The 53770-nt window shown below is 53.9% G+C and carries 49 protein-coding genes (1 of these 49 running past the window's edge); 18 read left to right on the top strand and 31 right to left on the bottom strand.

The window, feature by feature from the left end:
- The 9 genes from hemE to NXS13_RS03825 form a co-directional block, all read right to left on the bottom strand.
- Window positions 1-319, bottom strand: the 5' portion of a protein-coding gene (hemE, locus tag NXS13_RS03785) for a uroporphyrinogen decarboxylase (RefSeq protein ID WP_259289389.1). 743 nt of this gene lie to the left of the window's left edge; 319 of the gene's 1062 nt are visible here — the first part of the coding sequence; its start codon is at window positions 317-319; the stop codon falls past the left edge of the window.
- A 47-nt stretch (window positions 320-366) separates the two neighbouring features.
- The gene (locus NXS13_RS03790) at window positions 367-2982 is read right to left on the bottom strand and encodes a cation-translocating P-type ATPase (RefSeq protein ID WP_259157943.1); all 2616 of its coding nucleotides are present in this window, start codon (window positions 2980-2982) and stop codon (window positions 367-369) included.
- Between the two features lie 292 nt (window positions 2983-3274).
- On the bottom strand, window positions 3275-5662 hold the full coding sequence (locus tag NXS13_RS03795) for a hypothetical protein (RefSeq protein WP_259289390.1): 2388 nt from the start codon (window positions 5660-5662) through the stop codon (window positions 3275-3277).
- 523 nt (window positions 5663-6185) lie between these two features.
- Window positions 6186-6728, bottom strand: a complete 543-nt coding sequence (locus NXS13_RS03800; protein ID WP_259289391.1) for a hypothetical protein — start codon at window positions 6726-6728, stop codon at window positions 6186-6188.
- Between the two features lie 56 nt (window positions 6729-6784).
- Window positions 6785-7789, bottom strand: coding sequence for a porphobilinogen synthase (gene hemB / locus NXS13_RS03805; protein ID WP_259289392.1), 1005 nt, complete (start codon window positions 7787-7789; stop codon window positions 6785-6787).
- A gap of 16 nt (window positions 7790-7805) precedes the next feature.
- On the bottom strand, window positions 7806-8567 hold the full coding sequence (locus tag NXS13_RS03810; RefSeq protein ID WP_259289393.1) for a uroporphyrinogen-III synthase: 762 nt from the start codon (window positions 8565-8567) through the stop codon (window positions 7806-7808).
- A gap of 14 nt (window positions 8568-8581) precedes the next feature.
- Window positions 8582-9469: a hydroxymethylbilane synthase gene (gene hemC, locus NXS13_RS03815; RefSeq protein ID WP_259289394.1), complete on the bottom strand. Its 888-nt coding sequence runs from the start codon at window positions 9467-9469 to the stop codon at window positions 8582-8584.
- Between the two features lie 2 nt (window positions 9470-9471).
- Entirely contained in the window at window positions 9472-10803 is a 1332-nt protein-coding gene (locus tag NXS13_RS03820) for a glutamyl-tRNA reductase (protein WP_259077596.1), read from the bottom strand.
- A gap of 145 nt (window positions 10804-10948) precedes the next feature.
- Window positions 10949-11185 carry a glutaredoxin family protein gene (locus NXS13_RS03825; protein ID WP_259157931.1) on the bottom strand — a complete coding sequence of 79 codons (237 nt, stop codon included), beginning with the start codon at window positions 11183-11185 and terminating at the stop codon, window positions 10949-10951.
- Between the two features lie 254 nt (window positions 11186-11439).
- Between NXS13_RS03825 and NXS13_RS03830 the strand changes: the two genes are divergently transcribed.
- A complete protein-coding gene (locus tag NXS13_RS03830; RefSeq protein ID WP_259157927.1) occupies window positions 11440-12528 on the top strand; it encodes an HAD-IB family hydrolase in 1089 nt (362 codons plus the stop codon).
- An 88-nt stretch (window positions 12529-12616) separates the two neighbouring features.
- On the opposite strand, the gene NXS13_RS03835 is transcribed toward NXS13_RS03830, so the two are convergent.
- From NXS13_RS03835 to NXS13_RS03850, 4 genes are all read right to left on the bottom strand, one after another.
- Window positions 12617-12718, bottom strand: a complete 102-nt coding sequence (locus NXS13_RS03835) for a 30S ribosomal protein bS22 (RefSeq protein ID WP_003402602.1) — start codon at window positions 12716-12718, stop codon at window positions 12617-12619.
- A gap of 554 nt (window positions 12719-13272) precedes the next feature.
- On the bottom strand, window positions 13273-13464 hold the full coding sequence (locus NXS13_RS03840; RefSeq protein ID WP_259077602.1) for a helix-turn-helix domain-containing protein: 192 nt from the start codon (window positions 13462-13464) through the stop codon (window positions 13273-13275).
- A gap of 210 nt (window positions 13465-13674) precedes the next feature.
- The gene (gene proC, locus NXS13_RS03845; RefSeq protein ID WP_259077603.1) at window positions 13675-14478 is read right to left on the bottom strand and encodes a pyrroline-5-carboxylate reductase; all 804 of its coding nucleotides are present in this window, start codon (window positions 14476-14478) and stop codon (window positions 13675-13677) included.
- Window positions 14479-14555: 77 nt separating this feature from the next.
- Window positions 14556-15335 carry a hypothetical protein gene (locus tag NXS13_RS03850; protein WP_259289395.1) on the bottom strand — a complete coding sequence of 260 codons (780 nt, stop codon included), beginning with the start codon at window positions 15333-15335 and terminating at the stop codon, window positions 14556-14558.
- A gap of 212 nt (window positions 15336-15547) precedes the next feature.
- Here NXS13_RS03850 and NXS13_RS03855 point away from each other — a divergent pair, with 212 nt between their 5' ends.
- A complete protein-coding gene (locus NXS13_RS03855; protein ID WP_259289396.1) occupies window positions 15548-16498 on the top strand; it encodes a hypothetical protein in 951 nt (316 codons plus the stop codon).
- Here the strand turns inward: NXS13_RS03855 and NXS13_RS03860 are convergent.
- Genes NXS13_RS03860 through NXS13_RS03870 form a run of 3 tightly spaced genes read right to left on the bottom strand, consistent with a single transcriptional unit; the run spans window position 16458 to window position 18968 of the window.
- On the bottom strand, window positions 16458-17168 hold the full coding sequence (locus tag NXS13_RS03860) for a response regulator transcription factor (protein ID WP_259077609.1): 711 nt from the start codon (window positions 17166-17168) through the stop codon (window positions 16458-16460). The two genes, NXS13_RS03855 and NXS13_RS03860, sit on opposite strands and share 41 nt — an antisense overlap.
- Window positions 17168-18190, bottom strand: a complete 1023-nt coding sequence (locus NXS13_RS03865; RefSeq protein ID WP_259289397.1) for a cell wall metabolism sensor histidine kinase WalK — start codon at window positions 18188-18190, stop codon at window positions 17168-17170. The genes NXS13_RS03860 and NXS13_RS03865 overlap by 1 nt, the downstream gene beginning before the upstream one ends.
- 31 nt (window positions 18191-18221) lie before the next feature.
- Window positions 18222-18968 (bottom strand): phosphoglyceromutase, encoded by a 747-nt coding sequence (locus NXS13_RS03870; protein ID WP_259077613.1) that lies wholly within the window; start codon window positions 18966-18968, stop codon window positions 18222-18224.
- A gap of 232 nt (window positions 18969-19200) precedes the next feature.
- Between NXS13_RS03870 and NXS13_RS03875 the strand changes: the two genes are divergently transcribed.
- Entirely contained in the window at window positions 19201-20145 is a 945-nt protein-coding gene (locus NXS13_RS03875) for a S1 family peptidase (RefSeq protein WP_259077616.1), read from the top strand.
- Here NXS13_RS03875 and NXS13_RS03880 read toward each other — a convergent pair.
- On the bottom strand, window positions 20137-21705 hold the full coding sequence (locus NXS13_RS03880; protein ID WP_259077618.1) for a DUF885 domain-containing protein: 1569 nt from the start codon (window positions 21703-21705) through the stop codon (window positions 20137-20139). The genes NXS13_RS03875 and NXS13_RS03880 overlap by 9 nt on opposite strands.
- A 145-nt stretch (window positions 21706-21850) precedes the next feature.
- On the opposite strand from NXS13_RS03880, the gene NXS13_RS03885 reads away from it, so the two are divergent.
- Window positions 21851-23080, top strand: coding sequence for a hypothetical protein (locus NXS13_RS03885; protein ID WP_259289398.1), 1230 nt, complete (start codon window positions 21851-21853; stop codon window positions 23078-23080).
- Here the strand turns inward: NXS13_RS03885 and NXS13_RS03890 are convergent.
- Both NXS13_RS03890 and mshA read right to left on the bottom strand, forming a co-directional pair.
- Window positions 23077-24546, bottom strand: coding sequence for a succinic semialdehyde dehydrogenase (locus tag NXS13_RS03890; protein WP_259157914.1), 1470 nt, complete (start codon window positions 24544-24546; stop codon window positions 23077-23079). The two genes, NXS13_RS03885 and NXS13_RS03890, sit on opposite strands and share 4 nt — an antisense overlap.
- A gap of 5 nt (window positions 24547-24551) precedes the next feature.
- Window positions 24552-25769, bottom strand: coding sequence for a D-inositol-3-phosphate glycosyltransferase (gene mshA / locus NXS13_RS03895; RefSeq protein ID WP_259077635.1), 1218 nt, complete (start codon window positions 25767-25769; stop codon window positions 24552-24554).
- A gap of 178 nt (window positions 25770-25947) precedes the next feature.
- On the opposite strand from mshA, the gene NXS13_RS03900 reads away from it, so the two are divergent.
- A complete protein-coding gene (locus NXS13_RS03900) occupies window positions 25948-27651 on the top strand; it encodes a long-chain-fatty-acid--CoA ligase (protein ID WP_259077639.1) in 1704 nt (567 codons plus the stop codon).
- On the opposite strand, the gene NXS13_RS03905 is transcribed toward NXS13_RS03900, so the two are convergent.
- Window positions 27648-28739 carry a UDP-N-acetylmuramate dehydrogenase gene (locus NXS13_RS03905; protein WP_259289415.1) on the bottom strand — a complete coding sequence of 364 codons (1092 nt, stop codon included), beginning with the start codon at window positions 28737-28739 and terminating at the stop codon, window positions 27648-27650. The genes NXS13_RS03900 and NXS13_RS03905 overlap by 4 nt on opposite strands.
- Before the next feature lie 30 nt (window positions 28740-28769).
- On the opposite strand from NXS13_RS03905, the gene NXS13_RS03910 reads away from it, so the two are divergent.
- The 3 genes from NXS13_RS03910 to NXS13_RS03920 are packed head-to-tail and all read left to right on the top strand — an operon-like array spanning window position 28770 to window position 30940.
- Window positions 28770-29273 (top strand): DUF2505 domain-containing protein, encoded by a 504-nt coding sequence (locus tag NXS13_RS03910; protein WP_259289399.1) that lies wholly within the window; start codon window positions 28770-28772, stop codon window positions 29271-29273.
- Between the two features lie 14 nt (window positions 29274-29287).
- Complete coding sequence (locus NXS13_RS03915; protein ID WP_259289400.1) at window positions 29288-30094, top strand: class I SAM-dependent methyltransferase; 807 nt, start codon at window positions 29288-29290, stop codon at window positions 30092-30094.
- 45 nt (window positions 30095-30139) lie between these two features.
- The gene (locus tag NXS13_RS03920; RefSeq protein WP_259157910.1) at window positions 30140-30940 is read left to right on the top strand and encodes an LmeA family phospholipid-binding protein; all 801 of its coding nucleotides are present in this window, start codon (window positions 30140-30142) and stop codon (window positions 30938-30940) included.
- A 180-nt stretch (window positions 30941-31120) separates the two neighbouring features.
- Here NXS13_RS03920 and NXS13_RS03925 read toward each other — a convergent pair whose 3' ends face one another.
- From NXS13_RS03925 to lpdA, 8 genes are all read right to left on the bottom strand, one after another.
- Window positions 31121-31648, bottom strand: coding sequence for a hypothetical protein (locus tag NXS13_RS03925; RefSeq protein ID WP_259157907.1), 528 nt, complete (start codon window positions 31646-31648; stop codon window positions 31121-31123).
- The gene (locus NXS13_RS03930) at window positions 31649-31915 is read right to left on the bottom strand and encodes a DUF2516 family protein (RefSeq protein ID WP_259158167.1); all 267 of its coding nucleotides are present in this window, start codon (window positions 31913-31915) and stop codon (window positions 31649-31651) included.
- A 98-nt stretch (window positions 31916-32013) separates the two neighbouring features.
- Window positions 32014-33309: a DUF445 domain-containing protein gene (locus NXS13_RS03935; protein WP_259289401.1), complete on the bottom strand. Its 1296-nt coding sequence runs from the start codon at window positions 33307-33309 to the stop codon at window positions 32014-32016.
- A gap of 244 nt (window positions 33310-33553) precedes the next feature.
- Window positions 33554-33904, bottom strand: a complete 351-nt coding sequence (locus tag NXS13_RS03940; protein WP_259077655.1) for a hypothetical protein — start codon at window positions 33902-33904, stop codon at window positions 33554-33556.
- 109 nt (window positions 33905-34013) lie between these two features.
- Window positions 34014-34763 (bottom strand): succinate dehydrogenase/fumarate reductase iron-sulfur subunit, encoded by a 750-nt coding sequence (locus tag NXS13_RS03945; RefSeq protein WP_259077657.1) that lies wholly within the window; start codon window positions 34761-34763, stop codon window positions 34014-34016.
- Window positions 34763-36778: a fumarate reductase/succinate dehydrogenase flavoprotein subunit gene (locus NXS13_RS03950; protein ID WP_259157903.1), complete on the bottom strand. Its 2016-nt coding sequence runs from the start codon at window positions 36776-36778 to the stop codon at window positions 34763-34765. The genes NXS13_RS03945 and NXS13_RS03950 overlap by 1 nt, the downstream gene beginning before the upstream one ends.
- Before the next feature lie 22 nt (window positions 36779-36800).
- Window positions 36801-37568 (bottom strand): succinate dehydrogenase cytochrome b subunit, encoded by a 768-nt coding sequence (locus NXS13_RS03955; protein WP_259077664.1) that lies wholly within the window; start codon window positions 37566-37568, stop codon window positions 36801-36803.
- 375 nt (window positions 37569-37943) lie between these two features.
- Complete coding sequence (gene lpdA / locus NXS13_RS03960; protein WP_259157902.1) at window positions 37944-39359, bottom strand: dihydrolipoyl dehydrogenase; 1416 nt, start codon at window positions 39357-39359, stop codon at window positions 37944-37946.
- Window positions 39360-39995: 636 nt separating this feature from the next.
- On the opposite strand from lpdA, the gene NXS13_RS03965 reads away from it, so the two are divergent.
- The 7 genes from NXS13_RS03965 (at window position 39996) to NXS13_RS03995 (ending at window position 48215) form a co-directional block, all read left to right on the top strand.
- On the top strand, window positions 39996-41060 hold the full coding sequence (locus tag NXS13_RS03965; protein ID WP_259077677.1) for an alpha/beta hydrolase family protein: 1065 nt from the start codon (window positions 39996-39998) through the stop codon (window positions 41058-41060).
- Between the two features lie 147 nt (window positions 41061-41207).
- On the top strand, window positions 41208-43214 hold the full coding sequence (locus NXS13_RS03970) for a prolyl oligopeptidase family protein (protein WP_259157901.1): 2007 nt from the start codon (window positions 41208-41210) through the stop codon (window positions 43212-43214).
- 11 nt (window positions 43215-43225) lie between these two features.
- Complete coding sequence (gene rfbB / locus NXS13_RS03975) at window positions 43226-44221, top strand: dTDP-glucose 4,6-dehydratase (protein ID WP_259077815.1); 996 nt, start codon at window positions 43226-43228, stop codon at window positions 44219-44221.
- Entirely contained in the window at window positions 44218-45564 is a 1347-nt protein-coding gene (gene rfbD / locus NXS13_RS03980) for a dTDP-4-dehydrorhamnose reductase (RefSeq protein ID WP_259289402.1), read from the top strand. The genes rfbB and rfbD overlap by 4 nt, the downstream gene beginning before the upstream one ends.
- Entirely contained in the window at window positions 45565-46428 is an 864-nt protein-coding gene (gene rfbA / locus NXS13_RS03985) for a glucose-1-phosphate thymidylyltransferase RfbA (RefSeq protein ID WP_259289403.1), read from the top strand.
- A 47-nt stretch (window positions 46429-46475) separates the two neighbouring features.
- Entirely contained in the window at window positions 46476-47375 is a 900-nt protein-coding gene (locus NXS13_RS03990) for a thioredoxin domain-containing protein (RefSeq protein ID WP_259289404.1), read from the top strand.
- A gap of 6 nt (window positions 47376-47381) precedes the next feature.
- Window positions 47382-48215, top strand: a complete 834-nt coding sequence (locus NXS13_RS03995; protein ID WP_259077697.1) for a cytochrome c biogenesis CcdA family protein — start codon at window positions 47382-47384, stop codon at window positions 48213-48215.
- Window positions 48216-48399: 184 nt separating this feature from the next.
- On the opposite strand, the gene NXS13_RS04000 is transcribed toward NXS13_RS03995, so the two are convergent.
- From NXS13_RS04000 to NXS13_RS04010, 3 genes are all read right to left on the bottom strand, one after another.
- On the bottom strand, window positions 48400-48579 hold the full coding sequence (locus NXS13_RS04000; protein ID WP_259077700.1) for a hypothetical protein: 180 nt from the start codon (window positions 48577-48579) through the stop codon (window positions 48400-48402).
- A 65-nt stretch (window positions 48580-48644) separates the two neighbouring features.
- On the bottom strand, window positions 48645-49148 hold the full coding sequence (locus tag NXS13_RS04005) for a DUF421 domain-containing protein (protein ID WP_259157893.1): 504 nt from the start codon (window positions 49146-49148) through the stop codon (window positions 48645-48647).
- Window positions 49149-49240: 92 nt separating this feature from the next.
- Window positions 49241-50605, bottom strand: a complete 1365-nt coding sequence (locus tag NXS13_RS04010) for an MFS transporter (RefSeq protein WP_259157891.1) — start codon at window positions 50603-50605, stop codon at window positions 49241-49243.
- A gap of 383 nt (window positions 50606-50988) precedes the next feature.
- Here NXS13_RS04010 and NXS13_RS04015 point away from each other — a divergent pair, with 383 nt between their 5' ends.
- From NXS13_RS04015 to NXS13_RS04025, 3 genes are all read left to right on the top strand, one after another.
- Window positions 50989-52215: a hypothetical protein gene (locus NXS13_RS04015; protein WP_259289405.1), complete on the top strand. Its 1227-nt coding sequence runs from the start codon at window positions 50989-50991 to the stop codon at window positions 52213-52215.
- A gap of 160 nt (window positions 52216-52375) precedes the next feature.
- A complete protein-coding gene (locus NXS13_RS04020; protein WP_396125066.1) occupies window positions 52376-52963 on the top strand; it encodes a hypothetical protein in 588 nt (195 codons plus the stop codon).
- The gene (locus NXS13_RS04025) at window positions 52954-53730 is read left to right on the top strand and encodes a hypothetical protein (RefSeq protein ID WP_259289407.1); all 777 of its coding nucleotides are present in this window, start codon (window positions 52954-52956) and stop codon (window positions 53728-53730) included. Before NXS13_RS04020 ends, NXS13_RS04025 begins: the two co-directional genes overlap by 10 nt.
- Window positions 53731-53770 lie beyond the last annotated feature (40 nt).

The following is a 53770-nucleotide window of genomic DNA, read 5'->3' on the forward strand; positions in this document are numbered from 1 at the left end:
TCGCTTGATCCATGACGGGCCCTCTACCTGGCACAATTTCCACGCCGACTCCCGCCGCCCTTAAGGGAACCACAATATCGGAGAAGAGAATAGCAGCGTCTACCCCGTGACGGCGTACTGGCTGCATGGTGATTTCAGCGAGCATACTGGGGTTAAAGCAGGAGTCCAACATCGTAGTATTCTCCCGCAGTTTCCGATACTCAGGAAGTGAGCGCCCCGCCTGCCGCATAAACCAGACGGGGCGGTGCGATGGCTTCAGGCCACGAGCAGCCTGCATAAAGGGAGCACTGTCTATATTGCGTCGGCGAGGGGAGATCATATACGAAAGTATGACACAGCCGACAATCCTAGGAAAGTAAGTTTTGCCTAAAAAGTTTTAATCCACATCGACCGCGCTTCGATAATCAAGGATGCTGCGAGCATCAAGATGGTGGCACCCATAGGATGCAAAAGCCCGAGAGCAGCAGCGGTCATAGCAGCGATATTATAGGTCCAAGCTAAAAGAAAATTGTTATTAATGAGGCGATTCATGCGCTTGGCTCCGGTAAAGAGCCACGGTATCGGTTCGGTAAGACCCCTTAAGAGGACAACATTAGCGTCGGTCGTTTCCAGCCCTGCAGGCAGTGGCATACTCGCCATCGCTCCCACCATCACGCCCACATCGGCAGCTCTAAAGCAACGCTTAGCCGAGTCATCGCCGACAACGGCCACTACCCGGCCATGGTTGTGCACACTGCGCACCGTCTGGGGTTTATTTCCCGGCTGGATACCTGCCAACACATGCGATACTCCAACCATATCCCCGTAGCGACGCGCCACCGGATAGGTATCACGGCTGAGCATCATGGTGTCGATGCCCTGATCCTCGAGGGCCTCAATGGAATCATTAGCATCGGGTTTTACCTCATCATGCAATGTAATAACGCCGCGATCTTGCCCCTTCCACCGAACGACGAGCGGTGTGCCCCCAGAGACAGCGGGGGCAGCCAACCGACCCTTGACATCAGAGAGATTACGCGGGCGCCACAGTTTCGCCTCTACGCTACGCATCTCCATGCCCCCATCAGCGGTGCGCATAGGAATCTCTACGACACCCCCGAAGCTACCTTGTTCATCAATATATTGGTGGCTCACCTCGATCAAACTCGGGATAGAATCATCAGAGGACGTATCCCGAGATTCCCGGGCTGCTCGCACCAGAGCCAGCGATACGGGATGTTCACTCTCCATACACAGGGCTCCGGCAACGCGAATCACGAGGTCAGCATTTTCTCCCGCATTCGCGGTAACCGTTTCCACTGACATTTCGCCTTCACTTAAGGCACCCACTCGGTTGAAGATAACCGTGTCCACCATATCGAGGCGACGCACCGTCGCAGAATCTCGAATCAGCACGCCTCGGCGCGCTGCTGCTTCAATTCCCTGACGGGTAGCCACCGACGCGGATACAGCTAGGGATACCGGCGCCACGCACCCCATCATAGAGAGGGCCGTTGCGGTGGCGAGATAGTAATTGTTGGTGAGCAGTGCCCAGATGGAAAAGACAGTCACCGCGCCCATAATTGCTGCTGGAACGAGTAGCGATGCCGAACGGGTAGCGAGAGCATCTGAATAATTTTGATGAAGACCCGAACGCCGAATCCACCGCGCTATTGCTACTAACCAGGTGCGGTGACCCGTTGCGATGGCGCGTACTTTCAGGTTCTTTTCTCCGTTGATGCACCCTGCGTACACGGTACTTTTAACTTTGACATCGAAGTGGCCGATCCCGAGGGCTCGACCGTCGATGGTGGAGGATCCGCCGATAACTATTCCATCAACAGGAATAATATCTCCTGCCGCAACGATGAGGTCATCGCCCACGTTGAGCTTCTGAACTGCAACTTCCTCTTCTTTGACTGCCCCAGTTGTGCGTTGTTTGGTTACCCGCAGGGCCGTCTGGCGGGCAGCGGGAAGATACTCGGCGAGCTCATCAACTAAGTTCTTTCGGGTTTTGCGTGACAGTAGGCGTCCCGCTAGCAGGAAGAGGGTCATCGTACACGCGACATCGAAGAAGAAGACCCCGGAATCATTAGCGGCGGGAGATGCGGTGAGAATTTCTGAACTCACCCGATAGCTCGGGCTCCCTGCCGAACTCAGCAGCATATGCAAGACGGAATAAACATATGCGGCGATAATAGCGAGGGAACTCGCAGCATCGAGAGCGAACATGCTGCGTCGGAAACCGCCGAGCATCGCCCGGTGGAAGGGGTAAGCGCCATAGGTAACAACAGGAAATGCAATGAGAGCGAGCACCCACTGCCAGTAATCGAATTGCAGGGTCGAATCGTAGCTGATCACTACCACGGGGATGGTGAGCAATAATGAGACGATCAGCCGAGCTTTCGTGATGAGGCTTCGTGCTGTGAAAAGTACATCTGTGGGGTCTTGGGGCTCGATATGCCGATCCGGCCCTTCCAGAAAACCCTCTCTGCGGGCAAGAGCGAAATCCTTCTGCTCTTCTTCGGCGAGCCTGCGCGCCCCCCGTGACATCCGCTGCTGCCGACGACGCTGTCGCAGTTGCGAGCGGGAGATTCTCCCCTCCTCCACATCCGACCACGCCATGCGCCGTCGAATCGAGGAGTCCGTGAGACGAGCAGTAATCCCGTGGCGGGCAAAGACTTGTTCAATAACTTGGATATCGATCGTGCGAATGGCACTCACCCATGCCATGGATGAGGTGTAAACGATGCGTGCCTCAACGCCCTCAATGTCGTTGATGGCTTCTTCTAGCGGTGCTACGGAAGCAGCATTTTCTAATCCCTTGAGCTCGAAGGCAAAAGAGGTGCGTCCACTACTAATGGCAGCGGCCGCCGCCTCTTCGGGGTCGTTGATATCCGAAAGAGTAAATGACGAGATTCCTACTCGCTTTGCTGCTTTCTTCGCCGAGGCGATAGCATCAAGAACCCGTGAATCGATGGCCTTAATATCGTTTTGATCCATAATTTTCCAACCCGTTACTGTCTCACAGCCTATTCAGCGGGAGAAAAAAGCTCCCCATCACTCGGCACCCGACCGACGAAGCCCCAGCTTTCCCAGAGGCACTCCTCACACACTACAGGGTCATGGGGCTGAGTTGAAGATTGACCTCGTGAGCTTCCTTTGGGCGTTCTTTCCTCGGAACTCCGCCTTTCTGAAGCAGGCTAAGAGAAATGAAAAGGCTCTGGGCTGCTATTTCATCAGCAGCTCAGAGCCAAAGTCATCGCCTAATCTTCTGTATTAGGACTTCCTGATCCTAGCGTTGTGGATTAGTGAAGTTCTTCATGAAGGAATCAACGATAGGACGCAGCCATGGGAATGGGCGGGTCCAATCAAAAGGTGCGTGGCGGTTTTGAGGCCAGGTTCCGGCAACAGGACCACCAGGAATCAGAGATACCAGCGCTGCGATAGCGAAAGTCGCTGCTGCGGCAATGGCGCCCCCACCGAGAAGGTTAGTCCAGAACTTCGGATCCTTAAGATCGGCGCTACCGGTCTTATCTTGCCCCGGCACTTCGCCTTGAGGTAGCTCAACACTAGGAGCCTCGCCAGGAACAGCAGTCTCCGGCACTACACCCTCAGGAAGCTCAACACTAGGAGCCTCGCCAGGAACAGCAGCCTCTGGCACTACACCCTCAGGAAGCTCAACACTAGGAGCCTCCTCAGGTACAGCGGTCTCTGGCACTACACCCTCAGGAAGCTCAACACTAGGAGCCTCGCCAGGTACAGCGGTCTCCGGCACTACACCCTCAGGAAGCTCAACACTAGGAGCCTCGCCAGGTACAGCGGTCTCCGGCACTTCGCCCTCAGGAAGCTCAACACTAGGAGCTTCTTCAGGTACAGCGGTCGCGGGCTTGGAGTCTGGATCGCGGGGATCGGTTGGCTCACCGTATTTGCCGGTTAGCTCGTCCAGATCATTAACGCCATCCTTATCGGTGTCGGCCAGCTGTGGGTCAGTTCCGATTGCGATCTCTTCGTCGTCGGGAATGCCGTCGCCATCGGTATCCACCACGCGATCATCGCGATTAGGGTTGGTGTACTCACCGAAGGCAGATTCATCTTGGATACTGCGGCCTTCGGTCTCATCGAAGCGAACCTTCAGTTCTTCACCGTCTAGGATACCGTCGCCATCCGTATCGTTATTAGTTGGGTTGGTGCTCCCTGGGAAATTGATGCCGTCTGCGTGTTGATCCTTGAAGGGGTTGAAGGTACCAGCAATTTCAGAGAAATCATCAATTCCGTCCTCGTCAGAGTCCTTCGCCTGAGGGTTGGTTCCGAAGTTCTCTTCTACGGGATCCGCTAGGCCGTCACCGTCGGTATCGACGGTTTGTACGTTTGGATCGGTGAAGAAGCGAGGATCGAGGGTAGGGTTCACAAAGGTCTGGCCCGTTGCCTCATCGACGTAGGTACCCAATTCAATACCATCGAGCACTCCGTCTTTGTCGGTATCCCGATCCTTAGGGTTGGTATTGCCCGCTGGACGTGAGGGATCAAATTTGGTCTCGAAATCCGAGAGTAGACCCTTCACCTCAGCGGCGTCACCGATGCCGTCATTATCGGTATCTGCTTCCCAAGGATCAGTATCGTAGTCCTGCTCCTCTTTATCGGTGAGGCCATCGCCGTCCGAGTCAGCTTTGTTTGGGTCGGTAGGTAGGGTGCCTGGAATGCCATCGTCAACGGTTTTATTGCCTCGGACCTTGACCTGCATTTCTTTTCCGTCGGGGATCAGATCTCCGTCGGTATCTGCGTTGTTGGGGTCGGTATTGCCTGCTGGCCACTCCGGATTGAAGGAATGATTCTTGAAGAGATCGTTCGACACGGTTGCGAAGACCTCATCGTAATCGGTAATCCCGTCCCCGTCGGAGTCAACGTTGTCGATCTTGGTACCAATTTCTAGCTCGAAGGCGTCGGGGAGGCCGTCGTTGTCGGTATCCTCACCGTCGGGCAAAGTTAGAGTCAAAGCACCGGAGGTGCTGTCGTTGGGGTCGGTCTTTTCACCGTCGAGCGTTTCGGTCTCCCCGGTGACCTCGTTGTACTTAACCTTAAGCTCCACACCGTCGCTCGTGCCGTCGTTATCGGTATCGGCATCGGCAGGGTTGGTTGAGCCGGGGGTATCAGGAAAATAACCGGTAGGGAACGTTTGATTGTGCGTTCCTAGAACTTCGTCGCCATCCAGGATGCCATCACCGTCGGTATCAGGATTGCCCACTTTGGTTCCGTAGAAGGCCTCATAAGCATCTGGGATACCATCGTTGTCGGTATCGGTCTCGTCATTTGCTCCACCGATAAGGTCGCGAAGGCCTTCGGGGAGATCGTTGATATCTTCCGTAACTGGAGCAGATTCATAAGCTGGCGCTTTTTCGCCACCCTGTGGAGTCTGAGCATCCGGCGTCTGGGTATCTTGCGCTTCAGTATCCGACGCTGGAGCGTCTGCTGCTGGAGCGTCCTGAGACTGCGCATCAGTCTGTGCATCCTGATTTTGAGATTCAACCTGCGCATCAGCTGCTGGGTTCTCCTCAGCAATCACTGGGACGCTCAGGGAGCCTGTTGCGGCTAAGGCGATAATTGCAGCTGCGGAAAGCCCTGTGCGGAATTTGCCAGCACTGAGGTTTTTCCCCGCATTGCGACGGCCATAGGTTTGCGTCATCGTGAACCTTTCTTTCGGAGCGCCTGTATGAGGGCGATATCCGCACCCCGTCTTGGTCGAGCTGGTTGCTCGTGGAGCCAAGCAATCAGTCGACCCTCAGGAGCTCCTGTAGTTAATAAGTTTTCTGTGAAGACCACGGTAACAAATAGGAAATAACTATGCACACCGGCTAAGGCTCTTAGTAATATCATCCCCAGAAAAGGCCGAAGAAACGGACCTCTTTCTTCCACTCACCTATGGTTTGATCTGCGCTTTTGCTGATATGCTACTAGATATTGGGGATCTTATTCACAGCATAATATATTTGTGATACCACTCACGGTTGTAAAGCATTTATATTCAAATACTTTTTATCAGGACTGGGAGCTCACTAAATACTTAGAAAAATCTTATAGTCATAGCAAAACCCCGCAGTTTCTCACGGCACTGGAGAACACCGTGAGAAACTGCGGGACTCTGATGGGTGCTGAAAGGACAATAAGGAACACCGCGGCGGCCTCATCCACCCGCTATATACGCCTTTCTATGACCGAATCGACAATAGGGGCGTGGAGTTAGTGTCATCCTCAGCCCAGCGACGCATCTCTTCTCGGCCTAAAAGATAAACCGCTAAGGCTGCTCCCACACCGATAAGAATTTGTAAGCTGCCGTTGATTGCTAACAGCACTAAGGACATAGCATTTGCCTCAGTGACAGCAAAGACAAAAATTCCCCGAACACTGAGATATATACATACATAAATAAGCAATCGTCGGGCCATCGCAGATCGCTTGCCCCGCTGCGACAAGGTGGTCACAAACCACGCAAAGACCCCGACGAGAGCGATAGCAACTAAGGCCGAGAAGCAAATACTGACTATTGCAAGGAGATCGAGCATCGCGGGGCCGGGTTTGAGGCCGGCATCCGAATCCGCATAAGCCTGTTGAATTTGTCGGATAAGAGTATCCCGGTGGATGATAGCGCCCACTGTGGCGATAATCTGGTGGAGAATCTCGATGAGAAAAATGCCGCTTAACAGTTTGATCGCAAAAGCCACTAATTCAGGTTTTGATCCCGGTTCGCTCATAATTCCTCAAAATCTACTCTCGTGGCTCCGCAAGCCAATAAATTTGTCTCTCCAGTTTAAAAGTTACGGAGCTTTTTTGCCGCATCCAACGCAAAATAAGTCAAAATCTGCTCAGCGCCTGCACGTTTAATAGAGAGCAGGGATTCCATCATCACGGCATCGAGGTCGAGCCACCCGTTACTGGCTGCCGCGTGTAGCATCGCATATTCACCCGAGACTTGGTAGGCGGCAACTGGGATAGGTGAACGATCTGCTACCTGCCGTACGATATCGAGATAACTCATAGCTGGTTTTACCATGACGAAATCGGCACCTTCGGCTATATCTAGATCGACTTCAAGCAGCGACTCGCGCGCATTCGCGGGGTCTTGCTGATAAGCGCGCCGATCCCCCACCAGGCTGGAGCCGACGGCTTCTCGGAATGGCCCAAAGAATGCAGATGCATATTTAGCGGAGTAGGCCATAATGGCCACATCATGGTAGCCCGCTTCGTCAAGCCCCTCCCTGATCGCGCGGATTTGTCCATCCATCATTCCCGATGGGCTGATAATATGCGCTCCGGCTCGCGCCTGCGATACCGCCATATCTTTATAACGGAGAAGAGTAGCATCATTATCAACGATCATCTCACCCCACTGATTCTCAGTGAGCACTCCACAGTGACCGTGATCGGTGAATTCATCAAGGCAGGTATCGGCCATAATGAGGATATCATCACCGTATTCCTGGCGGAGCACTGAAATTGCTCGGTTGAGGATGCCATCCGGGTCGCTCGCTTCCGTGCCACGAGCGTCTTTATTACCTTCGTCAGGGACTCCAAAGAGATCAATGCAGCGGATACCACACTCAATCGCTTGGCCGACGACTTCGCGCAAGGAGTCCAACGTGTGTTGATATTGGCCAGGCATCGAACTGATCTCACGAGGTTGAGATAGACCGTGGGCAATAAAGAGCGGGTAAATGAGATCTGCGGGTTGCAGCGTTGTTTCTGCAACGAAATCTCGCATCGTGGCATTAACGCGCAGCCGCCTAGGACGGCGTTGTGGATAGTGGGAGGTCATGATTAAGCCTTCATTATTATTCGAATTTCAACCTTGATCGTACTTGGTCGATGGTGACCCTAACCAGTGCGTCGACAGTGGCAACAGGGGGCATCACTGTGGAGTGTAGTCCGAGCTCCTCGGCCACGGCTAAGGTGCGGGGACCGATACAGCCCACAACACACCGCTGTGGTGGAAGACCGAAACGACTAACAAAATGTCGAGCCATCGATCCCGAACTCAAACAGATTGCCGCGTAGTCGCCTGCCGCCATGATCTCTAGCACCTCTGGTGGGGGCGGTGGTGCCTCCACGGTTCGATAGGCTTCGACGCAGTCCACCTCATATCCCAGCGAGGTCAACCCTGCGGGTAGTTCTGGGCTCGCCAGGTTGCCTCGAGGCAGCAGAACTCTCCCTGCGCCTTGGGGTTGGTGTGTGCCCTGTGCACAAAAGGGAGGAAAAATAGTGAGCAGTCCAGTGGCGTTATAGTGCTGTGCGGGCGGAACTACATCAACCGATTGGCCGAGTTCTTCGAGCGCACGTGCGGTTTTGACGCCGACGGCCGCTATTTTCACTCCATGGAGAGGTAAGGCCTCGCGGCAGGCATCAACAGCATTGGTGGAGGTGAAAATGACCCACTCATATGCGCCTTGTAATGCCTTAGATAAGACCTGTTGATCGCGGGTAGGTTTGATGGCAATCATGGGTACGACGAGGGCGCACATGCCGTGGTGCTCGATGGCGTTGACCATGTTTTGTGCCTGTCCGAGCGCTCGAGGCACCACGATTGTGGGCATCATAATGGCCTTAAGTCCTAATCGAGGAGCAACGCGGCTCCACGAGCAAAGAGCTTTGCCGCCACCTCTTCGCCTAGGTTCGCAGCCTGATCCACAGCCCCGGTTGCGTGGGCTCGCAGCGTGAGGCCGCCATCGAGTCGGGTAACACTTCCCACAAGAGTGAGAGTATCTGCCTCTAGACGAGCATAGGCGGCCACCGGAGCCGTGCAGCCGGCTTCGAGGTGGGCTAAAACCGCTCGTTCAGCGAGAGCACACGCTGTAGCGGGGTGGTCTGCTAGCTGTGAAATAGCAGCAATAGCGGCCTGATCGTCTGCGCGACATTCGACCGCCAATGCGCCTTGCGCAGGGGCGGGAATAAACTGCTCAGGATTAAAAATATCGGTAGCTTCGTTATTCCTATTGACGCGCGCCAGCCCCGCATATGCTAAAACAACGCCATCGAGTTCCCCAGAGCGCACCTTGGCTATGCGAGTATCAATATTGCCTCGTAAGGGGCGGGTCTGAATATCTGGACGCATCGCCCGCAACTGGGATATACGGCGCGGGGCGCCGGTTCCGATCACAGCGCCTTCGGGAAGGGCTGCGAAATCTAAGCCATCGCGAGCGATGAGACAGTCCCGGACATCAGCGCGCTGAGGAACCACACAATAAAAACGGGGGTCGGGCGCGGTGGGGAGATCTTTAAAAGAATGAACAGCGATATCGCAGTCTCCTTGGGCGAGGGCATCACGCAAGGCTTGGGTGAATACTCCCACGCCGATTCTTTCCACTGGGGCCATATTGACGTCCCCCTGTGTGGCGACAATGCGAAGATCTGCGTGGTACCCCAGTTGATGCAGTGCATCTCGGATATGGCCAGACTGCGTGGTGGCCAGTAGCGATCCTCGGGTACCGATTGTCAACATTTCTAGGCTCCTATTTCCTCATTGAGCGGCATCGCGTCGAGATCGACCGTAATGGATCGACCGGCTGGTGCGACCCCGAAAAGCTCCTGGAGGGCACTTTCGTAGGTGACGGCCCGAGATTCAGCCGCTAGTTGTTTCACGGCCACTGTGGGTTGGTGGAGCAATTTATCCACGACGCGCCGCATTGATCGCTCAACTTCGTGCAGCTCTTGGGCATCGAGCCCACTTGCTTTCGAGCGCAGCCTGGCCATCTCGGATTCAACAAGCTTCGCTCCGTGGCGCCTGAGAGCCGTCACCGCGGGAACGACATCCTTGATCCGCTGCTCAGAGCAGTAGGCTTTGAGTTCCTCCGCAACAATCGCTTGAGCTTGGGCGTCGGAGGGAATAAATCCACGGTCGGATCGAATGGCGTGAAGGCGTTCGATATTGACCAATCTGGCTCCTCTTTCGGTCACCGCATCCTCGATATCACGAGGCAGGGAGAGATCGATAAGAAGCAGCTCTGATTGACGCTGGTCCATGGCAGGGATATCGGCAGCGGTAATGGTGAAGTTTTGGGCGCCCGTGGCTGAAACAGCAATATCAACTTTGCGCAAAGCTTGAGTACGCAGGCCGAAATCAATAACCTCAGCCTCTACCCCTGATTCGCGAGCATGCTCAGCTAATCGCTCCGCGCGCGATTGGGTGCGGTTGGAGATGATGAGCTTGTTAATGCCCAGTCTGCCAAGGTGCGTGGCGGCCAGGGAAGCCATGACACCCGCCCCTAAGACGAGCGCGGTTTTCCCTCGAAAATCCTCCGCCTGCAGATGCCCAAGAGATTGCTCAAAAGCAAAGGACACCATTGAGGCTCCAGCTGCATCAATTTCCGTCTCGGAGTGGACGCGCTTGCCCGTATGGAGCGAGGCCTGTACTAGGCCGTGCAATTTCGGGCCAACGCTCTCAGCAGCAATTGAGGCTTGGTAGGCGGAGCGGACTTGACCAATAATTTGCTGTTCCCCCAAGACCATGGAGTCGAGGCCGGAGGTCACCACCATCATATGCTCGGCTGCGGCGTCATCGTAACGCACGTATAGAGAGGAACGCAGTTGGTCGAAATCGACCCCTGAATTGAGCTGGAGAACACTCACAATATCCGAGATTCCACCGTGAAAGGAGGAAGTAACGACGTAGACCTCAACTCGGTTACACGTAGAAATGATCATGGCCTCGGATATTGAGTCTCGAGCCAGAAGCTGGTGAGCCATGCGATCGCGGTGCTCGGGATCAAGACTTAATTTTTCCAGCAAAGAGACGGGCGCTGATTTGTGGGATAATCCCACAACGAGGACACTCATCGCCTGTTATCCCTTCTCTGTTCTCCACGTTCGCTTTGGTGTGCATCGCGTAGCCATCCGCCAAAAGCACGATAGATATCCAACTTTAGATGGATAATTCCTGCATATTTAAGGTTTATTTAACCTTGTCATATCACGCACTTTTTTACAACAAAGCCTTGGCTAAGTCGCTATTGTCCACCTCCCAGCAACTAAATTCCTCATCGTCGATGACCACAACGGGCACCCGATCCGAGAACTCAGCACAAAGCTCGCGATCGGTTTCCACGTCAATGACCAATAATTCCAAACCAGCCGCCTGTACAACCGGACGTATTTGCTCCCGCACCCGCACACACGAGCCACACTGCTTGCGCACCATCAATTCGACCTTCGATGCCATAGATCCTCCCCATTTTTATGCCGCGCTGATGACCCCACGGAATCTTCTTTAAATACCTCCTAGCCTAATACTTTTAGGCTGAGGAAGAGCAGCTGGTTTGTGCTTCCTATGCGCTACACCCCACGGGCTGGTATCAATCAAACTATCAACTGGCTTAGTACAAGGGCTACGGCGGAATATACGTGTGTCTGGCATGATAGATAGTAGCGTTAATCAGCACCTCACCAAGCCCCAAAAGGTAGTGACTACCCGCAATGAATTCCCCTCAACCTGCATCTCATTCAGGCGATGCCCCTTCACCCTCACACTCCGGAAACCCGCAGTGGCACCAGCGACCCGAAGATTTTCTGGCGAGCTGGAGCAGCACGCGCGGCAATATGCGGCGTTTTTTCGAAGAGCAAGCCTTCCCCCCTATCGACGATGAAGCCCAACGAACAGCTGGTGAAGCAGCGGCCGCTCTAGCAGCTAGCGAGCTCTTTGGACTAGAGCTCAGTGACTACGACTCTGGTTTAAAGTCCGTATCTGGAGCATTTGAGGCCGCGGGGCGAGGCAGAAAACAGCAACCGGACCCTACTCACCCGCCTACAGAGCGAGCGGCTGCCTTCTTCGATATCGACAACACCTTAATACAAGGGTCTTCGATGATTGTCTTTGCCATCGGTCTTTTCCGCAAGCGCTTTATTACAGTCGGGGATATCATTCCGATGGTGTGGAAGCAGATTAAATTCCGTGTAACCGGTCAAGAATCTGCGAAGGACGTCGCTATTGGCCGAGAACAGGCACTGGAGTTTATTGCAGGACGAGAGACCGCTGATCTAGTCGAGCTCTGCCGTGAGATCGTCGATTCCCATATGAGCGATCGAATGTGGCCAGGTACTAAGCAGCTAGCCGAAGAACATTTAGCTGCGGGCCACCAAGTGTGGCTCGTCTCGGCCACACCTGTCCAGCTGGGACAGATTCTCGCAGAACGCCTAGGGTTTACTGGAGCCTTAGGCACCGTTGCCGAGGTGGAGGATGGCAAGTTTACGGGTCGACTCGTCGGTGATATTCTTCACGGCCCCGGCAAACGCCATGCGGTGGCGGCATTGGCCACCTTAGAAGGGATCGATCTCAAACAGTGCACCGCATATTCTGATTCGGTTAACGATACTCCCATGTTGTCGATGGTGGGTACGGCGGTGGCTATTAATCCCGATCGCCAGCTTCGCAAGATTTCCAAAGCACATGGGTGGGAAATATATGATTATCGCAGTGTACGCAAGGCGGTGCGCACCTTTGGTGCTCCCGCTCTGATCACAGCCCTGTTTTCGTGGCGAACCTGGAAAGCTCGTCGTCGATCCTAGCTGGTACGGTGACACAGAAAATCCCTGCCCATAAGATTTCACCAATCGTTTCAGGTGATGCCTTGGGGCAGGGATCTTGACAGACGTTTTACTTACCGAGTTTTCTACGCTGCACTCGGGTACGACGGAGCAACTTGCGGTGCTTCTTCTTGGACATGCGCTTGCGGCGCTTCTTAATGACAGAACCCATATCGGTTTCCCTCGCTTACTAGATGGATGTACGTACTTCCGACGTCAGTCTTGCTGGCTCATTGCACGGACTGAATGCTTCCCAGCAGTCCGAAGTGCACTTTCGCCCTGCGGTGTGAAAATCTCAACAAGATACCGCATCCCAGCCATAAAGAGTAACCGTGGCCACCCATGGAGATACGATGCCGCATCCGCGAGAAATTCTCGTGCAAAAGCCTTGCCTGACACGAATGGTGTCAATCATACCGAGCATCAGCCATGAACAAAAATTAAGAGGGCAGTTTCCGCCTTGGGCACTTGGGGTACTTGTTCGGTTATCACACTACCGCGCCAAAGATCGGAGCATGAATCAAACAAGGGATGGAGCCACAGATCGAGCCACGCTTCAAACAAGGGATCGCTCTATAAATCGAACCTCAGGTCATATCTTGGCTGCTGCCGAGGGTCGGGCACTTATCTAGGACGACGAAAATGGCGGTATACAGACTGCATGCGCAGACCTATACACCGCCGTCGGCGCCTTCACAGGCACTGGGTTCACTGAGATATCTGATATTAACCTGCTTCGTAATACGAGGCATTCAGATATTCATTGACCGCTTTTTCGTGAACGCGGAAACTGCGTCCAACGCGAACCGCTGGCAGCTCACCGGAGTGAACAAGCCGGTAAACAGTCATTTTGGATACTCGCATGATTTCTGCGACTTCCGCGACTGTTAAAAAGGTTCCGTTTTCTTCTCTAGCCATAGTTAACCTATACCCTTCAGCGGCGAGCGCGCTGCAGGCTTCCCCTCCTGCAGAACAAAACACGCACGTGCTTCTACGATTCTAGCGTGAACGGTGTGACTGTTGCGAACAGAAGTTAAAAAAAGTACCCCTCGTTTTCATATCAACCTCGCTGAGCACGGTAAAGTCCGACAGCCGAGCCAGCTTGGATTGTCTGTGCAGGGGTATCTATTACCCTAACTCCCCCGAACGCTTCGCACACGCGGCCGTTGCCCGGTAGACCATGCCTCGGAAACCAGACTCTTCAAATTCGCGAATCGCGGCCGTCGTGGCACCACCTGGGGAGGACACATTAGCGCGCAGATGTGCAGGATCTGCGCCCGTCTCACGCAACATGGCCGCCGCACCATCCAGGGCGGTAATACTCAACTCTTGGGCAGCATCGCGGCTTAGACCTAAGGCCACTCCCGCGTCGATCATGGATTCAATCATGAGAAAGAAATAGGCCGGTGAGGATCCACTCATGGCGGTGACAGCGTCGATATCCTGTTCAAGCACTAAGCGCACTCGACCCGTCGCAGAAATGAGTTTTACCACCTCGTTTAGTTGCTCCTGCTCGACAAAGCGTCCCGGAGCCAAGGCAATCATGCCCTTGTTAACCAGCATCGGGGTATTAGGCATTGCGCGGACTACCGGCGCTCCGGCGGACAGAACCTCCTCGATAGCCGCGCAGCTGACCCCAGCCGCCATCGATACCACGGTGGTGGCGTCATTATTGGAGATCACATCAGAGATCTCGTCGGCAATATTCAGGAGCACTTTGGGTTTGACGCACAAAAATGCGACATCTACCCCGTCGACGGCAGCGGCTGGTTCGTCAAACGGAACAATGCCGTATGTTTCAAGCAGAAAGGTTCCCCGCTCCTCCCGCCTATTCGATACGTGAATATCCTTGGGGTTCGTGCCACCCTCGATCAGCCCCGCAATAAGAGCTTCGCCTATTTTTCCGCCACCAACTACTGCTACAGATGTCATGGTTCTACCATGCCAAAAATTTGAAGCAAATGCACTTAAGAAAAACCCCGCCTCTTATCTCAGGCGGGGATGAAAACTTAGAAGCCAACGACTAATAACGGCCCAAAGGTAATGACCAGGCCAACCACGGCTGCCAGCGCCATGGAGAAGATATCGTGTGAGGTGCGCAGTATCTTCACCACCACTACCAGACCTGCGGTTGCGCCGAGCGCAAGTGCCCCGACAACGCTCTTGCTGAAATGACCCCACAGATATTCGAAACCTGCAAAGACGCTGAAGCCAATAATGCTTCCCACAACGACCATGAGGATCACAGAGAGCACCGAGATAGAACGGGTCTCTTCCTCAACGGGAGCCGCTTCTTCTTCTTCAAAGACTGGGGTGGGCTGGCCTTCGACATCATAGCCAGTAGCCGGAGGCTTTTTCTCAGTGAGATCAGCAACCGCCACCTGCTTCTCCTGTGCCGGAAAATCAGAGGTGGTCAGGCGCACGGGTTCATCCTCGCGTACCACCGAGAGGACCACCGTTTCATCTGCGCTATCTGCCTCGTCCTCGGTGTTGACACTGGTATTAACGTTGTCAACAATAACCTCTGGCTCCGTCGACGTTGGAGTTGGGGTAACGTCCTCTGCGACTACCGTGACGGGGGTGTCTTCAGGATCAGGATCGAGGGGTTCCGATGAGTGTTTTGCTTCGGCGGGTTTTGCCTCCACCTTAGGGATGCTGCCGGTTAGTTCGGCGACAGAGACGCCGCCTTCGTCGAGGCTGCGGCGGCGGCGCCGGCGGGTGGGCTCGGCAGCCTCTTCCTTGCCGGCCCTGGCTAGGAGCTCAGCAACTGTAAGCTGTTTCTCACTCATCTTTCATTACCTTCCCAAGTATTCTCGGCTCTAGGTATCTGGGTAGCATAATCCTACAGCCATCTCTAGGTTATTCAACGCGTTATCATGAGCTTGTGCAAGTATAGCCCTAGTTGAGAAACTCTCAGAGGATTATATATTCACAAGAATTTTATCAGCCATAGCCCACCCGTATCGCATATTTTCCCCCGATGCGTCTAGGATATGCGGGTGTGAACGAGCATACGCGGATTAATCTGGGCTTCCCCCGAACCAGTCCAGCCGGGCGAAGTATCCTCTCGGGGGCGGAATTAGCACCGGATTTTCCCCGTTTATGGTGGCAATTTACCGACCCTGAGGATCCCCTCCATATTCTTGACATTGACCTCACATGGCTCGAATCGCATTATCGCTGTGCCTTCGGGACCTCCCGCTGTCACGGAATCTTAAGCGATGCTCCATCCGTGGGCTGCTGCAATCACGGTGCCTTCCTCGCGGATGAGGATGATCGCGTAGCGCTTTTCGACGCTGTTTCTCAGATGCCTGCCCGCTACTGGCAATTGCGCCCTGACACCACCGATGATGTCATTGATGATGTTCATCATCGCCCCGAGCTTTTAGAGCCGTGGTTGGAGTGGGATGAATTAGAAAATGAGGAGGGCGAGAACGAGCCCGCTTTAAAAACAGCGATTATTGATGGAGCATGCATCTTTGCCAATCGTCCTGGGTGGGCCTCTGGGACTGGATGCGCCTTGCACCAGTGGGCCAGTGCAACCGGTCGAGATCTCACTGTGGTGAAGCCAGAAGTGTGTTGGCAACTTCCCCTGCGCGGAATTGATGCTTACGAGCAGCGGAGTGACGGGCAGGAAATTCTGCGCACCACCATTACTGAGTACACCAGGCGCGGATGGGGCAATGGTGGTGAGGATTTCGATTGGTATTGCACGACCGCACCTGGTTGCCATGAGAACGCCCAACCGCTGTGGCGTAGTTGCCGAGAAGAATTATTGGCTTTGCTTGGCACTGCCTGCTTCGATATTCTCGAAAATCATCTCATCATGCGGGAAAATGCCCGCCTGGAGGCTGAGAAAACCATGTCACCAGAGCTGGTAGAAAGGCTTTTCTATACCCATCCCGCTACTCTTAGGGCTCGAAGCGATAACCCACGCCTCTCACGGTCATAAGGTGAATTGGGTTGCTGGGATCCTTTTCTATCTTGCTTCGAAGCCGCTTGATATGGACGTCGAGAGTCTTAGTCGCTCCCGCATAGTCAGCGCCCCACACTCGCTCAATGAGCAAACCCCTGGTGAGAACGTTACCTGGATTGCACATAAAATATTCGAGAAGCTCGCATTCTTTGGGGGCTAAGGATTGTCTCAAGCCGTCCACTACAATAGAGCGGGTATCAGTATCGAGGATAAGCCTGCTCGTGCCACGCTCTACCTGATCACCACGATCTTCGCTGCGATCTATGCTGCGATCTACGCTGCGATCTGGACCGCGACGCAGCACTGCTTTAATGCGTGCTACTAATTCTTTGGCAGAAAAGGGTTTGGTAACATAATCATCTGCCCCCACCTCGAAGCCGCGGATTTTATCCTCTTCGGAATCTTTTGCCGTCACCATTATGACGGGTACGGAACTCATTTCTCGCAATTCTTTACACACTGCCACCCCAGACATCCCGGGCAGCATGAGATCGAGAAGCACGATATCTATTGCTTGAGTATCACATTCCACCAACGCACTTGGACCATTGGCAGCGTGGATGACCTGATACCCCTCCTTTTCCAGGAGAAAAATCAAGGGGCTTGCTAAGGCCATTTCGTCCTCAACCAAAAGAACTGTAGTCATTATTGCTCACCGCCTCTACATTCACCTGGAGGAAAGCTCAAAATAAAGGTTGAACCCTTATTCTCTGCAGACTCCACACGTATCTGAGCGTGATGGATATGGGCAATATGCTTAACAATAGCCAGCCCCAGTCCCGTGCCACCCGTCGCCCTGGAACGGGCCACATCGACGCGAAAGAATCGTTCGAAAATACGCTCATGATAGCGTTGCGCAATCCCAATACCTTGATCGCGCACCACAATATCTATTCCCTCATTATTCGAGATGGTACTCACCCATACCGTGGAGCCAGCAGGGGAATAGTGGATAGCATTGGAGATGAGATTAGATAGCGCTGTGGCCAGAAGGCTGGCGTCACAGTAAAGTTTCAGCCCTGGTACAGTTTCGCTGTTGAGAGAGATGTGGGCATTATCGGCGGCCAATTGGTTGCGCATGAGGGCTAAGGAGATAATCTCATCGAGTGGCTCAAGCTGCATATTGTCTCCCGGACGTGCACTTTGAAGCTGGGAGAGAGCAATGAGTTCGGAGATCATCTCCCCGAGTCGGTGTGCCTCTGCGTAGAGCTGTTGGCTGAAATTTTCTGCCTGTTCCGGCTCGTCAAGGCTATGGCGTAGCGCCTCAGCTAATAAAGCAATACTGCCTACTGGGGTTTTCAATTCGTGGGTAATATTGGCTACCACATCGCGGCGGGCTGCTTCGAGTCGATGATGTTTGGAATCATCGTAGGCGTATATCGCGGTAGCGTTCCCAAGGTCAGAGCGCTCAATATGGAGAATCTTTTCAGCTAGCTGAATGGTGGAACTCCCCTGTCGTCCTATACCCAGCGTATCCAACCCCAACTGACGCGCGAGGTTATTGGCAAAGATGAGGTGGTCATCGGAATCGATAATGAGCAGACCGATGGGGGCTCGCTCTAAGATATCGTGATCATTGGCCACCACACGCTGCGGTGGTGGATTGAAAAAAGCGCGGGCTAAGGCCATCAAGGCCACGCCCGCGCCGAAAGCAAGGAGGAGTTCCATGCCGTACTATCCTCGTGCTTTCAAGGGAGTATTATTTGCCGCCCTGAGCAGCAACGGCAGCAGCACCAGCCGCAGCTGCCTCAGGATCGAGGTAGGTGCCGCCTGGGTTCAGCACGGTGCCTTCAGCATCAAGCTCGTAGACCAGTGGGATACCGGTTGGAATATTGAGACCAGCAATATCATCATCGGAGATATGGTCGAGGTGCTTGACCAAGGCCCGCAGGGAGTTACCGTGCGCAGCAATGAGAACGGTTTCACCCTTCTTCACGCGAGGCAGAATCTCTTCCTCGAAATAAGGAACAAAGCGAGCAACAACGTCCTTGAGGCACTCGGTACGGGGCACTTCATCCAGGTGTGCGTAGCGAGGATCGTGTGCTTGGGAGAACTCGCTATTATCATCGAGTGCTGGTGGTGGGGTGTCGTAGGAGCGGCGCCACGCCATGAATTGCTCTTCGCCGTACTTTTCCTTGGTCTCAGCCTTATTGAGGCCCTGCAGTGCACCGTAGTGGCGCTCGTTGAGGCGCCAATCGCGCACAACGGGGATCCACAGGCGGTCGCTGGCGTCGAGAGCAATTTGTGCGGTGCGAATAGCACGACGCTGCAAGGAGGTATACAGCACGTCGGGGAGGATATTCTGATCCTTCATGAGCTCGCCGCCGCGCTTTGCTTCGGCCTCGCCTTGAGGGGTCAAGTTGACATCAACCCAGCCCGTGAATTGGTTGGACGCATTCCACTCGCTCTGTCCGTGACGGAGGAGTACTAGTTTTCCATTAGCCATAGCTCTTAGTGTGCCATTAAATGGGCGCAAAGTCAGCTCGAAAAACCAACATGTCGGGCAAATGTGGACTTTTTAACACTTTTACACGATCCCCTAGGAGGGTCCTGAGAGCAGCTCAGCAGAGGTCTCGTAGGTGCGGAAGAAGGAAGCTTGGTGTCCACATATTTCTCGTATGGCATAAGTGCTCTATGATCAAAAACCGCAATCACAAACGGGTGAGAAAGGTTAGAACGTGAAGAAGTCTATCGTGGCCTTAGGCTTAGCCGCCTCTTTGCTCGGCCACGTGCCTGTGGCTCATGCACTGGTGGGTGGAGTAGAAGTCAGTTCCGATGATCCCATTGCTCAGGCAGTCGTTCAGGTTGGGGTATGTACTGGCACGATTATTCATCCGCATTGGGTACTCACCGCGCGCCATTGTGCTCACTCCAGCACGGTTCATCACGGGCTCAACCGGCCATTCAAGGATGACCCCCAGGCCAGGCAGTACCTCGTGGATTCGGCTACGGTTCCAGAATTTGGCGATATTGCGCTTCTGCACATTAGTGAGAATATGGCGGTACCTACCTACCCTGGGCTTTATCCCAAACAAGCCCAGTTCCGCGATCTAGGTATCACCTATGGCTGGGGCGGCGGTACCCTCCACCGGCTCAAAAAAGCTGATATCGCTGTTAAGAGGCTACGCATGGATCCTGCTGGTTTTGGTGGTTCGACCATCGAAGTGCAGTATTTAAATGATGCCTCGCCGCGCCGCGGCGATTCCGGGGGTCCATTGGTGATCGATGGCGCCGTTGCTGGGGTAACCTCGTCAAGTTTTAAGGCGAGCGCCGGCTTCGCGGATTATGCGGAACTTCATCCCCACTTGAAGTGGGTGGAAGACATAATAAAGTCTCACGAAGGTCCTGATAGTGTCCCGCAGACCGAGGATCCTTATGCACCTCACTCTACGGCCCCGTCTGCCCACCCTACGGTTCCGACCACCCACCCTGAGATCCCAACGGCGCCACCAAAAAAACCGACTACTCAGCCCAATACTCCAACTACGCAGCCCAAGCCCCCTAGCTCTCCGCAACCGAAAGCCCCCAGCACACCTGGTATGATCGCCGGCATCATTGCTGGAATCTTGGGGGTACTGGGAGTGATTTTTGGGATTGTGCGCGGACTTTTTCGGCTACCCTAACACTGCCTGGCGCAAAATATCCATAGGGATTGAGCCTTCGGATAGCGCCTTCGCGTGAAACTCCGGAGCGCTCATTCCCGCTGTAGCGGCATCAGCTCGCAGCTCTTGCCATAGGCGCTGCCCCAGTGCGTAGCTGGGCGCTTGGCCTGCCCAGCCGAGGTAGCGGTGTATCTCGAAATCGAGGGCTGATTCCGCCATCGCTACATGACGGCGTAAGAAGGCGCGCGCATAATCATAATCCCACACGCCTCCGTCGGGGTTCTTTTTCTCAAGGTGCACCCCGATATCGAGGACGACGCGAGCTGCGCGCAGACGTTGGGCATCAAGATAGCCCATGCGGTAACCCGGATCGTCGAAATATCCTAGTTCTGCCATTAGTGACTCTGCATACAGGGCCCATCCTTCACCGTGTCCGGAATTCCAGCAGGCGATCCGGCGCCACAGGTTCAAGCGGTCCTGAGCCAGAAGGGCCGTTCCCAACTGCAGGTGGTGCCCTGGAACGCCCTCATGGTACACAGTGGTTAATTCCTGCCATGTATGGAAAGTGTCCTCGCCTTCAGGGACCGACCACCACATCCGACCAGGGCGAGAGAAGTCGGCGGAGGGCTGGGTGTAGAAGATACCCCCCGTGCCAGCTGGGTCAATGCAGGCCTCGATAGTACGCATTAGTTGCGGGATCTCGAAGTGGATGCCAGCTAGATCATTCACGGCAGCGTCGGCTACCCGTTGCATCCACTGCTGCAGGGCCGGAACACCGCGGAGAGTATAGCGATCCTCACGGTCTAGGCGCTCAAAACAGGTGGCGATATCCATATCGGGCCCATAGAGTTCCGCAGCACACGCGTGTTGTTGGGCGATGATGTCCTTGAGCTGCTCGTTTCCCCATTCATAGGCTTCGTCGAGATCAACACGAGCACCGACGAAGAGGTGGCTTAAGAGTTCATAGCGCTCCCTACCGAAGGCATCTGTATGCGGAGCTTGGGGCAACAAATCGTCCTTTAACCACTGCCGCAGAAATGCGAAAGCTTCATAGGCTTTGTTGATATCCTTCTCCGGCCCAAAACCGTTGAAGGTGTCAGCGCTAATCAATGTATCGATTTCAGCGATAACCTTGTGGATTTGACGCTGGGCTGCAACCATTTTGCGATCAGCAGCAAGAGCGAGTGATTGGCGATAGCCTTCAAGCGCTTGGGGAACTTTGCGCAGCCTATCGGCTCGGCCGGTCTCGCCCATTTGCACGAGGGTATCGCGGATATCTTGGATGGGGGAAGCAATATTATTGAGATCTCTTAGGTCCTCGCCCTGCTCAGACATGGCCACTTCTACCCCTAGTCGGTCACGCATGGTGGCCTTGGCTATAGGATCGCCGTCGAGGTGATCCAGCTCGGCCAGCATGCGGGCGGTGCGCTGATATACCTGCTCGTGGTAGTCGGGGCTGTAGTCCTGCAGTTGGTCCTCATAGCCATCAAGTCCCCAGGCACTAGCTAGGGTAGGGATGAGGGCCGCCATATCGTGAACATAGCGATCGGCAGCGAGATCAAGGGGAGTTGAATGCGTCATATCAACAAGTTTAACCCACCTAGTGTATTGGTCGTACACAATGAAAAGGAGTGGATGACTTTCCCGGTGGCGCCTCCCTCACCTGCACGAGTGACGGTGTTACCATGAGGCAGCATTGACCAACTCTTGACCCCGAGGATGCCCCATGTCCCGTTTGCGACGCACCCTTCTTGGTGGTCTGTTGCTTGCGCTGAGTCTCAATACCGGGGTCGCTTATGCCCAGCCTGAGTTAACTAGTTCTTCACCTCGTGGTGAATCTCCGCTTGTGGCCTTAAATCGCGCATTCCTAGAGGCCTTCGAATATCTCAGCGGCGTGGTGCCCATCAGCGTGGAGAAGATCGCCCTGGAACAAGCAGAGGATGCCCCCTACTCCTTCGACTATCTGATATCTGTTCGCAATAACACCCCCTTCACACAGCCCTTCACCCTCGTGGATACTCCCGCTATAAGCCCAGGACTCATGCTCGAGCGGGTACAGCTTCTAGAACCCACAGCAGTTGATCTTCTCGCCACAGAAGAGGGTTATATAGTCGATAGCGGTGATCTTGCACCCTTGTCTAATCGCACTTACCGCATTCGCCTCACTAGCCGGCTTGATTCGCCTGTGAATCAGCTTGAGTGCGGAGCTAAAAATCACGTGGTCCTCACAGTTGGTTTTGGTGTTGAGCTAAGCGCCACTGCGTGCCAGGATATCCCCGAGCCTTACAGTGTGGGGGAGCAGATATATCTCGATGGTGTCGCCTCAGGTTTAGGCGAAGACCATATTTTCTTTGTGGATAACCGCTTCGGTCTCTCCCCCTTTGAGTTCCGCCCCCCTGCCGAGCTCAGCGTGGCTTATCTGGAGGTTTCCTCGTCGGGTGTAGGTTTTTTAAGTGGGCGCTTTGAGAGCGCGCAACTCCCACTGAGCATTCCCGCAGGTCAATCTGCAACAATTCGGGTACATACTGAACCTTTAGCGGCTGCTCCCACCATTGATATTATTGTACGCAATGAAAATGGCGAGGAGATTGGCGGCGCGTTCTTCGATCTCTACCGCTGTTCCCCTGATTACCAGTTGATCCCCGGTACTCAACCATTGAATCTCTTTCCGCTCACCACATCTCCTCTTGCCCCAGAGATCACCTCCGCTAGCTTGGTAAGTGGCCAGTCCTACTGCCTGATCATGACTCAGGAACCCCCAGGGTATGACGTTGATCAGACCATTTGGGGTTTTTCTATTCCGAGCGAAATATCCACCATCGAAATTCCAGCGCGCACAGCCGAAACTCAGACTAAGTCATCCCCTGGCCGCCTCCCCAATACTGGCGGCCAGGGAATTCTTCCGATCATTGCCGTAGGCTTCATCGTGCTCCGAGCCGGGTGGAGACGCCTTTAGAGGATATGCTTACCCCAGCGTAGGACATTCATTAAGAACCCTGCATACCGTTCTCGATCTACCCCTTGAGGCCCAGAGATGGGGAAAAATCGCTGCTCAGCAATGGTGCGAGCCTCGGTATATTTCAATAGCCCGTCATCAGCGTGCCGACGCCCTGTTCCCGACGCTTTCCATCCACCCATGGGAGCATCCACCGAACCAAAGGCAGCAGCAAAACCTTCATTAATATTGACCGTTCCAGACTCTAATTGGCCGGCGATACGCCATCCCGTGCGACTACGAGCAAAGACCGCCGAATTCAATCCGTACTGGGTATCGTTGGCTTTTTTAATGGCAGTCTCTTCATCTGCTACGACCTCGATAGCGATAACCGGGCCGAAGACCTCTTCGCGATATAGCCGCGCACTGTCTGTGACTCCGGTGAGCACAATAGGATCTAGATATGCTGGCCCTAGGTCATCGCGCGGACCACCGTGCAATAAGGTGGCACCATGACTGAGCGCGTCATCTAAGTACTCCATCACATGCGTGCGATGCTCCGCAGATATCAAAGAACCCATATCTTCTTCCCAGCCGCCACCGCCAATGCGCATTTCTTTGACTTTCTTCACAAGTGCGGGAATAAAAGTATCAGCTATATCTTGGTGGACATAGACCCGCTCGATACTGATGCACAACTGACCGGAATTAGAAAAGGCCGCCTCAATGGTGCCGCGGACCGCGCGCGACAGATCGGCATCGGGACTAATAATGAGGGGATTTTTGCCCCCTAATTCGGCCGAAAAACCAATAAGGCGCTCCCCCGCGATCGCCCCGAGGCTACGCCCGGTCTGAGTGGAACCGGTAAACATAAGATAATCAGCGACGCGAGCTATCCGATCGCCCACAATACGCCCAGGCCCAGGAAGGATCTGGTAAAGATCTGGATCTAGGCCTGCGTCAACGAGGAGACGAGCCGCGTAGATAGCGGTCAGCGGGGTTTGGGAGTCTGGTTTTAAAATAACCGCATTACCAGCAAGTAAGGCGGGGATGGCGTCAGAGATCGTGAGGGTAAGTGGGTAATTCCACGGTGAGATAATACCTACGACACCAATGGGTGCATGATCGACGCGAGTTTTGGTCACCATAGGTAAAGCCCCTTGCGCCGCATGCCGCCGCAACAGATACGGGGCTCTTTTGGCATAGTGACGGGCGGTCACCGCAACATCGAGAATTTCATCGAAGGCACTGCGTCGATTCTTTCCCGTCTCCTGTTGGATGAGATCCAATAACTCATTGTGATTGCGCAAAATCAAATCATGCAGGCGCATCATAATGGCTGCGCGCTCTTTCACAGGAACCTGAGCCCACTTGACTTGTGCGTGCTGGGCGACGGCGTATGCGCGGTCGACTGCCTGGGCGTCTAATTCATTGACCTGACCGACGCATTCGCCAGTACGAGGATCTCTCACTTCTAAAGGTGTCATATCTCCTAGCATAGCTCGCTATAAATTCCCGCCAATACCTCGGCCGATTGATCCCAAGAGAATTTTTGAGCATGGATGTGGGCGCGCCGAGCCATCGTGATGCGCAAAGAATCATCATCTAACAGCGTGGCGAGCGCGGTAGCAAAATCAGCCGGATTATGCCCCTCCACGAGGATTCCCGTTTCCCGGTCGCTGACCGTAATGGGCAAGCCGCCCACCTTGGACGCCACCACTGGAGTACCCGAGGCCTGAGCCTCCATGGCAACTAAGCCAAAGGATTCGTTATAGCTCGGCACCGCTACGATATCGGCTGCACGGTAAATACTCACTAATTCTTGCGGCGGCCGTGGCCTGAAAAACCGCACTCGGTGGGCAATGCCACGATCAGCAACCATCGCGTGATACTGCGTCATACTTGCCGCGGCCCCCGAGGCCCCACCGCACAACACGAGATAGAGATCGCGGTGCGGATCGGCATGAATAAGTTTGGCAATCGCCTCAATGAGTACATGGGGCCCCTTGAATTCTTGAAGCCTACCCACAAATGCAACCACTTTGGCATAGAGCGGAATTCCTAACTCCCGGCGCGCCTTCTCAGTATTCCGATCCTCTCCCGGAGTGAAAAGAGTGGTGTCCACGCCTGGGGTCATCACCCTGATCTTGGCCTCGTCGGCGTCGTAGTGGTACACCAAATCCTTCGTCTCTGCAGCAGTATTGACCACCAGGAGATCTGCGTGGTCAACCAATTGCTGCTCACAGATCCGGCGCGCTTCTGACTCAGGAGTATCGGTGAGGGCGCGATCGTGGTTCTTTACCGCGGCTAGGGTATGGGCGGTGTGGACTAAGGGGATGCCAAAGACCTCGCGCAGCAACCATCCAACTTGTCCGGACAGCCAGTAGTGGGAATGGATAAGGTCATAGGAATGATGCTCGCGAATAAAACGCACGATGCCGCTACTAAAGGCCGCTAATTGCGTCGCCATTTCTTCTTTAGCCAGCCCTTCATAGGGGCCAGCTGCGATATTGATCACCCGGAGGCCTGGTGCCACTGTTACGATCTCGCCTTCGCTAGGCCTTATGGCGCGGGTGAATATATCCACGTCAACCCCGCGTTGAGCGAGATTCATCGCGGTATTGAGGATATAAACATTCATCCCCCCGGCATCTCCAATTCCTGGTTGTAGCAGGGGGGAGGTGTGCATAGAAATCATGGCGACGCGCATGACCGTCAAGTGTAGTATCTGTTGACCGCGTTGGGCTTATGGTTTTATATGAAGATTTGGAAGGGAAATAAAATCTGGCGCGTATATGAGGAAAGCGTCATGTTTTATTGTAGAGTGGGGAAAGCAATTATTTCACGACACGGTCACCCGTGCCCCACGAAAGAAGAGGACACTTTCTATGTCTGCTCTCGAAAGCAAGGCCTGGCTGCAGTATTACGGAGACTGGACCCCCCACACTCTGGACTACGAAAACTCGACGCTCGTCGATGTCTATGACAACAGCATTGCTGTTAACGCTGATAAAAATGCGACCAATTTTTTTGGTCGCCGCGAAACTTATGGCGATTTGGATAAACAGGTGCGCTCCGCTGCCGCCGGGCTGCGAGCCCTAGGCGTGCGCGCCGGAGACCGCGTTGCTATCGCACTACCAAACTGCCCGCAACACGTAGCCGCCTATTTTGCGGTTTTAAAACTAGGCGCCACGGTCGTTGAGCATAATCCGTTGTATACTGCGCGCGAACTAGAGCAGCCCTTTAAAAACCACGGCGCTCGAGTCGCAATCGTGTGGGATAAGGTGTGTTCAACCCTGGAGAAGTTGCGCCGTACGACCCCGCTGGAGACTATTGTCTCTGTCAATATGATCCACGCGATGCCTACGCTGCAGCGCTATGCTCTCAAACTCCCCATTCCAGCGATCATTAAAAAGCGCGATCAACTCCATGCCTATGCCCCTAATACCATTCCTTGGAGTGTGCTCACTGGCACTGCGCTCGGCGGCAATGGCGAGGATGTCTTCGATAACGTAGAGGTTACTAAGGAATCAGTAGCTGTGATCCTTTATACCTCTGGCACCACCGGGGCCCCGAAGGGCGCGCAGCTGACCCACGGCAATCTCTTTGCCAACCTTTTACAAGGTAAAGCATGGGTACCAGGCCTAGGCGATCAAGAAGAGCGTCTCCTCGCTGCACTGCCCTTCTTCCATGCTTATGGGCTCACCGTTATCTTGAACCTCTCCGTTTATGTTGGTGGTGAGCTCCTCCTTTTACCTGCACCGCAAATACCGCTGGTGATGCAGATGATTAAGAAGGTTAAGCCCACGTGGGTTCCGGGTGTACCGACCTTGTATCAGAAAATTGCCGAAGCGGCGGAGGCCGAGGGAATCTCCATTTCGGGAGTGCGCAATTCCTTCTCGGGCGCATCCTCCCTGCCGGTGAGTACCGTGGAACAGTGGGAGAAGCTCACTGGTGGTTTGCTCGTTGAGGGGTACGGTCTCACCGAGACCTCACCTGTTTTGGTAGGTAACCCAATGAATCCGAATCGTCGCCCTGGCTATGTTGGGATTCCCATGCCGGATACCGAAGTTCGCATCGCGAACCCCGATAACCTCGACGAAACGATGCCCGATGGTACCGAAGGTGAAGTCCTAGCCCGCGGCCCTCAGGTTTTCGCTGGCTACTTAAATAACGAAGAAGCCACCGCTGAAAGCTTCCATAAAGATTGGTATCGCACCGGTGACGTGGGAATTATGGAAGAAGACGGCTTTATTCGTCTGGTGGCTCGTATCAAGGAAGTTATTATTACGGGCGGTTTTAATGTCTACCCCGCGGAGGTTGAAGAGGCCTTGGCGGAGCACCCCGACGTCACGGATTGCGCCGTTGTGGGGCTACCGCGTGACGACGGCTCCGAATCAGTTGTTGCCGCCATCACCCTCGCCCCCGGCGCCATCTTGGATCCGGAGGGGTTGAAATCCTTCTGCCGCGAGCGCCTCACCCGCTATAAGGTGCCCCGCTCCTTCTACCACTTTGAGGAACTTGCCCGCGACCCGCTCGGCAAAATCAGGCGCCGCGAGGTGCGCGATGCACTCCTCGAGCGCAATAGCTAAATCCCCACCCAAATCGGCTCGGGCTCGAGAATGACCCCAAAGGTCTCCTCGACCCCAGCCTGAATATCGCGGGCGAGGGCCACAATATCAGCGGCCTTCGCATCACCGCGATTAGTTAAGGCCAAGGTATGTTTATCCGATAACCGTGCCGGGCCTGTACCTGGATATCCTTTAGAAAAGCCCGCTCGCTCGATAAGCCAAGCCGCAGAAAGTTTATAATGTGTGTCCCCGTGGGGAAAGCACGGCATTGCCTGAGCTTCATCCCCTAAAACCTGGCGTACTACGCGTAGTTGCTGCTCGTCGACAATGGGGTTGGTGAAAAAAGAACCCGCTGACCAGGTATCAAAATCCTTTTCGTTGTAAACCATCCCTTTGCGCGCGCGCAAGGTCAGCACCGCAGAACGCACCAGGTGAGCTGGGCGGCGCGGCTCCTCCTCGCTTTCCTCGATCCCCAATTGGCGAGCCAATTCCCCAAAGCGCACCGGCGCGGAAAGACCATCGGTACGCAGCTGCACAGTAATGGCTAAAACAACGGCTCGGGATGTGAACTTCAAATTAGAATAGCGATAGCTCAGCTCTAAGCTTTCTGCGCTCACCCACTCCCTAATGCCTGTTATACGGTCATAGAGCTCTACCCCGCTCAGGATATCGGCGATTTCTACCCCGTAGGCTCCCACATTTTGCACCGGAGTGGCGCCGGTAGAACCAGGGATTCCGGAGAGACACTCCAGACCACCCAAGCCGGCGGCGATACTCTTGGCCACCACGTCATCGAAGCAGGCGCCGGCCTCAGCATAGAGCTGACCGGTCTCTTTATCGATCCGAACCGTATCACTTTCTACTACCACGGCCACGATTGGTAATTCTCCATCGGCGACGACCAGATTGCTACCGCCGCCAACGATGAGGAAGGGAATGTGGTGGGCGTCGAGAAGCGATACCACGGCCACCACTGAGTCAGAAGTTTGGCAACTGATAGTAGCGCGGGGGCGACCCCCTATATGCAAGGTGGTGAGATCCGCGAAGCTGCGCTGATCAAGCGCAACGCCATCGATGCGGGATAGAGATTCGAGGGTGTCAGAAGGCATACTCACCCTTTAAAGGGTAGTCTTATTGCCATGACAACGCGTAGTGAAAACACTGTAACTATCAATCACGGCGCCGAGAAGGTTCACCAAGCCTATACCAACGCCGATTACTGGGCTCATATTGCAGCCCACCTCTCCCCCGAAGCTGGCGAGGTCCACGAATTCCGTGCCACCGAGTCTGGCGCCGAAATCACCCTCTACGAGGTGCTACCTCTAGAGATTCTCCCTGAGGCCGTGCGTGCGATGATTTCTCAGGCACTCAAGGTTAAGCGTGTGGTCACTGTTGGTGCCCTCAATGCCGCCAACTCTCACCTCGATTACACTGCCGACGTTAAGGGGACGCCGGTAGACTTCCGCGGCACCATTAACCTCAGTGGCGAGGGCGAGATCACCACGCTGAGCTACGCCAATGAAGTGGATGTGAATATTCCTTTTATGGGACCTGCTATTGAACCTAAAGTCGCTGAGGCACTCGCGGAACTTTTCAATAACGAGGCTAAGCTGACCGAGGAATGGATTTCAGCTCATCTTTAAAATCTTTGTAAGTCATGGCATATCACGGGCATAATAAGCGCGCTGATTTCACGACTTCCAAGCCCATCGGCGTTATTACGCGCGGCACCACCGGATTCAACCGGCTGCGCAAATCCGACCGATGGGCTTTTCATCAGCCCGCTATTCGCGCTGCATGCCATCTGACCGATTCCCCCTTAGCTATCGATATTGGGTATGGGGCCAGCCATACGACCACCTGCGAGTGGGCCCGCTGGCTGCGCACAGTTAATCCCGCAATGCGAGTCATTGGGCTAGAAATCGACCCGGCGCGTGTATTACCCCCACGCGATGGCGTGCAATTCGAACAGGGCGGATTTGAATTAGCCGGGCACCGCCCGCAGCTAGCGCGCGCTTTTAATGTGTTGCGGCAATATGATGTGAATCAGGTCCATGCAGCTTGGGATACGGTACTCAGTCGGATCGATCCTCAGGGTTATTTTATCGAGGGTACCTGCGATGAGATAGGCAGATTGGCAACATGGGTGCTGCTCTCGCCTCAGGGGCCCCAATCGTTGACTCTAGCGTGGAACCCATGGAGTTTAGATACCCCCTCGGGTATCGCTGAGCGCCTGCCTAAGATTTTAATCCACCGCAATACCCCTGGCAATAAGATCCATTCACTGCTTAGCGCAGCGGATCGAGCGTGGGATCTAGCGAGTGGTTTCGCCCCCTTCGGGCCTCGAGTGCGTTGGTTTGAAGCTTCCAAGATTTTGCGCTCAGAGCACCCAGAGTTTCAGGTGCCTCGGCCTCGGATGCGCCGGGATAATATCTTATCGGTGCCGTGGCATGTGGTTGAGTAGTGATGGGGTGGAAAATCTTAGGCTTTTCGACCACACTAGTATCTTATGAATAAGGGAAAGCTCGTCACGAGTATTGTCGTCGGAATCCTCGCACTCATTGTGGTGACCTTGGTGGTTGCTGAGGGTGGGATGCGTTGGTTTATCAAAGATCAATTGACGTCATCCTTCGGCACCGCCAAGGAAGAGACCACCGTGGAACTAGGCTCCTCCCCTCTGCTCCTGGGTTTGGTGCGCGGCGGCATTCCCTATTTGGCAGTCTCTGCCCCCGATACCATCAGTATTAGTAGGATCTCAGGCGCAGCACCGGTCATTACTGGACAGCCCCGCATTAATCTTGAGATAACCGATATGCCGCTGAGCCAAGATCCCGATGCCACTATTGGGGCGCTTAAGATGCATACGGTTCTCAGCGATGATTTCGTCTTAGCGCAGATTCAAAAGGGTATGGCGGAGAACCAGCTGGAAGCTCCGGCAGATAGTGATGATATCGCGGCGCTAGCGCAGGAGTTCCTGCAGCAGATCATCACAGTGACGGGTTTTTCCTCCAATGCCACCGATAACACCTTTGATGTGCAGTTCACAGGCGGTGCTGCGGTGCTGACGTTTACACCGGTCGTTGTTGCAGGTAATTTAACCTTTGAGGCGACAAATGCACAATTATTGGGATTTGATCTCCCCGAAAACCTCACGAATGCCATTACCGAGGCCCTTGATCAAGGTATTGCTCAGGTGGCTGGTCCTCGGATGAAAGTGACCGAGGCTGTGATTACTCCCGAAGGATTGTCCCTTCGCCTCGCCGGTACGGACGTTCCCTTGAAGGATTTACAAGAGCAGGTACCAGCTTAAAGACACCAGCTCAGACATCCCCTCGCTATAATCGAGGGGATTTTTTCCTACTTAGTTCTTGTGCCCAACAGTGTTCCACTGCCGTCACATCCACGGGTGTCACTGCTGCGCATGGAACTAAACCTAGTTGAGGGCGAGCCCTCGCCATCCCGCTTGGGCCTGCGCGACTGTGGGGCCTTCTTAAGAAGGGGCTGCAGACGATGTATCTAACCAGATCATCGCTTGCTCTGGCGATTGAGGGCCCATACTGATGGTGGGCAGATACTCGCTAAAGAGCTCATCGGTGAGCGCGTGTGACTGGGTGGTTCCAGATACCAAAGCATCAATTCCTGCTTGCTTGGCGTGATGTGCCATTGCTTTAAGATCCGCTGGATTAAGTAGTTCTGCTTCCACCATATACGCGATGGTGGTGGGGTGGGAGGCTGCTTCGCGGATCATAATCGCTTCCGTGAGGAAAGCATTGGGGTTTTTATGAACCAATCCCGGATCGGCTACCACTATAACGAGACGTGCACCAAGACTTACCGCCAGTCGGGCTTCGGCTGCCTTGACCAACATATGGTGCTTGCCGCTGGGATAGGCAATAAGCGCGGCACTATCTGACCAAGAACTGTCGATCAATCCAGCGGGGGTGCAGATGGGCTCGCCGCTCGCGGGGATATCCGCAGCTACTATAAGCGGATCAAGATAGGTGGTATAGCGCTTCATCTACCAGTTGCCGGAAATAATATTCTTTATCTGCGGACGTACGTCAAACCAGTACAGGCCCGTCATCACAATACCGATCCACGAGAGGAAAGGCAGGCTCAGAGCCACCGCAAAACTGGAACCACCGAGGATAGCCGCCCAGATCATTTTGGGCTTGCGATCGGCGGCGGTAAAAGCGTCGTCACGCGTAAAGAGCACTTCGACCGCACCAATGAGTGCGCACAGCGCTAAAACCCAGTACACACCCGTAATGGCATAGGAAAGAATTAGTGAAATATATAGCACGCGAGCGCCCTCATTCTTGGCAAAAGAGACAGTCTATCCAAGCCCCAGCGTAGTGGATTCCACGGCCAAAGACCAAGCTCCTAGAAGAGTAGATAAGAAACTGTATAGATGGCGAGGCCCGCAAGAGCACCCACTAAGGTGCCATTGAGGCGGATATATTGCAGATCTTTACCCACCATCAATTCAATCTTTTCGCTCGCCTCGTCAGCATCCCAGCGCTCAATCGTTTCGGAGATGATACCGGTAACCTCGGTGGCATAATTATCGGCAAAGAATTCAGCAATAGACTCAAAACGGCGCTCCACACTGTCGCGGAGGGCCTCATCCGTAGCCAAGCGTTGCCCCCATGTCTGTGCAAGTTCTTCTAATTTCTGACGCAGCAAGGAGTCGGGATTAGAACACGCGGTGATGATCCCTTCGCGGGTATGCTGCCACATCAGCTGCGGGGCATTGTGAATCGGGGTGGAGGACAGGAACTGTTGCTTTAATTCTTCTACTTTCGCAATCAACGTGGGATCTGATTGCAGATCGCTAGCGAAGCGCTCAATAAAATCGCGGATCCCTTGGCGAGCCTCATGATCTTTATCTGCATTGACCGCCCCTGTCCATGTGATGAGCTCGCGGTATACCTTTTCGGCCACGAGATCACCCACCAGCTCATTGACAAATCGCGGTGCCCATGAGGGGGCGCGTTCGTCTAGGAGTCGCGCGATCAGAGCTTCGCTCCCTAACGCCTTACGATGCAGCCAAGCCACCAATTGATCGACCAGGGGTTCACTGCGCCCTTCGTGGTGCAGTTGGCTGAGCACCCGGCCCAGAGGTGGTGCCCACTGCGGTTCGGCGAGCCGGTCGATGAGAGAGTTCTTGATCACCGACTCGGCATCACCTGGATCGAGCGCTGAGATTGCCTTGACAAGAAATTCCGAGATTTTAACTGAAACAGTGCGAGCATTTTTCTCCACACTCAGCCAACGCGCCAATTGCAGGGGCAGCTGCAAAGCCGCGACTTTCTCCGTAATCAGCGCGGCGTTGAGGAAATTATCGCCTATGAATTCACTTAAGGAACGCCCCACCTGGTCCTTCTTGCGACGAATAATGGCGGTGTGCGGGATCTTGAGCCCCAAGGGATAACGAAATAAGGCAGTGACAGCGAACCAGTCCGCTAAACCGCCAACCATTCCAGCCTCGGCGGCAGCGCGCACGAAGCCAACCCAGACGGTGCCTGGGTTGATAGCGGTGTCATACCATTGGCAGGCTAGGTAGATCAGCCCCGCGAGAATGAGTAAGCCTGTGGCTAGAGCTTTATGGCGACGTAAGTCGATGCGCCGTGTGGCCTCAGCTTCCATGCTGAAGGCCGGAACCCCGGAGAAGCTCATATCATCCCTTTGATTTTCTTGAGAGCTGTGATTGATTTCTTATAATAGCTGCCTGGCTAGGTCGAGAAAACTGATCACAGTCAGCAGGGTTATCAGGCTCGCTAGGATAGCGATAATGATCATGGGTTTATTCATATCGTGGTTGTCCTTTGCTGAAATGCCACGGGAGCCCACTGACAAACCGAAGTGGTTCGCCGGTGAGCTCCCGTAGTGGAGGTGCCCCTAGCAATAACTGCTAGGCGTGCTAGGCTACTCGCCCAGTCTCTTGACGATACTGCCGATTGAAGCGACGCCCGTGGTAGATCAAGCCGAAGCCGATAACCATCATGCTAACGGCCAAGATGGCACCGATCAGCATAAAGAAAGACGCATTGTCCTGGGTGCCGTAAATCTTCGTCGCAAAACCGAAGATTAAGGTTCCAAAACCTGCCACCGAGGCGAGGACGAATCCCATACCGACCCAGGTGCTGGTACGCAGCAATGCCGAGTGGGGTGCGGCATAGCTAACTGGCTCGTAACCCTCGATATAATGCATGCGGCTAGATTCTTCGCCATTGAATACAGGGTACTCAGTGGTGTTATTCGCAGCGGACATAATCTGCCTTTCTCTCACGTTCGTCTTCGATCGCCCCACAGCAGGGTGTTATTCTCCAAGCTTAGCAAGCACGCGAGGAGGTTGACCACTACTGCGGGGGTAGGGATCTTTAGGCTTCTTTATTACTAAAGAAGGCGCGAGCGCGTTCTTTGTTAATAGCGGCTACGGCAGTCAGTGGGATTCCTGCTGGGCAGACATCCGCGCATTCTCCGTAGAGCGAGCAGTGGCCGAAGTTGGTTTCTAGCTCATCGACCATCTTGCGGGCACGACGACCGCGCTCTTCCTTGCCCATCGGCATCAGGGCCAGGTGTACCAGCTTGGCGCCGGTGAACAGGTGCGCTGCACCGTTCGGGCAGGCTGCTACGCAGGCACCGCAACCAATGCAGGCAGCATGGTCGAGGGCGAGCTCTGCCGTCTGGTGGTTCATGTGGAGGGTATCAGCGTCAGGGGCCGTACCGGAGTTTACCGAGACGTAGCCGCCCTCTTGCATAACGCGATCCAGGGCGGAGCGATCGACGATCATATCCTTGACCACAGGGAAAGCAGCGGAGCGGAATGGTTCAATCTTCAAAGTGGTGCCATCGGCGACATTGATCAGACGCTGTTGGCATGCGGGTTTATTTTGCTCCAAGCCATGAGGGCGACCATTGACCAGGAGGCCGCAGGTACCACAGATACCTTCGCGACAGTCGGAAGCGAACATGAAGGGCTCTTCACCGCGTTCGATTCGCTCAGAGTTCACGTGGTCGAGCAGCTCCAGGATCGACATCTGCGCAACTGCGTCTTCAACAGTGACAGACTCGAAGTGCCCCTCCGCGGTCGGTCCGGCTTGGCGCCAGATTTCTAGATGCAGTTTCATTACTTGTAATTCCTTGTCATCAGAGGGATCGCTTCGAATTCGAGTGGTTCAGCGTGGCGGATGAATTCACCTTCGTGTTCACCCGGAGCCCATGCCGAAACGAAGCACCAATTCTCATCGTCGCGCTCAGCTTCACCCTCAGGCGAGAGGTGATCGTCACGGAAGTGAGCACCGCAGGACTCATCGCGGTCGAGAGCATCGACGCACATAAGTTCACCGAGATCGATATAGTCGGCGACGCGGGCTGCATATTCCAACACCTGGTTGAGTTCATCAGCGCGACCGGTGACGTGCATATTGGCCCAGAATTCGCGACGCAGTGCGCGGATTTCTTCGATGCCCTTCTTGAGACCATCGATTTCACGTGCCACACCGCAATAGCGGTAGAGAATAGCACCGAGCTTGCGGTGATAATACTCAGGGCCGTGAGGATCGTTACCCTTAATATTCATGAGGCGATGGATACGGTCAGCGGCTCGCTGAACGGCAGCTTGAGCCTCTGGGGCATCTGCTGGAAGTCGCTCTTCACCGAGGTGATGGGCGAGGAAATTCGGAACAGTAAACGGAAGGGTGAACCACCCGTCAACGGAAGCCGAGAGTAGAGAGTTTGCACCCAAACGGTTAGCGCCGTGATAGGTCCACGAGCACTCGCCAGCGGCGAAGAGACCCTCGATGGAGGTCATTTCGTTGTAATCGGTCCACAAACCGCCCATGGTGAAGTGGCAGGTTGGAGCGATACGCATAGGTGAGGTGAAGGGATCTTCACCAATGGTCTCTTCGTACATTTGGAAGAGGTTGGAGTAGCGCTCGCGCACTGTATCGGCCCCGAGACGCTCAATCGCATCGCGGAAGTCGAGGTAGGCGGAGTTATGCAGCGGTCCAACACCCAGGCCCTTATTGATCTGCTGCGAAATAGCACGGGAAGCCACGTCGCGGGGAACCAGGTTGCCGAAGGCAGGGTAGCGACGCTCGAGGAAGTAATCTCGCTCGTCCTCTGGGATGGTATTAGGATCGCGATCATCTTTTTCTACCAAAGGTGACCACACGCGGCCATCGTTACGCAAGGACTCCGACATCAGAATGGTCTTGGACTGCCATTCCGAGTTAACGGGCAAACCAGTGGGGTGGAACTGAATGAACGATGGCGATGCGAGATAGGCACCGGCCTCGTAGGCGCGCATGATGGCACCAGCATTCGAGTTAATGGCCAGGGTAGACATATGGTAAACGTTGCCGTAGCCACCAGTGGCAAGAATAACTGCGTGACCGGTATAAGGAACCAGATCGCCGGTGAGGATATTGCGCATCACCAAGCCTTCGCAGCGCTTCTGGCCGTCTTTTTCAGTAACGATCAGATCGACCATCTCGTTGTGAGTGAAGATCTCCACCGATCCGAGATGAATCTGGCGCTGCAAGGAAGAAGCGGTGGACAGCTGCAGCTGCTGACCTGTTTGTCCACGGGTGTAGTAAGTACGGGAGACCTGCACACCACCGAAGGAGCGGGTGGCGAGGGCGCCGCCGTATTCGCGAGCGAAGGGGGCACCAATAGCATTCATATGGTCGATCACGCGGACGGACTCATATGCTAGGCGCCAACAGTCGGACTCACGACACCGGTAGTCACCACCCTTGACGGTATCTTTAACGTGGCGGTAAGCGCCGTCGTTATCGACCTTCTTACCGCGAGCGGAGTTCACACCGCCCTGCGCAGCAATCGAGTGCGCACGGCGAGGGGCGTCATGGTAGGTGAAGACCTGCACCTCGTAGCCGAGCTCACCGAGAGCTGCGGCTGCGGCACCACCAGAGAGTCCGGTACCAACGACGAGGATACGGAATTTACGACGGTTCAGTGGCGAGACCAGCTCCATATGGTCCTTGTGGTACTGCCACATCTCACGGGTGGAAACCCCTTTAGGCTCGTGAGATTCCAGGATGGTACCTGGGCGAACGCCTGGCACGATGGATTCGGGGTGACGGAACTCCGGGCGAGTTACGGTTTCAGAGTTAATGCTCATATGATTTACCTTTTCGTCCTTCTTAGTTCGCGCCGATGAGGCCCAAAGCAATGGATAGCGGAATGGAAATATTACCCACCATCACAGCTGCGGGAACGATATACGACAGGGCCAAGACCACAGCGCGAGTGCGCTTGCCAGTAACACCCAGATCGGAAATTGCCAGCCAAATGCCGTGGCTTAGGTGCAGGAATAGGGTCACCATAGCGATAACGTAGAAAATCGTTACTGGCCAGCGCGAGAAGCTTGCAACCATATTGGCGTAGATCTCACCATGGACGAATACGTCACTACTTGCAGGTTCTACACCAGCGGTGAGGTCAAGGATATGGAAGACAATGAACGCCAAGAGCACGATGCCGGTCACCAGCATGGTGCGGGTGGTGAAGGAGTTCATGCCGCCCATGAGGTTGGTGCGGCGGAATTTTCCGCGGGACTGATTCGAGCGCCTGGTGAGTTCGAAAGCGCCGTAGACATGCAGAATCAGAGCGAGGAGCAAGACACCGCGGAAGATCCACACGAACCAGCCGTGAGGAACCAGCGGATAGAGAATTTCTTTTTGTAGCCAATGCCCGTAAACATCGATGGGGTGGCTTCCGTCTTCGTAGAAGGGCAGGAAGATCTTAAGGTTTCCCACCATGTGGAAAACAACGAAACCTGCGAAAATAAGGCCGGTAATGGCCATAGTTAGTTTTAGCGCCCAGGTTGGGAACTTTGGCCGCTCACGCAGCGGCTTTTCGGTAATTTTACCGTGCGCGAGTGCATCACGGTCAACATTATTAATAGTCATGGCACCTCCAGTGTCACCTCCACTTTATTAGGCGTGACCACAGTTTTACCACTCGCACAGCGTGGAGGTGATTCACCTCACATAGCTAAAAATAGCCTCTCACCTGCAAATTAGGATAGCCTGACCTGTCGCTCACTTCGGGTAGAGCCCCTCGAGCTGGCTTTATAAGAAAGCCACACCCTTAAAATGCTCTTATTGAAAAGCGGTGCATACTGCTTCGACCGATAGATGTCCACCCGTTTGGATTCAATCAAAGGACGGATCTTTTTGTAAGCGTCAAAATGACATTGCGTCACTCAGGCACCAAAGCCCTGTTCGAGTACACATAAAGGGGCGCAATCCTGTGAGATCGCGCCCCTTTATCTAAGAGAACCTTTAAAGGTTAATCATGTGACCCATAGTTCCCTCACAGGCTTCTTTCATCGCCTCCGAAAGGGTGGGGTGCGTATGCACATTGCGCCCGATTTCTTCCGCCGTAAGGTCGAAGCGCTGAGCTAAGGTCAGCTCCGGCAACAGCTCCGAGACATTAGCGCCAACCATATGCGCTCCAAGGAGTTCACCGAATTCACCATCGGCGATGACCTTAACGAAACCAGCCGATTCCGCCAGACCTTGGGCCTTACCATTGGCACTAAAGGGGAAGGTTGCTACCTTGATCTCCCGGTCAGAGAATTTCTCCTTCGCCTGCTCTTCGGTATAACCGAATGAGGCGACCTGGGGGTTGCAGAATGTTGCCCGTGGCATCATCATATAATCACCCAGCTCTTGGGTTGGAGCCCCTGCAATGGTTTCAGCTGCCACCACACCTTGTGCTTCAGCAACGTGAGCCAATTGTAATTTCGCGGTCACATCGCCAATGGCATAAATACCCTTAATATTCGTACGCATGCGCTCGTCAATGGCAATAGCACCACGATCGGTTAATTTCACGCCAGTCTTCTCTAAACCGAAGCCTTCGGTGCGCGGGGCGAAACCAATAGAGACCATGCATCGATCGGCTTTAATGGTATCGGAGGAAGAACCATCTTTAGATTCCACGGACACTTCTACGCCATGGTCCCCGCCGAGATCTTTGATCGCGGTGGTCTTATGTCCGGTAAGGAGCTTGACACCTAGCTTCTTATATTGCTTGGCAATCTCCTTAGACACGTCCTGATCCTCATTAGGCAGAACGCGGTCCATAAATTCCACGATGGTGACATCGACACCATAGTTGGCCAGTACATAAGCGAATTCCATGCCGATAGCACCGGCACCCACAATCACAATGGACTTGAGCTGATCGGCACTTAAGATCTGTTCTTCATAAGAGACAATATTTCCGCCTAGTTCCACCCCAGGCAAGGAACGGACCACGGAGCCCGTGGCTATAATACAGTCATCGAATGTGAGGGTTTCGCCCGCTGCTTTACCCTCAGTAATACGGATGGTTGTGGCATCTTCAAAAGAGCCCAAGCCGTCGATCTCGTCGATCTTGTTCTTCTTCATGAGATAATGCACGCCCTTGACAATGCCTGCAGAAACCTTGCGGGAGCGCGCGTGAGCCACTTGGAAATCAAAGCTAACGTCACCTTCGATACCAAAGGTTTTCTTCTCATGATTGAAGATATGGGCCACTTCAGCATTCTTTAGCAGCGCTTTGGATGGAATACAGCCAACATTGAGGCAGACCCCGCCCCAATACTGCTTCTCCACCACAGCGACTTTCTTGCCGAGCTGAGCTGCGCGGATGGCGGCCACATAGCCACCAGGGCCAGCGCCGAGAACTACTACGTCATAATGTTTAGTCACGCCCACAAGGATACGGAAAATTCCGCTGAATGTCGCCTTTTATGCGGGGAAAATGTTTGACCTCCTCACCTAAAGGGGGTAAAGGCTTTCGAGCGAGACTGGATCTTTGAGGCGCCTGAAGCCTACTAGGGATTAGATGAGACCCAAGATGAGCGCTAGTTCACTCGATGCGGAGGAACCGAAGTGAAGGACGGCTCCGAGGGCGGCGTTGATCTGGACGATAATTTGCTCAATAACATTAATGGGCATGGTGTTCCTTGCCTACTCGAGGGATCATATATTTAAAAAACAATAGCCGATAAGGGCTCAGAGTTCTCAACTAGTACCAGCGCTCAAGCGGCCTTCAGCGTTACATCAACAGCTTTGCCCGCGCCTATATAAGCACTTATAAGTGCTTATAAATGCTTATATCAAGGTATCAGCGCTTATACCTATACCTGCTATCGCTCATCTACACATGTTATTCACTCGAGTATCATAAGCAACTCTAGTAACATTACTGGTGATACTGTTGAGCACTGATGGCGCAACCATTAGCGCAGAAATATCGTCTATTCGCCACGTCTCAGCTAACGTTTGAAGCGCTGACAACGATGATATGAGAAGTAAGCACAAATACGCTCCCAAAGGATCACTATGAAGTACACGTACCGACGCCTTAGCGCAACACTTTTCGCCCTCGGACTCTTAGGCGCTAGTCCTGCCGTGGCCGGCACCATAACCCCAGCGCAGCTCGCCGCCAACGCGGCAACCTCGCAGATCACGGTGGGAACGAATACCAATGAGAACCCGCGCTGGCGGAGTGTCGTTGACGGCGATCGCGTGGTTGAGATGTGGGCAACCTCTCCAGCTATGGATAATCGCTCGATCCCGGTAGTCGTTATCAAAGCCAGTCAGCCCGCACGCCCCACCCTCTACCTACTCAATGGTGGCGACGGTGGAGAGGGACGCGCCAACTGGCTCATGCAAACGGATGCTATCGACTTCTACAAAGAAAAAGATATCAACGTCGTCATCCCCATGGCCGGACGCTTCTCTTATTATTCCGACTGGGTACAGGACGTTCCCCATCTCGGTGGCAAGCAGCGCTGGGAAACCTTCCTCACCAAAGAGCTGCCTGGCCCTATCGAGAACCTCTTAGGCGCAAATGGCAAACGCGCTATTGCCGGAATGTCGATGTCTGCAACATCTGCGCTTCTCTTAGCTGAACACAATCCGGGATTCTATGACGCTGTAGGCGCCTTCTCTGGCTGCTACGCGTCCTCGAAACCTGCACCCACTGGATTTATTGCACTGACTCTCCAACGTGGCCAAGCCACTATCGAGCAAATGTGGGGTCCATGGGGCAACCCCACCTGGATCTATAATGATGCCGTGATTAATGCTGAAGGATTACGCAATTCCGAGGTTTACGTTTCCAACGGATCCGGACTCGCCGGCGCCTGGGATATGCCCACTGGCCCACGTCTGATTGGCCAAGATCCCTTAATCCAGTCCGTCGGTGCCGCTACCACCATTATCGAAGGTGGCGTGATCGAGGCAGCCACCAATGCCTGCACCCACGATCTCAAATCTAAGATGGACAGCTTGAACATCCCCGCGGACTTCAATTTCCGCCCCACCGGCACCCACTCGTGGGGTTATTGGCAAGATGACCTGCGCAACTCTTGGGTAACCTTCGAGCGCGCCTTCAATTCTTAAAAGCTCGAACCGACCATTCGACCCCAGCCCCTGTAGTGAGAAGGGGGCTGGGGTCGAATTTTTCTATCCGTTTGATTGCCGCCCTCCGTCGCGTTGGGTAGCCTGACACTAGCTCTTTACTCGCTCGTCAGAAGGCCCATATCACCTATGAATCCTGTTTCTCCCGCTCACCCACTACCGAATATAAGCACCCAGGAGCTCGAACCTATTGACTCTCCCGAGGCTTTAAGCTGGGTAGCAACTCTGAATGGGCGGGCAGCGAAAGAGGTTGACAAAAAGCTCGCCCGTCGCATCTTAGAAGCCTATGACAATACTGATCGCATCGCATATGTCACCCGCCGCGGTGACTTCCTCTACAATTTCTGGCGCGATTCTCACCATCCCCGCGGCATTTGGCGACGCACCACGCTAGAGAGCTACCGCGACGCTCATACTCAATGGGAAATACTCATAGACGTCGATGCCCTGGCCCACGAGGATGGGGAAAACTGGGTATGGAAGGGCGTGGTCATACGCCGTGAAGCAGACGTGGCTTTAGTCAGCCTCTCTCGTGGCGGCGCCGATGCTGCTTGCGTGCGCGAATTTGATCTTTGCACGCAGAGTTTTGTAAAAAATGGCTTTGTCCTCGATGAGGCTCGCTCCTATCTCTCGTGGATCGACAGCGATAGCTTGCTGGTCAGCACTGATTTCGGACCGGGCTCGCTGACCATATCTGGCTACCCTCGACAGATTCGAGTGTGGCGCCGCGGAGAGGATATCAGCGCTGCCCAAGAACTGTACTCTGGAGAACAATCCGATCTCTTGGTGATGGGGTGGGCCGACCCAACGCCAGGATTTGAGCGGGTTTTTGTTCGCCGCCAAATCGATTTTTATACCTCCACAACCTTTGTCCACACCCCCTCTGGGCTGGAGCCCGTTCCGGTGCCGGGCGATGCCAGCATGAATGTGCGCGAAAATTTCCTCTTTGTGGTTCCCCGCACCGATTTCTGCACCATTCCCGCAGGCGGACTCGGGGTGATCGACTTCGAAGAATTCATGGCGGGTAACCGAGAATTCCATGTGCTTTTTAGCCCCGATGAGCACACGAGTCTGCAGAGCCTCCATTTCTCCCGCTACAAGGCCTATATCACCATCATGCGAGATGTCAGCAGCTCGATTATTGAGATTGATTTGCGCAGCTTTGCCCAGCGCACCTTAGATCTTCCGCAGCTGACAACCGCACGAATAATCTCAGCCGATGAACACGGCGATGAAGTATGGCTGAGCTGTTCCAGCTTTAGCCAACCCGACACCTTATACCGCCAAGGTGCCTCCCTTTTAGAAAAAATTGCCCAAGCCCCCACCTTCTTCGATGCCACGAAAATCGAGACCCGGCAACACTGGGCACGAAGCGCTGATGGTACTCAGATCCCCTACTTCATTGTTGGCGTCTTTGATCAACCGCAACCCAAGCCCACTCTGGTCTATGCCTATGGGGGCTTCGAAGTCTCCCTTACCCCAGCCTATAGCGGGGCACGGGGCATCGGCTGGCTGGAAGATGGCTATTACTTCGTGCAACCCAATTTACGCGGGGGCGGCGAATTTGGCCCTGGGTGGCATAACCAGGCAACAAAGGAGAACCGCTACAAAGTCTACGAAGATCATCAGGCAATCCTCGATGACCTCGTTGACCGCGGTTATAGCCGACCCGAGACCACATTCGTGCGCGGCGGTAGCAATGGAGGCCTATTAAGCGCGGTCGCGCTTACCCACTACCCCGAAAAAATCGGCGGTGCGGTCATACAGGTTCCACTGACCGATATGCTGCGCTATCACACCCTCCTTGCCGGTGCCTCCTGGATGGCAGAATATGGCGATCCTGATAATCCTGAGGAACGCCCCTATCTCCAGGCATACTCACCACTAGAGAACGTGGTTCCGAAATCCGACCAGATCTATCCCCCGGCGCTGGTAACAACCTCCACCCGCGACGACCGCGTCCACCCCGCCCATGCTCGTCTCTTCAGCCACGCCCTCATTCAGGCTGGCCAGGACCTTACCTATTACGAAAACACCGAAGGTGGTCACGCAGGTGCCGCCGATAATGCCCAATCGGCTTTTATGGAGGCACTTGTATACAGCTGGATGAAGAAGAGGCTGCGCGCGGTACGATAAATACTATGAAAATGCTCGTCACTGGCGGCGCCGGTTTTATTGGAAGCAACTATATCCGGCGCACGCTCTCGACTCACCCCCACTACGAGATCACCTGTCTCGATTCCTTCACCTACGCAGGCAACCCCGCTAACCTTGAGGGCCTAGATATCACCACCGTTATAGGAGATATCACCAATACTGAGCTTGTCGACGAGCTTGTTAAAACCCACGATATCGTGGTTCACTTTGCCGCCGAATCCCACAATGACAACTCTTTAGCCGATCCGTGGCCCTTTATTCACACCAATATTATTGGCACCTATACACTCCTAGAAGCCGTCCGCCGCCACCAGACCCGCTATCACCATATCTCCACCGACGAAGTCTTCGGCGACCTAGACCTGCACGACCCGGCGCGTTTTCACGAGCACACCGCTTATAGGCCATCCTCTCCTTATTCCGCGAGTAAAGCCTCAAGCGATCACCTGGTGCAGGCCTGGATCCGCAGCTTCGGCATAGCCGCGACCTTGTCCAATTGCTCCAATAATTACGGCCCCTATCAGCACATAGAGAAATTCATCCCTCGCCAGATCACCAATATTCTCATAGGCCAACCTGCGAAACTCTATGGTTCAGGCACTCAAGTGCGTGATTGGATCCACGTCGATGATCATAATGACGCCGTCAATATGATTATTGATCGTGGCACGATCGGAGAAAGCTACGTTATTGGCGCCGATAACGACCACGTGAATAATAAGCAGGTCATTGAACTGATCTGCGAACTCATGGGTACGGGCAGTTATGAGCATGTCGCCGACCGCCCGGGGCATGATATGCGCTACGCGATTGATTCCACCAAATTGCGCTCCGAACTAGGCTGGGCACCACGCTTTACCGATACCGACACCGGCATGCGCGCAGGCCTGTTGGACACTATTGACTGGTACACCACCCACCGCAGTTGGTGGGAAGGAGATAAAGAGCGTGTCGAGGCCACCTATGCGCGCAAAGGACACTCATGAATATCACCCTCACGCCTATTAAAGATCTAGCCATCATCCACCTCGACCTCCACGGTGATAACCGTGGCTGGTTCAAGGAGAATTGGCAGCGCGAAAAATTTCAGAACCTCGATCTCGCACCGCTGGCTTTAAAATATTTCCGACCCGTCCAACACAATATCTCCTTTAACCAGCGCCCGGGAGTGACCCGCGGCATGCACGCCGAACCGTGGAATAAGCTCATCTCCCTCGCCGCCGGTGAGGTCGAGGGGGCGTGGATCGACCTGCGCGCCGATTCCCCTACCTTCAAAACCCAATTCCACTGCCGCCTAAGCCCCGGCGAAGCTGTCTTCGTACCGCGCGGAGTAGCCAATGGATTTCAGGCCCTCACGGCAACCAGCTATAGCTACCTCGTTGATACCCACTGGTCTCCCACGGCCCACTACAGTTTTACCAACCTCGACGAAATTTCTTGGCCCCTTCCTGTTACCGAAATCTCCGAAAAAGATCGCCACCACCCACCGCTAGATGAGGCGCTACCGGTACCGAATAAGAAGGTTCTTGTCACTGGCGCTGACGGCCAGGTAGCCACGGCCCTGCGTCGTATCCTCCCCGATGCGCACTACCTCACGCGGGCAGAATTCGATATTGAGAGGCCGGCTGCTTCTGGCATCGACTTCACCAAATATTCCACGATTATTAATACGGCTGCCTATACTAACGTTGACGCTTGCGAAACCGACCGCAGAAAAGCGTGGTCTACTAACGCACAGGCAGTGGGGGCACTGGCTGATATTACCCGTGACTATGACCTGTGCCTGGTTCATATTTCCTCTGATTATGTCTTCGACGGCGACACAGCGCATCCTTATACCGAGATGGATATTCCGTCGCCGCTTAATGTCTACGGTCACAGCAAAGCGGCTGGGGATATCGCTGCGGCCCGAAACCCCAAGCACTATATTATCCGCACGTCTTGGGTAGTTGGCGACGGCAAAAATTTCATGACCACCATGGCCACCCTTGCTCGCACAGGGATTAATCCACAGGTTGTGGGCGACCAATTTGGGCGCTTAACATTTGCCAATGAAATCGCTTCGGGTATCGTGCACCTCCTTCATACTCAGGCTCCCTATGGCACCTATAACCTCAGCAATTCCGGGCCGGTGGTGAGCTGGTACGAGATTGCTCAACGAGTATTTTCTCGCTCCGGTCACGATCCCTCACGGGTGAGCCGCTGTACCAGCGCTGAATATCAGGCGGTGGCTCCGAGGCCACAGTATTCTGTATTAGATCTAGCGAAGATTGAGGCCACGGGCTTTTATCCACGCGATTGGCAACTCGCATTCGAGGAGATGATCTAAATGAAGGGCATCATTCTTGCCGGCGGCTCAGGTACCCGCCTCTACCCCATTACCCAAGGCATTTCGAAACAATTGATGCCCATCTATAACAAGCCTATGATCTACTACCCACTCTCAACACTGATGAGTTCGGGCATGAAAGAGATCCTCGTTATTACGACTCCTCTCGATATCGAGCACTTTCGTCGCCTCTTAGGCGACGGCAGCCACCTCGGAATCAGCATTAGCTATGCTATCCAGGATCAACCGCGGGGGCTCGCGGATGCTTTTCGCATTGGCGCTGACTTTATCGGAAACGATGATGTTGCATTAGTGCTCGGTGATAATATTTTCCACGGCTCCCAGCTGACTGAGCGCCTCTCAAGCATCAGCTCAGTTAATGGCGGAATAGTCTTCGCCTATGAGGTCAGAGATCCCCAGCGCTATGGAGTGGTGACCTTTGATGATCAAGGGCGCGCCACCTCCATTGAGGAGAAACCCGCTGCGCCGCAGTCGAATTTCGCAGTGGTAGGTCTCTACTATTACGACAACCGGGTGGTGGAGATTGCGCAGTCCATCACCCCTTCGCAGCGCGGCGAATTAGAAATTACCGCGATTAACCAGGCCTATTTACAGGCTGGTCATCTTAACGTGGTCAAATTGGCTCGAGGTGACGTATGGCTCGATACTGGCACCTTCGATTCCATGAGCGAAGCTAGCTCCTATGTTGAGGTTTTGGAAAAACGCACAGGGATTGTCATCGGATCCCCCGAAGCCACTGCTTACCATCAGGGCTTCATTAGTGCCGAGGAATTAAAGCATCTAGCGCAGCGTCGATACGCGAAATCAGGTTATGGCGCCCTCCTGCTTAATACGTTGAAATAACAGACGCTGATAAACTTGGACAAACCCTAACAGAGAAAGATTCATCCATGGCAACACCTATTCATCCGCCCGCGAAGCAATCGGCTTTCGCCAGCGTATCTCCGGCGATCTGGGCGCTTGTTATTACCCTCATCGCCGTCGCCGGTCTCGCCGGCTATGCCTTAGGCTATAACAAAGGTAGTAGCGAACCTGCCATAGCTCCAGCTGAGACGATCAGCACCACAGCTGCGGCCCCGACGAGCGTCGACCCCAATCCCGCAACTGAGGCTGCTCCTGCTGGTGCTGAGGTTAGTCCTGGTAGCCAGGCTATTGCCCCCAATACGGATAGTGCTACTATCGACGCCACCATGTACGGACCTGGGGCTGAAGTGAAACGCGCTGAGGATATCATGAATGTCCACCGCCGCAATCCAGCCGATCCCTTTGCTATTGGAGCCCTCGACGCACCCGTAGTCATCAGCGAATTCTCCGATCTTGAGTGCCCCTTCTGTGCGCGCCACGCTAATGAGACCCATCCTAAAATTATGCAGGAGTATGTGAATAAGGGATTGGTGCGTATTGAGTGGAATGACTTCCCTATTAATGGTGATCACTCGATCGCAGCCGCTAAAGCTGCTCGCGCTGCTGCGGCTCAGGGTAAATTCCATGAATTCTTAGCCGCCCTGTTCACTGCCTCGCAATCTGTCCCGGGTCACCCCCACAACACCATAGAGAATTTTATGGATTTCGCACGTCAAGCAGGAGTGCCCGATTTAGATAAATTCAAACAAGAAGCGATGGACGCCACCTTCGACGAGGCTGTTGACCAGGCCCGCAGCTATGGGGCTTCTTTGGGAATCACGGGCACCCCAGGATTTGTTATTGGTGGGCAGTTCGTCAACGGCGCTCAACCATTTGAAATTTTCAAACAAGTTATCGACGCCGAGCTAGAAAAGGCTAAGAATTAAACGATCGTGATTGATTTTGGATTACTGGGCGCCTTCCTCGGAGGCGTCCTTGCCTTACTCAGCCCCTGTTCAGCACTTTTACTCCCAGCATTTTTCGCCTATGCATTTAGCGCGCCTGCACAGCTTTTAAGCCGCACAGGGGTATTTTTCCTCGGATTGCTGGCAGTTCTCGTCCCCTTAGGAGCGGGGGCCGGAACCCTCGGGAGCTTTCTGAACACCTACCGTCACGAGCTCATTGTCTACGGGGGCGTCCTCATTTGCATCATGGGAGTAATTAGCTTCTTTGGAGGAGGATTTCGACTAGGTCCTCGAGCTGCAGTCACAGGACGTGGGTATCCAGCGACGTTTTTCCTCGGAGCCATCTACGGCTTCTCGGGGTTCTGCGCCGGCCCTCTCCTAGGTGCTGTGCTCACCACAGCCGTGGTGGGTGGTAGCGCCCTCTACGGAGCGCTCATCCTTGCCGTCTATGCTCTTGGAATGACCGTTCCCCTCATATGTTTAGCGCTAGTATGGGAGCGTTTTGATATGAGTTCACGATCGTGGTTGCGCGGCCGGACGCTGATATGTGGTCCTCTTCGCCTGAATACAATGTCGATGCTTTCCGGGCTTCTCTTTATAGGCATTGGACTGCTCTTCATCTTCAGCAAAGGCACAACGCATCTTCCGTCCGCAATAAGCATTGATACTCAAGCTGAGATTCAAGGATGGATTGTTGTCAACCTTGGTCCCATCTCGGATGTCCTCGTCCTTCTCGGGTGTGCGCTCCTGGTAGCCTTAGGACTGATCATTTATATTCTGAAAAAATCTCCCGCCACGAGCACCAGCGAGCGTGAGAAGTAGAAAAGGAGACATTCCCTTGGGGAAAGTCTCCTTTTTGATGTCCTAATTAGGCAATCAAGGCCAGACCCGCGACAGCCGCACGCTAGCGAAACTCATATTCTCACCAGTCACCTAGCGTGTGCGCTGAATCTTAGGATGTGGGGGAAAACCTAAGTCACCGGGTATATATGGACCTGCCGCATCACTACCGAGGCACGCTGAGGTACCACCAGTTGTGAGCGAGGCGGGGCAGTGCACGGTGCACAATTTTCTCGGTTTTGCCGAATGCGGCAAAACCAATGATAGGAAGCGGGCGATTATTTCCGTGCGGCACACCATAACCATTGCACACAATCGATAGTCTCCGCACTGTAGTCCTATTCATTCTGAACTTAACGGTTTACCCATGACGGGATCGAGCTCTACGGACACTCACAATGTGCTCATTGATCAGTAGAGATTAGTTAATGCGCTTCCATCGCCTCGATTACTGTGGGGGATAACACTGAGCTGACCATTGGATTCCAAGATAACGGCGAATATTTGGTCGAAGCCACCATACCCCGCTTGGCGAATCGCCTGTTCAACTCCGGCAACGCTCAAACGGTGAGTATGGATAACATCGAGTAGCGGCTCACCGTCTCGGACAAGAAGTGCAGGTGGAGAGGTGATAATGCGCCGGATCCTAGAGTTATTGGAGCTTGCTCGTGCAACTACAAACTGCAGGCACGCCAAGAGGCCAAGGGCGAGCAGCCCTTCAGAATATGTCACATCCGTACTGAGAATAATGCTCGCAACAGTCGAGCCGAGAGCCACTGTAATAATAAAGTCAAAAGCATTGAGCTGCGCGAGGGTTCGCTTACCACTCATGCGCAATATGGCAACGATGGTGAAATAGGTCAGCACACCAATAACAAGAATACGAATCAGAGAAAACCAAGAATCAAAGAACATACTCAGCAGTATGGCATATATGCTCAGGGCTATTTATTCGGGTAATAAAAAGGGCGGAGTGTGCGTGCACCCCGCCCTTTCGGTGAAAATCTCTAGATCAGCATCTTCCGACGTTCAAGTAGAGCATTTTCTTCCCTTCGAATGAAAAGGAAGATGATGAAGATCAGAACGGCGAAACCGAGGAAGACCATGAAGGTCACGTCCCAGCCAGCGTATTCCACGAGGTAGCCGACACCAGTAGACGCTAAGGTAGCGCCGAGAAGATAACCAAATAAACCGGTAAAACCTGCGGCGGTCCCGGCGACATTAGCAGGTGATAGATCTAGAGCCTGGAGACCAATGAGGCCTACGGGACCATAGATGAATCCACCGATGAGGGCGACAAATAGCACCATGACCAAAAATGGGGTGCCGACGGGCATGAGCCAATAGCCCGCAATAGATAGGCCAGCACCCGTGGTGAAGAGCAGGATCGAAGCACTGCGATTACCATTGAAAATTTTATCGGACGTCCAACCACACAGAATCGTGCCTATAAATCCGGCGATTTCGAAAGCCCCAAAGCTAATCAATCCGCTGGTGATCGACATATTGTGCACTTCGGAGAGATAGGTAGTCACCCAGTTAAGAACGCCGTAGCGCAAGGCATAAACGAAGACATTACCGATGGCGAGCAGCAGGATGATCTTATTGGTCAAGATATGCTTGAATACCAGTTCACGGGTGGAAATTCCCAACCCATTATTGGTGTCTTCGGCGACTTTAGGCGGGTCATTGCGGTACTCATCAATTGGCGGCAAGCCCACAGCGGTAGGATTATCCCTGATGAGCACAAAGGAGATAACTGCGACGACAAGCGCCACAACAGCGGGTACCCAGAATGCTGCACGCCAGTTTTGCTCAGTAAGGTGCAAACCAAAAGCGACGAGGAAGGGCAGGGCGCCAGCGCCGAGATTATGGGAGGTATTCCACAATGAGCCTTTCCAGCCGCGTTCGTTAGTACTAAACCACTGAACTACAACGCGCCCACACGGAGGATAGCCCATACCCTGGAACCATCCATTGATGAACATAACGGTGGCAAAGATACCCACACTGGCCGAAACCCACGGCACAAAGGCGACGATGAGGTTCATAATGGCCGACAGGCCCAGACCCAACGGAAGGAAGTATCGCGCATTGGAGCGGTCGGAAACCATAGCGCTGAAGAATTTGGATAACCCGTAGCTGATCAATACAGCGTTGGCGATAATGCCGACAGCGGGCTTATCGATGACGCCATTTTCATCAAGAAGCAACGGCGCGATAGTCGAAATATTGTTGCGGATAAGATAAAAGCCTGCATACCCGAGGAAGATTCCCATGAAAACTTGGAATCGGAGGCGGGGATATTTACGGTCGATTTCTGCTTGAGGCAACCGTGGTGCAGCTGGCGGGGTGTGTAGCCATGTCAGCACTGAAATGCTCCTTTACTAGATTGTAGGAGGCGCATTTATTGCAAAATACGTCAGCTTGCGATGAATTAGATATCGCCAAAAAGCCGCACATATTATATGAATAATATTAATGAAAACCTAATAAAAACATGAGTAAAGCCTACGATGTGACTAAAGTCCCCCTCCCACAGGGGCGCTAGCATCCACACACGGACTTCACAATGCGATTCACTGCATAAATCTGGATTAACCCGGATATATCTCCCCATGTATGTGATCAGGTTCGCCTCACACCGACATATCCAAGTCTCTCCCACATTCAGGGAACCGATTGCGCTTATTCGCAGTCCAACGGTTTACATACAGCTACTCTCGCGAAATTCAACGACCGAAGGACTCTAGCTATGAAATTCTTGCCAGTTGGAATACTAGGCGGCTGCCTTACCCTTCTCACCGCATGTACGAACGATGCCCCACAGCTCAACGCCGATTCCACCAACCCGTCCAAGTTGAACGTGGCGACAGCTCCCGCCACTGCACCCGTCACGCAACCGATTACCATAGACCGCTCCGACCCTAGGGGCGAAGACTACCACGAAGCTTTCAGCCATTTTGATCCCAACCTCGTCCTCCATGATTTCTGCGACCGCTTCACCCCCGAGGAACTGGTCAGCATCGGACTACAAGAAGACGAAAGCTCCGAGACAGAGCGGAGCCCTGATGGGTTTTTATCGAGCTGCGACTATAAGCCCTATCCACAAGACCCCAACGTCCTCTATGCGGTCGCGACAAACTTCACACAGCACAACTTATACCACCAACTTAACCGTCTTTTGCTCTTCGAATTCGAAGGACAGGACCCCCGCATCTACTTTCAATCACCCCAAAAAAATGGTGAGTCGAGTGAACTCTTCAATTGCACCGCTGCAACGAGCACCTCTGGAGGCACAGTAAACCTCACAACGAAAGTTTCCAAAAACGCCACTAACCCACATGCGTACTTCAACGATAGTGCCACCACCTGCAAACATTCACACGACAAACTTATCGAGCTGATCAACCTCAGCGGAATAAGGTGGCCGCAACCTGTCATGCAGCCAGTCAATATAGACCCCAACGATCCTGCGTCTGAAGGCTACCAGGAAGCATACGACTATTCAGACCCCAATCTTGTCCCTTATGATTTCTGCGACCGCTTCACTCCCGAAGAATTCGCCAGTATCGGACTACAAAAAGATGAGACTTTTGAAACTAGCAAGTCGCCGAAGACGAAACTCACGGTCTGCCAATTCAAGCCCTTCCCTGAAAACCCAGATATCGTTCACCTCATCGCAACCGACGGAGTACCGTACAAAAAAAATCGCTCAGCTGGCCTTATTCTCGACTTCGAGTTCGAGGGGCGTCACCCCCGCATCTACTTCTTTGCATATTTACCCAATGGGGAGACGGACGAAAATTTTGATTGTAGCGCTGCTACAAGCACTACCAGCGGCACATTATCCTTCTCGACACTTGTCTACAAAGATTTATTGGACCCTAGTACACCCCTAAGAGATCTCGCCAGTACTTGCAAATATTCACACGACAAACTCATCGAGCTGATCAACCTCAGCGGAATACAGTGGCCATAGCCTCTCCACCACAGCAAGCTATACCCAATCGCACTCACGATCACAGAAACGCCGAGCATTGATGAACAAACTCCTCACCCTCCTCAGCACCACAGCACTCCTTAGTTCTAGCGCGTGCACACCAAATCCACCAGGTCCTGATAGGACCGAAACAGTAACAGTGTCTCGCACCACCGCACCCCAAACCCCCGAGACTACTGCCCCCACCGTGCAGCCAGTCGATGTGGACCCCGACGACCCCAAATTCGAAGGCTACCAAGAAGCATACGACCGCTCAGATCGTGACCTTGTTGTCCATGATTTCTGCGACCGCTTCACCACCGAAGAACTCGCTGGCATCGGGCTAAGCGCCCACGACAGCTCAGAAACCGAAAGAGACGCTCAATTCAAAGAATCGGTCTGTTCCTTCGATCCCATCCCTGAATACCCAGGCGTCGAATACCAAGTCATGACGGGCCTCCTGTCATACGAGACGCAGCGCAATCTGGGCCAACTCTTGAACTTCGATTTCGAAGGGCGTCACCCCCGCATCTACTTCTACTCCAGCTTAACCAATGCTAAAGCAGGCTTCTTCCTCGGTTGCACTGCAGCAACGAGCACCACTAACGGCACTATAAACTTTTCCACCGAAGCGTTTAGCGACGAACTTATCCCTGATGCGCGCTTCAACGATGCCGCTAGCACCTGCCAACACTCACACGACAAACTCATCGAGCTGATCAACCTCAGCGGAGTCCCATGGCCATGATCACCTTCAACCCCACCGCCACAGCAAGCTATACCCAATCGCACTCACGATCACAGAAACGCCGAGCATTGATGAACAAACTCCTCACCTTCCTCAGCACCACAGCACTCCTTAGTTCTAGCGCGTGCACACCAGATTCTTCTGGGCCAAACGAACCAAAGGAAACTGAAACGGCAACGGTGTCTCGCACTGCAGCTAACACCGCACCCGAGACTACTGCCCCCACCGTGCAGCCAGTCGATGTGGACCCTGATGACCCCAGATTCGAGGGTTACCAAGAAGCATACGACCGCTCAGATCGTGACCTTGTTGTTCATGATTTCTGCGACCGCTTCACCCTCGAAGAACTCGCTGGCATCGGGCTGCGCGCCCACGACAGCTCAGAAACCGAAAGAGACTCTCAATTCAAAGAATCGTTCTGTTACTTCGATCCCACCCCTGAAGACCGAAGCGTCGAATACCAAGTTTTATCCGACAACCTACCGTACGAAGCGCAGCGCAGTTTGGGAACTCTTTTAGACTTCGATTTCGAGGGGCGCCACCCCCGCATCTACTTCTACTCCGACTTTCCCAACGGTGAGTCTAGCGTCTTCTTCCAGTGTATCGCTGCAACGAGCACCACCAACGGCACCATAAACCTCACCACCGAAGCGTTCAGCGACGAACTTATACCTGACGCGCGCTTCAACGATGCCGCTAGCACCTGCCAACACTCACACGACAAACTCATCGACCTCATCAACCTCAGCGGAGTCCCATGGCCATGATCACCTTCAACCCCACCACCACACAACAAGTAACCAACAT

It is taken from the genome of Corynebacterium sp. ES2730-CONJ, from assembly GCF_024834055.1.
GTDB lineage: Bacteria > Actinomycetota > Actinomycetes > Mycobacteriales > Mycobacteriaceae > Corynebacterium.

What these genes read in the sequence shown, in the direction of transcription:
- NXS13_RS03790 (WP_259157943.1), bottom strand. Translation starts at nt 2,982, where the DNA reads ATGGATCAAAACGATATTAAGGCCATCGATTCACGGGTTCTTGATGCT.
- NXS13_RS03795 (WP_259289390.1), bottom strand. Translation starts at nt 5,662, where the DNA reads ATGACGCAAACCTATGGCCGTCGCAATGCGGGGAAAAACCTCAGTGCT.
- NXS13_RS03800 (WP_259289391.1), bottom strand. Translation starts at nt 6,728, where the DNA reads ATGAGCGAACCGGGATCAAAACCTGAATTAGTGGCTTTTGCGATCAAA.
- hemB (WP_259289392.1), bottom strand. Translation starts at nt 7,789, where the DNA reads ATGACCTCCCACTATCCACAACGCCGTCCTAGGCGGCTGCGCGTTAAT.
- NXS13_RS03810 (WP_259289393.1), bottom strand. Translation starts at nt 8,567, where the DNA reads ATGATGCCCACAATCGTGGTGCCTCGAGCGCTCGGACAGGCACAAAAC.
- hemC (WP_259289394.1), bottom strand. Translation starts at nt 9,469, where the DNA reads ATGTTGACAATCGGTACCCGAGGATCGCTACTGGCCACCACGCAGTCT.
- NXS13_RS03820 (WP_259077596.1), bottom strand. Translation starts at nt 10,803, where the DNA reads ATGAGTGTCCTCGTTGTGGGATTATCCCACAAATCAGCGCCCGTCTCT.
- NXS13_RS03825 (WP_259157931.1), bottom strand. Translation starts at nt 11,185, where the DNA reads ATGGCATCGAAGGTCGAATTGATGGTGCGCAAGCAGTGTGGCTCGTGT.
- NXS13_RS03830 (WP_259157927.1), top strand. Translation starts at nt 11,440, where the DNA reads ATGAATTCCCCTCAACCTGCATCTCATTCAGGCGATGCCCCTTCACCC.
- NXS13_RS03835 (WP_003402602.1), bottom strand. Translation starts at nt 12,718, where the DNA reads ATGGGTTCTGTCATTAAGAAGCGCCGCAAGCGCATGTCCAAGAAGAAG.
- NXS13_RS03840 (WP_259077602.1), bottom strand. Translation starts at nt 13,464, where the DNA reads ATGGCTAGAGAAGAAAACGGAACCTTTTTAACAGTCGCGGAAGTCGCA.
- proC (WP_259077603.1), bottom strand. Translation starts at nt 14,478, where the DNA reads ATGACATCTGTAGCAGTAGTTGGTGGCGGAAAAATAGGCGAAGCTCTT.
- NXS13_RS03850 (WP_259289395.1), bottom strand. Translation starts at nt 15,335, where the DNA reads ATGAGTGAGAAACAGCTTACAGTTGCTGAGCTCCTAGCCAGGGCCGGC.
- NXS13_RS03860 (WP_259077609.1), bottom strand. Translation starts at nt 17,168, where the DNA reads ATGACTACAGTTCTTTTGGTTGAGGACGAAATGGCCTTAGCAAGCCCC.
- NXS13_RS03865 (WP_259289397.1), bottom strand. Translation starts at nt 18,190, where the DNA reads ATGGAACTCCTCCTTGCTTTCGGCGCGGGCGTGGCCTTGATGGCCTTA.
- NXS13_RS03870 (WP_259077613.1), bottom strand. Translation starts at nt 18,968, where the DNA reads ATGGCTAATGGAAAACTAGTACTCCTCCGTCACGGACAGAGCGAGTGG.
- NXS13_RS03880 (WP_259077618.1), bottom strand. Translation starts at nt 21,705, where the DNA reads ATGACGCATTCAACTCCCCTTGATCTCGCTGCCGATCGCTATGTTCAC.
- NXS13_RS03885 (WP_259289398.1), top strand. Translation starts at nt 21,851, where the DNA reads ATGTCCCGTTTGCGACGCACCCTTCTTGGTGGTCTGTTGCTTGCGCTG.
- NXS13_RS03890 (WP_259157914.1), bottom strand. Translation starts at nt 24,546, where the DNA reads ATGACACCTTTAGAAGTGAGAGATCCTCGTACTGGCGAATGCGTCGGT.
- mshA (WP_259077635.1), bottom strand. Translation starts at nt 25,769, where the DNA reads ATGCGCGTCGCCATGATTTCTATGCACACCTCCCCCCTGCTACAACCA.
- NXS13_RS03900 (WP_259077639.1), top strand. Translation starts at nt 25,948, where the DNA reads ATGTCTGCTCTCGAAAGCAAGGCCTGGCTGCAGTATTACGGAGACTGG.
- NXS13_RS03905 (WP_259289415.1), bottom strand. Translation starts at nt 28,739, where the DNA reads ATGCCTTCTGACACCCTCGAATCTCTATCCCGCATCGATGGCGTTGCG.
- NXS13_RS03910 (WP_259289399.1), top strand. Translation starts at nt 28,770, where the DNA reads ATGACAACGCGTAGTGAAAACACTGTAACTATCAATCACGGCGCCGAG.
- NXS13_RS03915 (WP_259289400.1), top strand. Translation starts at nt 29,288, where the DNA reads ATGGCATATCACGGGCATAATAAGCGCGCTGATTTCACGACTTCCAAG.
- NXS13_RS03920 (WP_259157910.1), top strand. Translation starts at nt 30,140, where the DNA reads ATGAATAAGGGAAAGCTCGTCACGAGTATTGTCGTCGGAATCCTCGCA.
- NXS13_RS03925 (WP_259157907.1), bottom strand. Translation starts at nt 31,648, where the DNA reads ATGAAGCGCTATACCACCTATCTTGATCCGCTTATAGTAGCTGCGGAT.
- NXS13_RS03935 (WP_259289401.1), bottom strand. Translation starts at nt 33,309, where the DNA reads ATGAGCTTCTCCGGGGTTCCGGCCTTCAGCATGGAAGCTGAGGCCACA.
- NXS13_RS03940 (WP_259077655.1), bottom strand. Translation starts at nt 33,904, where the DNA reads ATGTCCGCTGCGAATAACACCACTGAGTACCCTGTATTCAATGGCGAA.
- NXS13_RS03945 (WP_259077657.1), bottom strand. Translation starts at nt 34,763, where the DNA reads ATGAAACTGCATCTAGAAATCTGGCGCCAAGCCGGACCGACCGCGGAG.
- NXS13_RS03950 (WP_259157903.1), bottom strand. Translation starts at nt 36,778, where the DNA reads ATGAGCATTAACTCTGAAACCGTAACTCGCCCGGAGTTCCGTCACCCC.
- NXS13_RS03955 (WP_259077664.1), bottom strand. Translation starts at nt 37,568, where the DNA reads ATGACTATTAATAATGTTGACCGTGATGCACTCGCGCACGGTAAAATT.
- NXS13_RS03965 (WP_259077677.1), top strand. Translation starts at nt 39,996, where the DNA reads ATGAAGTACACGTACCGACGCCTTAGCGCAACACTTTTCGCCCTCGGA.
- NXS13_RS03970 (WP_259157901.1), top strand. Translation starts at nt 41,208, where the DNA reads ATGAATCCTGTTTCTCCCGCTCACCCACTACCGAATATAAGCACCCAG.
- rfbB (WP_259077815.1), top strand. Translation starts at nt 43,226, where the DNA reads ATGCTCGTCACTGGCGGCGCCGGTTTTATTGGAAGCAACTATATCCGG.
- rfbD (WP_259289402.1), top strand. Translation starts at nt 44,218, where the DNA reads ATGAATATCACCCTCACGCCTATTAAAGATCTAGCCATCATCCACCTC.
- rfbA (WP_259289403.1), top strand. Translation starts at nt 45,565, where the DNA reads ATGAAGGGCATCATTCTTGCCGGCGGCTCAGGTACCCGCCTCTACCCC.
- NXS13_RS03990 (WP_259289404.1), top strand. Translation starts at nt 46,476, where the DNA reads ATGGCAACACCTATTCATCCGCCCGCGAAGCAATCGGCTTTCGCCAGC.
- NXS13_RS04000 (WP_259077700.1), bottom strand. Translation starts at nt 48,579, where the DNA reads ATGAATAGGACTACAGTGCGGAGACTATCGATTGTGTGCAATGGTTAT.
- NXS13_RS04005 (WP_259157893.1), bottom strand. Translation starts at nt 49,148, where the DNA reads ATGTTCTTTGATTCTTGGTTTTCTCTGATTCGTATTCTTGTTATTGGT.
- NXS13_RS04015 (WP_259289405.1), top strand. Translation starts at nt 50,989, where the DNA reads ATGAAATTCTTGCCAGTTGGAATACTAGGCGGCTGCCTTACCCTTCTC.
- NXS13_RS04025 (WP_259289407.1), top strand. Translation starts at nt 52,954, where the DNA reads ATGGCCATGATCACCTTCAACCCCACCGCCACAGCAAGCTATACCCAA.